Below are 57,671 nucleotides of genomic sequence, written 5' to 3' on the forward strand. Positions count from 1 at the left end.
GATTTTAGTAATTACATAAGGATTATTATCCTGCCAAATATTGCCTTCAGGACCGTTATTGTTTTTTAGGATTTTCTCCGTTGCAATCCAATTATTTTTGATCGTAAATCCCTGACTTCCTTCATCAGTATACAAATACAACCATAAAAACGGATCATGAGAATAAGGACTGTTGTAAACTTTATCGATATAATTCTCTTCGATTCTGCTGTTTGGTTGTGATGAAAGGGTATAAATGCCCGAAACATCATGGAGATGTTTGGCGTAATGATGAATTTTATTTCCAAGGATTTTATTGTTTTTCATCACATTTGACGTGTGTGTCCAACCCCAGCCCATTGCAATTCCGGAGTAGGATACATCTGAAATTTCGTTGTGTTCAATCGTAATATTGCGAACAAAACCAGCGCTGATTCCCAGCGTTCCCCAATCTTCAGTGGTAACGTTTGTAATCAAATTATCCGCAATTAATTCATCAGAGCAAATTTCTCTTTCGTCTTTTACATTCAATGGTAAATGGGCTTCAAAAGCTTCTTCAGAAAATACTCCAACGTTTATAGCGCTTCCGCCAATGTCTTTGAATAAATTTCCTTTTACGATATTATGATTTGTACCTTTATTTAAATCTAATCCTGTTGAGGCCAAATGCTCAAAACGACAGGATTCAAACTGAATATTATTAGCATAATTTACTTCTACCGCCGCTCTTGGTCTTCCTACCCACGCCTGATTTTCTAAACTGGCCTGATTGGGAGTTCCCGGAATTTTTAATTTATAAGCATCAAGCAAATACAAACCAGATTGCAACGGAACGTGACCTTGCTGCGAAGGACGAAGCCAATTGCTGTATTGAAACGATATTCCTTTAAATCTAAAATCGTGTACCGGAGCATCGATAGTTCCTTTTACTTCTAGTAAATTTTCTAAAACAGGAATCGTTACTTTAGCCGAATTCATATTTTCTCCGGCTCTTGGGATATAATAGACTTTGGCATTTTTCTTATCCAAATACCATTCTCCGGCTTCATTCAGCATCGAAATTCCGTTGTTTAAAAAGAAAGCTGAATTTCCGTTGTTTTTCGAAATCCATGGTGCTGGCCACGGATGTTCGCTTTGAATACGGCTTTCCGGCTGTTCAAACGAAAGTCTTGCGCTGTCTTTTTGAACTTCGATATTTTTGATTCGAAGATTGGCAACAGACCACCATTGTGTGATAAACATTTCCATTCCCGCTTCAAACTTAACAGACTTGTCTTTAAACGGAATCCAACACGTTTGCGATTCATGATCCCAGGACAAAATACGGTCCATAGTGTTTCCGGAAGTGCTCTTAGCCCTGACTGCTTTTTTATCATTTACCCATAACTGACGGTAATTAATAATTTCACCTGCAATTTTAGGCGCATCAGCGACCCAGACATTGGCTTTTTTTATGCCGTTTATTGTTGTGGCTTTTTTCCAGTTTTTAATTTCAAATCCACCACTTATTATTGGTTTTGCATTTAGATCTGCCACAATTGTTGTTGGACTTTCCGGAGTTCCTGAATCTTCAGGTCTTACAAACAATGGTTCGTTTAAATAATACGTACCGTTCATTACGATAATCTGAATCCCGCCTTTTATAGATGGATCATTTAATCGGCGTAGTTCTCTGGCTTTTCGCATTGCCATTTGTACCGTTGCCACAGGATTTGCTTTTGTGCCTGCATTGGTATCTTTTCCGTTTGGAGCAACCCAAATCTCAGCAGCGTTGACTGAAAAGACGGTACAGAAAATAAAAAAAACAATGAAAATTTTACGAAAGGAATTTGAATGCATTATTTTGAATTTTTAAACTTTTTTTGGTATTAAAATTATTGGGGAAATAATTTAAAGTAATAAAAACTTTACATCAGTAGATATTTTAACATTTACCTTAAATATATGGCACAATTTAAAAGAACATAAAAATATAAGTATCCTGTACACTCCTGCTATTATTGAAATTAAGACAGTGAAAAGATATTTTCTTAACTTTTACTATTTCTTTTGTGGCAATCTTTCGATTAAAGAGAATATTTAGAATAATTTTTTATAGATTTGTGTAATCGATTACATTTAAGTTTTATGATTAATAGTATTCCATTTTTTCTATATCAATAAAAAAACAAAGGTCATTAAACAGATTTAGCAAATAAACGCTTTCGACTCAGATTTAAATTTTAACCATAATACATTATCAATGAAAACTAACCCAATTAACTTTTTACGTATTGCTTTGGCAATTATGATTGCAAGTTGTTCGCAGAACATTGTCTCCCAGAATTCGCAATCTTACGACACTTACAAGAACATTGAGTTTAAAATGGCAAAGGTCAAAGAACCTGTAATTCCAAAAAACAGTGTAAACATAAAAGACTTTGGCGCTGTAAATGGCGGGTATGTTTTAAACACAAAGGCTTTCGCAGATGCTATAGACGCGGTTTCAAAAAAAGGCGGTGGAAAGGTAATTATCCCTCCGGGAATCTGGCTTACTGGCCCTATTATTTTAAAAAGCAATCTCGAATTGCACGCTGAAACCGGAGCACTGATCAAATTTTCTCCTGATAAGAGTTTGTATCCCATTATCGAAACGAGTTTTGAAGGGCTTAATACATGGCGTTGCATCTCTCCTATTTATGGCAAAAACCTTGAAAACATTGCTTTTACCGGCAATGGTGTCTGGGATGGTTCAGGTGAAGTTTGGAGACAGGTTAAAAAGAGTAAATTAACTGAGGGGCAATGGAAAAAATTTGTTGCTTCAGGCGGCGTTCTTAATAAAGACAAAACGAGCTGGTATCCTTCAGAAGTTTTTATGAATGCTTCTAAAGGTGCGGATCAAAATGTACGTCCTGACTTAAAAACGAAAGAGGATTTTGAAAAAATTCATGACTTTTTGCGTCCGGTACTGGTAAGTATTCAAAACAGTAAAAGAGTTTTATTTGACGGACCTGTGTTTCAGAATTCTCCAGCATGGAACATTCACCCTTTAATGGTTGAAGATTTGATTGTGCGCAATATAACGGTTCGTAATCCTTGGTATTCTCAAAATGGAGATGGCCTTGATGTAGAATCGTGCAAAAATGTGATCATCGAAAATTCTAGTTTTGATGTGGGTGACGATGCGATTTGTATTAAATCAGGAAAAGATAAAGATGGACGTGATCGTGGTGTTCCTTGCGAGAATATCATCATAAAAAACAATATCGTATATCACGGACACGGAGGTGTAACCGTAGGAAGCGAAATGTCCGGTGGTGTAAAAAACATGCATGTTTCAAACTGCACTTTTATGGGAACTGATGTTGGATTACGTTTTAAAAGTAACCGCGGACGTGGCGGTGTGGTTGAAAACATTTATATCTCAGATATTTTTATGACTGATATTCCTTCTCAGGCGATTTCTTTCAACCTTTATTACGGAGGAAAATCAATAGCAGAAACATTAGAAGAAGGTGGAGATAAAATCATCAATAAAGCAATGCCTGTGAATGTTGAAACGCCACAATTTAAAAACATTTCGATCAAAAATGTAACGATTAAAGGTGCTCAGCAAGCAGTATTTTTACAAGGTTTGCCTGAAATGAATTTAGAGAATATCGAAATCTCGAACTTAATCGCTACGGCAGAAAAAGGTTTTTCGATTATTGATGCTAACGGAATCAAAATCACTAATGCAAAGCTGGATATCGCAGACAGTACTATTTTCGAAATTTACAATGCTAAAAATTTGTCTTTGAAAAATGTGGAATTCAATTCGACATCAGCAAAAGCAATTTCCATTAATGGAGAAGCTTCTCAGAATATTGAATTTACTTCATCAACTAATTTTAATTTTGCAAAGAAAACTACTATTGGGGAGACTGTTCCTAAAGGGGCTGTGAAGTTTTAATTATAGAGTATAGAGTATAGAGTATAGAGTATAGAGTATAGAGTATAGAGTATAGAGTATAGAGTAATAAAAAAGCAGGCTTTCCCATGGAAAGCCTGCTTTTTTATTGAATTTCTTTTTGATTTCGAAATAAAAATCTTCGTACGTACCACGACAATCGATCTAGATCTTTGCGGAATTTCTTGTGTGATTTCTCATTCTTCGAAATGACAAACTTTATGGTCATTTACTGCCATTTTATTCGCAATCTTTTCATCCTGAGGAACGAAGGATCATGCTCGTGAATCGACAACGTATTTTATAATCCTTTGTGGAGTTTCCTGCGGAGATTTCTCTTTCGCAAAGGTGACAAGATTATGATATACAACATCAAACCTGACAGGTTTTAAAAACCTGTCGCGTTTCTTTGTGTAAAATCAGGATGAAATATTGTGCGGTTATTTATAACTTATAAAAAGAACTCGCATTCTCAAACCAAATCTTATTCTGATCTTCTGTAGAAAGTTGTGACATATAATCTTCTAAGGTTTGTACTACTTCAGAATAATCGGAGGCGACATTCAAAACTGGCCAATCTGATCCGAACATTAATTTATTGGCAGTGAAATTTTCGAAAATAACATCTAGATACGGTTTTAGATCAGATGGTTTCCAGGAGTTCCAATGAGCTTCTGTGACCATTCCTGAGATTTTACAGCTTACATTTTCGTATTTTACAATTTCCTCAATTCCTTTCTTCCATGATGCAATATCACCTGATTTTATATCCGGTTTTGCGATATGATCGATTACAAAAGGCTGATCGGGAAAATGTTTTACCAAATTTATTGCAGCGGATAATTGACGATGAAAAATTAAAATATCGTAGGTATAATTGAACATTTTTAAAGCTGAAATTCCGTTACGAAAATCTTCTCTAAACATAAAATCATCGGCTTCGCCCTGAACAACATGACGAAATCCTTTTATGTTTTTAAAAGAAGAAAAATAATTTAGTCGTTCTTCGATATTTGAAGCTCTTAAATCAACCCAACCCACGATTCCTTTTATAAAATCATTTTTTGAAGCTAAATCTAAAAGAAACTCAGTTTCCTCTTCAGACTGACTAGCCTGAACGGCTACGCAACCTGAAAATTGATTTTGTTGCAATAAAGGCAAAAGATCTTCAGGCAAAAAATCTCTTTGGATCTTTTGCATCGAATCGTCAATCCAGCTGTCTCTTACGGGATCAAATTTCCAAAAATGCTGATGTGAATCAATTCGGTTTCCCATCTTATACTAATTTACATCGCTAATTAGTGCACGATCTAAATGAACGTAACCACCATCAACAAAAACAAATTGTCCTGTAGTATGCGACGAACGATCTGAAATGATAAAAAGTGCTGTATCTGCAATTTCTTCTGTCTTGGTCATTCGGCTTTCAAACGGAATACTTTTGTTGATTTTATTCAAAACAGTTTCGCCATCCGGAAGTGTTTTCAACCAATCATCATAAGCCGGCGTAAAACTTTCTGCTATAATAATGGCATTCGAACGAATTCCAAATTCGATCAAATCGACTGCCCATTCTCTGGTTAATCCTAAAACTCCACCTTTGGCAGCAGCGTAACCAGAAGTTCCGCCCTGTCCTGTTAAAGCTACTTTTGAACCAATATTTAAGATATTTCCTCTCGATTCTTTTAGGTATGGAAGCGCATATTTTGTCAATAAAAAATAACTCACCACATTCAGTTTCAACGAATTCATGAAATCATCATAACTCGAATCTAAACCAGCTCCGTCATTCACGCCCACGTTATTGATAACAACATCAATTCTACCGTATTTTGCAACGATTTTTTTAACAGCATTTTCCATTTCAACAGGATCGGTAACATCTGTTTTGACGAATAATGAATCTATATTTCTTTTTTGAAGTTCTTCGGCATAACCAAAACCTCTGTCATTTCTATCAACAAGTACCGGAATTGCACCTTCATCTGCCAATCTCTTGATAATCGTTTCTCCTATACTTCCTTCTTTGCCCGCCGAACCGGACACGACAACAATTTTACCTTTTAAATTTAAATCCATTTTTTGCGGTTATTTGAGGTTTATCAGTAGTTATAAATTTTAAAACACATAGAAACACAGCTTTCATAGTCTAGAAAAGTCGTTTCCTTCAAATAAATCTCATAGATTTCGCCAGGTGAAAAAAGCTCGATTTTCTAAAAAATATCTTAACTAATAATTTTAAAATCTATATCTCTATGTGTTTAAATAATATCCGTAAAGAATTAATCTATTTCTATTAATGCTTTAATGACATTATTTTTCGTGTCAATTAATTGTCCAAAATTTTCAATCATATCACTAAAACTGGTTCTATGAGTAATGTACTTTTTAGGATCTATTTTGCCATTTTTAAGACATTCCATTACATATTCAAAATCCTGAATCGTTGCATTTCTGCTGCTCATCAAAGTCGATTCTCTTTTATGAAAATCAGGATGACTGAACGTTAATTCGCCTTTTTGAAGTCCAACCAAAACAAATCTTCCACCATGCGAAATGTAATTGAAAGCATCATTCATGACATTCCTGTTTCCTGTGGCATCAATAACCACATTGGCCATATCGCCATTGGTAATTTCGGCCAGTTTTGCAGTAACATTTTCGTTTAACGGATTTATCGTTGCATCGGCATTTAGTTCATTTTTACAAAAACCCAATCGGTATTCGTTGATATCCATTACGATCACTTTTGCTCCTGCAATTTTAGCAAACTGAATCAATCCAATTCCAATTGGTCCCGCGCCCATTACCAAAACAGTATCATTGGGTCCTACGGCCGCTCTTCGAACTCCGTGTGCCGCAATTGCCAAGGGTTCAACCAAAGCCAACTGATCGTAATCTAATCCCTGACCGTGCAATAAATACTGCTCCGGAATTGTCACATATTCGGCCATTCCGCCATCAATATGTACTCCAAATACTTTAATGTTGACACAACAATTGGTTAAGCCATTTCTGCAAGCCACACATTTCCCACAATTGAAATATGGGATAAAAGTAACTTTATCACCTGGTTCAAAACCTTTGGCATTTCCTTTAATGTATTCTGCAGCCAGTTCATGACCTAAAATTCTTGGATATTCAAAATAAGGCTGGGTTCCGCCAAAAGCATGAATATCAGTTCCGCAAATCCCTATTCTTTTTATTTTTAATAATACTTCGCCTTCTTTTGGTTCGGGTATTTCTTTCTCTTTTAATTTGAATTCCTGTGGTTTCTCACATACAATAAATTTCATCTTCAATTTTGTTTTTAGATTACTTTTTGTATGCCACAGCAGTTTGTTTACTACTTCCCAATCCTTCGATTCCAAGCTCGACAACATCACCCGGTTTAAGGTAAACAGGATCCGGTTTAATTCCTAATCCAACTCCCGGAGGCGTTCCTGTACTGATGATATCGCCGGGAAGCAAGGTCATAAACTGGCTTAAATAATGTAATAAATAAGGGATTTTGAAAACCAGATTTAACGTGTTACTATCCTGAAACTTTTTACCGTTTACGCTCAGCCACATCGACAAATTATCGACATCTTTTACTTCGTTTTTTGTTGCCAAAAAGGGTCCAAGAGGCGCAAATGTATCACAGCCTTTTCCTTTAGCCCATTGTCCGCCACGCTCAATCTGATATTCTCTTTCGCTATAATCATTCAACACAGCATATCCGGCAACATAGTCAAGAGCATCAGCTTCTTCGACATAACTTGCTTTTTTACCTACAACAAATGCTAACTCTACTTCCCAATCTGTTTTTACACTATTTTTAGGAATAATAACATCATCATCAGGACCGCATAAAGAAGTGGTTGATTTAAAAAAGATGATAGGTTCTGTTGGAATTGGTGCGCCGGTTTCTACGCAGTGATCTACATAATTTAAACCAATACATATTATTTTTGATGGTCTTGCCACCGGAGATCCTAAACGTACATTCGCATCCACTTCTGGTAAAGTTGGATTGCTGTCTAATGCTTTTTGTAATTTTTCTAAACCGTTTTCTTCAAAAAAACTTTCGTTAAAGTCTGAAACAATCGACGAAACATCATATCTTTTTTCACCAATTAAAACTCCAGGTTTTTCTTTTCCGATTTCTCCAAAACGTATTAATTTCATATTTTTTTTTTTTAGCCGCTAAGGCACAAAGTCGTTAAGTTTCTGAGTTTTTTTTAGAGTCTTAGAGACTTAGCATCTAGCTGCTTTGTTAATTATTTATTTTAAAGTTGTTAACTTGCTGTCTGGTTATTTATGAACTAATCTACTAAAAATAAAAACCTTAGCAACTTAGCATCTCAGAACCTTAGCACCTTACCTAGTTATTTAATTTAATAAATCCTCCGTCGATTGGGTAATCGCTTCCTGTTATAAATCCTGCTTCGTCACTGCATAAATACAAAGCCAAAGCGGCAATTTCGTCCGGTTTTCCCATACGTCCAATAGGCTGTGATTGCGATAATTTTTCGAACATTTCGGCTTCTTTTCCAGCGTAGTTTTTCGAGATAAAACCATCTACAAATGGCGTATGAACCCTTGCAGGCGAAATAGAATTGCAACGAATATTATCTTTGATATAATCTTTTGCAACAGATAAAGTCATGGCCATAACAGCGCCTTTAGCGGTAGAATAAGCAAATCGATCCGGAATACCCACCCACGCGGCAATTGATGCCATATTGATAATAACTCCGCCTTTTGAAAGCCTGAATTGTGGAATAGCTGCGAACAAACAATTGTAAACTCCTTTTACATTGACCTCCATCACACGATCAAAATCAGCTTCTGATGTTGTGTCAACTTTACCAACATGAGCAATTCCGGCATTATTGATCAGAATATGAATATTGCCAATGGCTTCAAATGTTGCCAGAACTTCTTTTTGACTCGCCACATTACAAGCATGCGAAAAAATATTACCACCTAAATTCCTGATGTCATCAACTGCTTCCTGAGCACTTTCGATCGTGAGATCTATGATATGTACTTCTGCTCCTTGTTTAGCAAAAAGGGTTGCTATGGCTCTGCCAATTCCGCTACCTCCTCCTGTTACTACAGCTTTTTTATTTTGTAATGAAAACATGTTTTATTCGTATTAAGTCCTTATTTATATCGATATAGTGTTCTAAAATTAATAAATGTAAAAAACACAATTACAAATGTAATTTTTAATCTCAATAATCTGATAAATATTTTCTTTAATTCCTCAAAAAATGATCATAGTCTAAGATATTATAACATTTTTTATCTGATTTGTAAAAAAATAAGGCAACAGATTCACATACTGCAAAAAACGACTGTTAATAAATGCATCATTCATTGCGCAATTCAATCTTATTTCTATTTTTGTAATTGTATTTTTTACATTTATTATTCTTCAATCAAAATCATCACCATTAAATTATAACAAAATGACGATACTAAAAGGGATAACCTGGAATCACACGAGAGGTTTATTACCAATGGTTGCTACAGCACAACGTTTTACAGAACTACATCCGAATATTGAAATTACGTGGGAGAAAAGAAGTCTACAAGAATTTGCTGATGCTTCGATTGAAGATTTGGCAAAAAGATTCGACTTATTGGTTATCGATCATCCCTGGACAGGTTTTGGAGCGCACACAAACGCTATCCTACCTCTCTCCGATCACCTTTCTGCTGACTATATAAAAGATCAGGAACTTAATACCGTCGGACGTTCTTACGGAAGTTATGTTTTTGGCCATAAATTATGGGCTTTACCTATTGATGCAGCGACTCCGGTTGCAGCTGCCCGTCTGGATATTCTTGAAAAACAAGGTCTAAAAGTACCACAGACTTATGATGATGTATTGGCTTTGGCAAAAAAAGGATTGGTCGCTTTCGCAGGAATTCCGGTTGATGTTTTAATGAGTTTTTATATGTATTGCTGTAGTTTGGGTGAAGCTCCGTTTCAGTCTGATGAAAAAGTAATCTCAGTAGAAATAGGAAAAAAGGCTTTGCAGATGTTTCGTGAATTAGCACAATTAATCGATCCGGCGAATTTTAACAGAAATCCAATTCAGGTTTACGAAGCTATGGTCAATTCTGATGAGATTGCGTACTGCCCTTTTGCTTACGGATATTCGAATTATTCGAGAACGGGTTACAGCAAAAATTTACTTCATTTTTATGATTTGGTTCGTTTGAATAATAACCCGATGATTAGTTCGCTGGGCGGAACCGGTTTAGCCGTTTCTTCTTTTAGCAAACATATTCCGGAAGCAATTGCCTATGCTGAATTTACCGGATCGTCGTACGTTCAACAAAATATATTTGCTGATAATGGCGGACAACCGGGACATTTACAAGCCTGGAAAAGTGACCGAATTAATGCTGTAACGCATGATTATTTCAAGAATACTTTACCTGCTTTAGAACGTGCTTTTTTACGCCCAAGATATTCCGGACATATGTATTTTCAAGATCATGCAGGCGATGTCGTTCGTGATTATCTGATGAATGGCGGAGATGAAGAATTGGTTTTAGAAGTCATGAATTCGCTTTATACAAAATCTTTAAACCTGCAAACAACATGAGACCACTTGAAGGATTAGTTGTATTGGAATTCTGCCAGTTTTTGGCAGGGCCTTCAGCGGGATTAAAATTGGCCGATTTAGGTGCAAGAGTCATCAAAATCGAACGTCCTGTAAAAGGCGAAGCGTGCAGACAATTAAGTATCAAAGATCTTTTTGTTGATGATAGCAGTTTGTTATTTCATACCATTAACCGAAATAAAGAATCTTTTGCAGCAGATCTTAAAAACCCTGAAGATTTAACTTTAATCAAAAAACTGATCGCCCAGGCTGATATTATGACACATAATTTCAGACCTGGCGTGATGGAGAAAATTGGATTGGACTTTACTGAAACATTAGCAATCAACCCAAAAATAATTTACGGAACTATAACGGGTTATGGGAATATTGGTCCGTGGGCAAAAAAACCGGGACAAGATTTATTATTGCAATCCTTATCCGGATTGAGTTGGTTAAGCGGTCGAAAAAGTCAGGAACCTGTTCCGTTTGGTTTGGCTGTAGCAGATTTGATGTGCGGTAATCATTTTGTACAGGGAATTTTGGCAGCATTACTTAAAAGAGCCAAAACCGGAAAAGGGGTTTTGGTCGAAGTAAGTTTGTTAGAATCGGTTTTGGATGTACAGTTTGAAGCCATTACTTCTTTCATGAATGATGGCGGACAATTACCGGAAAGAGGCGATATCAAAGGAAGTGCACATGCATTTCTCAGTGCTCCTTATGGTGTCTATCAAACTCAGGACGGTTTTCTTTCTTTGGCCATGGGCGATTTGCTTTTTATTGGAAATGCGTTAGGATTAGACTTAAATAAGTACGCAGACAAACCACATTGGTTTACACATAGGGATGAAATCAGAACTTTATTAAGTGAAAAATTAGCCACTCAAACAGCTGATTATTGGCTGAAAGTACTTCAAAAAGAAGGAATCTGGTGCGGAAAAGTATTCAATTATGAAGAACTCGACAGTCAGCCTTTTGTAAAGGAATTGAAATTGAAACAAACCGTAAAAAATTCAGATGGAGAAACTATGGTCACAACAAGAAGTCCAATTCAGCTTGACGGAAAAATTTTAGTAAGCTCAAAAGCAGCTCCAAAAGTTGGAGAAGACAATTTAAAAATACACGAACAATTTTTACACAACGCATGAAACCATTAGAAGATTATTTAATAGTAGATTTTAGCCAGTTTCTATCTGGTCCTTCTGCAAGTTTGCGGTTGGCTGATCTGGGTGCACGCGTGATAAAAATTGAAAAACCGGGAACAGGCGATATTTGCAGAACCTTATACACATCAGACTTGATCATGAACGGTGAATCTTCTGTTTTTCATACCATTAACAGGAACAAAGAGTCGTTTACCATTGATTTCAAAGAACCTGAGGAACTTGAAAAATTAAAAAAACTATTGGCTAAAGCCGATGTCGTGATGCATAATTTCAGACCCGGAGTTATGGAACGCATTGGTTTAAGTTATGACGATGTTAAAGCGATAAATCCGAATGTTGTTTATGCCTCAATTTCAGGTTTTGGCGATCATCCGGATTTAAAAGATTTACCAGGACAGGATTTGCTATTACAATCCTTAACGGCTTTAACGTGGCTAAGCGGCAATCAGGATGATGGTCCCGTACCAATGGGTTTATCGATTGTCGATATGTTGGCAGGTGCACATTTGGCTCAGGGAATTTTGGCGGCTTTGTATAGAAAAGCAACTCATACTATTGGCGCTTCGGTTCAGGTCAGCATGTTAGAATCGGCTTTTGATTTTCAGTTTGAAACGATTACTACTTATTTTAATGATGGCGGTGAATTACCTGTTCGAACTAAAACGAATAATGCTCACGCTTATTTAGGCGCACCTTATGGAATTTACAAAACCAATAATGGCTTTCTGGCATTGGCAATGGGATCTATTCCGGTTCTCGCTTCACTTTTAAAATGCGATGCGCTTTTGGCATTTCCTGAAAATAAATTCACTTTAAGAGATGAAATAAAAAATATTCTCGCAACACATTTACAAACTCAGGATACTAATTTTTGGTTGAATATTTTAGAACCAGCAGATATTTGGTGTGCCGGAGTTTTAAATTATCAGGAGCTTTTTGCAGAAGAAGGATTTAAGGTTTTAGACTTTACGCAAAAAGTAACAATGCTCGACGGTTATTCGTATGAAACGACAAGATGTCCTATTAAAATTGACGGAGAGTATTTAGTTTCAGGCAAAGGTTCTCCAAAATTAGGACAGGATAACGAACAAATTATTAAAGAATTTATAGCAATATAATGGAGAAAATAAGAATCGCTGTCCGCAAATTTGATCCTTTCGAAAGTACGCTGCAAAAACTATGGGATTTGTTTTGCATCAAAAATAATGTTCAGATTGAAGCTGAAATGATTCCACTGGAATTGCATGATCTTTATGAAGAAACCATTACAAATCAAGGTCTGAAAAACGGAAAATGGGATATTGCGCACCTGAATACTGATTGGATTTTTGATGCTGCCAATGAAAAAGCGGTTCTGGATTTAACTTCCTCTATCAATCACAACCCACCTCAGGATTATCCTGAAGGCTGGTCGCAATCTTTATTGAATTTACAGCAAGTTAATAACGGAATTTACGGTTTACCATTTCATGACGGTCCTGAATGTTTGATTTTTAGAAAAGATCTATTCGAAAATAATATTGAGAAAGAAAACTTCAAAAAGCAATTGGGTTATGAATTAAATCCACCCAAAACATGGCAACAATTTGTAGAAATAGCCACGTTTTTTAACCGTCCCGAACAAAATCTGTACGGCTGTATTTTTGCCAATTATCCAGACGGTCACAATATGGTTTTTGATTTCTGCCTGCAGTTGTGGACTCGTGGCGAATCTTTATTAAACGATCAAAATCAAATTAACATCAATAATCCGGTGGCAATTGAAGCTTTAGATTTTTATCGAAAAATTGTAAACAATAAAAATGCCGTTCATCCCAAGTCGAAAGAATTTGGCTCGGTTGAAGCAGGAATGGCTTTCGCCGAAGGGCAAGCCGCAATGGCCATCAACTGGTTTGGATTTGCTTCGATGTGTGAAGTGATCGATGAATCGAAAGTAAAAGGCAAAGTTGATATTACGGAATTACCTTCTGACCTTAACCATAAAACGGCTTCTTTGAATGTGTATTGGTTGTATACCATTGGTTCCGGAAGTAAACATCAAAAACTGGCTTACGACTTTTTGAGATTTGCTACTTCACCGGAAAGTGATAAACTATTGACTACAGAAGGCGGAATTGGCTGTAGAAAATCAACATGGAATGACCCTGAAATCAACAATATCATTCCGTTTTATCATAAGCTTGAGATGTTACATGAAAATGCTTTGACTTTACCTCAAACCCCTATTTGGCCTAAAGTAACCGGGTTAATAGATCAAATGGTTTTGAAAGCGATTGAAAGTGATATTTCCTCAGAAAAACTATTAGAAGAAACTCAGCATATGATTGAAAAATTAACGCATTGAATACGTTGCTACAACTTTGACAAAGTTTAACAAGGATGCTAAAATCTTAGCAACTCAGTCCCTTAGCAGCTTAGAACCTTTAAATTAAAAATTATGAATATTCCATATCAACCAAAATTACCTGAAACGAACCAACCGATTATCATCATCGGAGCAAGCGGAATCGTTAAAGATGCGCATTTACCTGCTTATGAAATGGCCGGTTTTACTGTTTTTGGTATTACCAACAGAACGATTTCTAAAGCGCATGATCTGGCGAAACAATTTAAGATTAGCCATGTTTTTGAAAATGTAGCTGATGCAGTTAAAAACGCGCCATCAAATGCTGTTTATGACATTACAGTCCTGCCTGATCAATACATCGAAATATTAGAACAATTACCTGATGGCGCTGCAGTTTTGATTCAGAAACCTATGGGAAATGATCTCGCTCAGGCACGTGAAATTGTTGCGGTTTGCGAACGAAAAAATCTGGTCGCGGCAATTAATTTTCAATTGCGTTTTGCGTCATTCGTAAGCACTGCAAGACATTTAATCAACGAAGGAATTATTGGCGACTTGTATGATTTTGAATTTAAAGTTACTGTAAACACACCTTGGGAGTTGTTTCCGCTGATTAAGGAACATCCCAGATTAGAAATTCTTTTTCATAGTGTTCACTATATCGATTGCATCAGATCGTTTTTGGGAAATCCGAAGAGTGTCATGGCAAAAACGGCCAAACATCCGCTAAAAAAACTATCCTCTTCTCGTTCTACCATCATTTTAGATTATGGAGAAGACAAACATGTTGTGATTAATACAAATCACGATCATCATTTTGGCCCTAAACATGAGGAAAGCTACATCAAATGGGAAGGAACAAAAGGTGCGATAAAAGCTAAAATGGGATTATTAATGAATTATCCCGATGGTTTGCCTGATGAATTTGAATATGCTTTAGCAAACGAAAAAGGGCAATACGAATGGAAAAAAATCGAACTCGAGGGTTCGTGGTTTCCCGAAGCTTTCATAGGAACAATGTCCAACCTAATGCGTTTTAAAGAAGGTTCTGATACTAAACTTTTAACCAGTGTTCAGGATGTTCTCGACACGATGAAGGTCGTTGAAGCCTGTTATATCAGTAACAAAAATGGAGGGGTTGCTCTTAGCGAATTATAAATTAATCGAAAGTCATAAAATCAAAAGTGATTGACTTTTGACTTTATCACTTTGAAACTTTCAAACAAAAAATATATGTATTTCAAATCAACATTTTTCGAAGATTATCACATTGGCGATAAACGCGTCACTTTTAGCAGAACGATTACCGAAACCGATTTTGTGGTTCACGCGGGTCATACAGGCGACTTTTTCCCGCATCATATGGATGAGGAATGGTGCAAAACACAACCTTTTGGTCAACGTATCGCGCACGGAACTATGGTTTTTAGCATTGGCATTGGCCTGACCGCATCTGAAATTAATCCGGAAGCTTTTTCTAAAGGATATGACAGAATGCGATTTGTAAAACCTGTGCACATTGGCGATACCATCCATTCTGAAATCACGATCTCAGAAAAAGGCGAAGCCAAAAAACCGGATATGGGAACTGTAACTGAACACGTAGAAATTCTCAATCAAAAAGGTGAAGTCGTTCTCGTTTGTGATCACCTATTATTGGTGAAAAAAAATATTTTATGAGGTAGAAAGGTTTCTATACTTTGAATATAAAACGAAAACCTTTGGACCTCTGTCTCTTGCCTCTTTGAACCTATTAACTAAAAAAAACTATGCAAATAACCAACCAAACTGGCGACCAACACGAAGTCGCTACAGAAAAAGGAACAGCAACAAAATACCTTTTGCCTTTTATATTAATTACAAGTTTATTTTTCCTTTGGGGAATGGCTCACAATCTGGATTCTATTTTAATTCCGCACTTAAAAAAGGCTTGTGAATTAAACAATCGTCAATCGACTTTGATTGATACGGCAGTATTTTTCGCCTATTTTATTATGGCAATTCCTGCCGGAATGTTAATCAAACGCTTTGGTTACAAAAACAGTATTATTACCGGCTTATTGGTTTTCGCGGCAGGCGCTTTTCTATTTGTTCCTGCAGCAAACACCAGAACTTACGAATTGTTTTTGTTTGCTTTATTTGTAATTGGCTGCGGGCTAACTATTCTGGAAACCAGCGCAAATCCGTATGCTGCGATTTTAGGACCTCCGGAATCCTCATCAAAACGATTGAACTTAGCAGCTTCTTTTAATGGTTTGGCTGCGATGGTCGCACCAATTGTGGGTTCTTTATTTATTCTTTCGGGAACCAATCATACACCGGAACAAATGGCTGCAATGCCAGATGCAACAAAGGCTGCTTATTTATTAGAAGAAGCTTCATCTGTAAAGTTACCTTATATTATTTTGGGAACTGTACTTGTTTTGGTGGCAATCTTATTCTATTTCATGCATTTGCCTTCGATGAAAGCACAACATGCAGAGGTTGAAGTAAAACCGGGATTCTTCTCTGTATTAAAATTTCGTCATTTAAGCTGGGCAGTTGTAGCTCAGTTTTTCTATGTTGGAGCACAAGTTTGTATCACAAGTTTCTTTATTAGAATTGCGCAGCAAGGCGCAGGATTAGACGAAAAAACAGCGGGATATTACCTTGGTATTTATGGTTTTCTGTTTATGGCAGGACGTTTTATTGGGACATTCTTTCTAAAATTCGTTAAAGATTATGTCTTGCTTTCGATCTATTGCGTTTGCAGTATTTTATTGTGTATGGTAGCCATTTACGGAACAGGAATATATGTAATTTATGCGCTTGGCGGAATCGGATTCTTTATGTCGATTATGTTTCCAACGATATTCTCTTTGGGTATTGTGGGCTTAAAATCAAATACAGAAACAGGTTCTTCATGGTTAGTAATGTCGATTGTTGGCGGAGCAATCCTGCCATACGGAATGGGAACTCTAATCGATATGAAACATGATGATATTCAATCCGGATATATTATTCCCTTGTTGTGTTTTGTTATCATTCTATCATTTGGAATCTACGGACATAAAGTAAAAGCTTTGAAATAATTTTATAAAAAAGGTTTGAATCAAAAACATCTGATTCAAACCTTTGTCAATTTTACTTCTATTTGCAGTTTGCTGGCTTAAAGCATAAATGTATCCCGTAACAATTTCCCCCTTTTTAAATTGAAATTGTATCTGAATACGTTTGTAATAATCTTCTTCAAAATCATACAAATGTTTGATTAGTGGAGTTTTTTTTTAAACACATAGAAACATAGATTTCCTTTTCTTAAAAAAGGCGTTTCATTTTATATTAATTCACATAGCGATGTGCAATAAACGCGTTTATTTATTCTTCAATCCACTCTAAATTTATCCTCTTTCTTCTATACTCTATACTCTTTATTCTTTATTCTTTATTCTTTATTCTATACTCTTTATTCTATACTCTTTATTCTATACTCTATACTCTATACTCTATACTCTATACTCTATACTCTATACTCTATACTCTACAAAACTAAAACTCCAACACCGGCACTTTCATATCATGATACAAAAGCACTTTCCAATGCTGTTCTTTGGCTTCCTGTTCCCATTTTTTTCTCGATTCCATAGCACGTTTACCATTGTAATCTGTTTTGTAAGCAACATGAAGTTTTAAATAAGTTTCTTGTGGCAAATCATCAGCGCCGTAAAAAGTAATCTCATTGTTTTCCCTAATCCAGAAAACCTGATGAAATGGTGAATGTCCGGCAGAAACTTTATAGAAAATTTCGTCCGTTATTTGCCCTTTATCGTATTGCAGCATTTCAACATTAGAAAATTGTTTTATTTGATTTAATATACTTAAATTATAAGAGGGATGTTGTTGTTCGAGAGCAAATTCAAGCTCTCTTTTTTGCAGATAAATGGTTGCATCTGGAAAATTTTGAATAAAAGTTTCTCCGTCAAAATAACCAATTCCTTCGATATGATCTTTATGGAAATGCGAAATCAGGACTTTTGTAATTTGTTCGGGCAGAATGTTATGACTTTCCAGTAAATGATGAATCAAAGGTTTTCCGTTTTTATTCACTCCTAACCCCAGATCTAAAAGGATATAATCATTTTCAGTAACAACCAAAAAAGGCTGAATTGCCATTTTAAGTCCTGAATCTGACGGGAACTCATTAATAAGTTTAAACTCCTTATCCTTGTTTACAACGTAATTCCCTTCTTGTAATGGTATTATTTTCATTTTACTACAATCATTATTTGTTACAAAGGTCTAAAGAATTTCTATATTTGTAAAACCTTATTTTTCGATAGCATCAATCGATAAAACCGATTTACAAAAATGGAACTCAGACAACTTAGATATTTTCTAAAAGCAAAAGAATTGCTCAACTTTACTGAAGCGGCTAATAGTTTAAATATTAGCCAAAGTACTTTATCGCAACAAATTAAACAACTTGAAGACGAATTACAAATTCCACTTTTTAACCGAATAGGAAAACGAATTACATTAACAGAAGCCGGAGAATTATTCTCTGTTTATGCCTTGCAAAGCACGAGTAAAGCAAATGAAGGTCTTCAGTTATTAAAAGACCTGAACAACCTGAATACCGGAAAAATTGCGATTGGCGTTACCTATGCATTACGGGATATCGTGACTCAAACCCTCGTTAAATTCAATGATCAATATCCTAAAATCGAATTCGAAATTGTTTTTGGAACTTCTAAGGAATTAATAGAAAAATTAAACCATTTTGAATTGGATATCATTCTTACTTTTGAAGAGATTCTTACCGAAAATCATTTTAAGTATCAAACTCTTTTTACGTCTCCAATGACGCTCGTAACTTCAACAAATTCAGATTTAAAAAGCAGGAAATCGATATCTTTAAAAGAAATTAGCAAACTCTCTCTTGCGCTTCCCGCCAAAGGGTATAGCACAACTCAATTTATTAATGATGCTTTTAATAAAAACAATCTGCATCCAAAAGTCGCTATCGAAATCAATGACATTCCTACTTTATTAGAACTCGTGAAAAGCGGTAAATGGTACACGATTCTTACCCAGACTACGATTAAAAATGAAAAAGAGATAGTATGTATTCCAATTGAGGGTAAGAATATGACACGAACTGCTATGCTAATTTCTATAAAAGAAGTATACGAAAAGAAAGCGGTAAAGGTGTTTTTGGATATTTTAAAATCGTTAGTTTAAGGTATGAAAAAATCTTCAACAAATTTATTAAAAGAATAAAAGCCTCTCCTAACCTATTTACAGCATCGGTTTTAGATCGTTTATTGTTCACACTTTGCAATAAACAAAGGTTTTTCTGTTGGTTTATTAAATTCTGTTTTTTCGACTTTTACAGGATTTAGCATCTCAACTTCTACCCCTTTTCTCATAAGATCATTAATTTGCCAGGGCATCAAGGCAGCCTTTATTTTTGTAATCATCTCCTCTGCAATATCATCCCGATCCGTTACAATTGGTTTCCCTCCCTTTGTGTCCTGAATGATATATTTTTCGTTTTGTTTTATAATTTCAATTTTAAATGGGGCTTTTACATTTGGATCAATAAAGATTCTATAGTTCGAAAACTTGTCTGATAATTGAAAAGTGTAGACATTTGACGCAACCGGATATTTTATATTATCTGAAAAATCAATTGCTTTTTCCGGAGAAACTAACTTTAATTCAGCCTTTTTGTCCGCAATATTTGTTTCGAAATCCCGATCTAAACAACCCCACTTTTCATCAAACAAAGGCTGGTAAACGGGTTGTTTTAATTTATTTTTTGAAACAGAAACATAAAGATTTATTTGACCTGAAGGACTAAATTGAACATTTTTATTGGTCGGATTACCCTTAATTGCATACACACTAAAAATTGATTTGTTCTCCGTATTAATTTCTAATTTGATCTTATCCTTTGACTCTTCCGTCCAATTTCCTTGTAGCGGAGTTCCGCCGGCATAAAATACAATAAAGGTATGGTCCGGTAAAACAAATAAACTGGAACTCTGAATATCTACTCCTCCATCTTTAAGAGAATAACTGCCTACAAATTGCGCATTGATATTGGTAATGGCAGCAATAAATAAAATAAATGCACTTGTAAATAATTTCATATTTCCTTTTTTTGATTTAATTTCTGGACATTTAGCTAATATAAACAATAATCGATTAGTAATAAGGATGTTTTATATTCCATACAATAATTTAAAAATGTTTCTATAATTAAAAAAAACAATATAAAATACAAAAAAAAAGCCTTCCAAAAACATGAGTTCCGGAAGGCTTTTTTACAAACAACGATTAACTAAAACTTACGGTTTAAGTTCTGTAAACTTTGAATCTAACTCAAAAGCTTTCTTTACTTTTTCGACCGTAATTTCTTTTGCTACTGAAAATTCTGCTGTCTTTTTGATATCTAATGACGAAGCTCCAACCAAAACTTTATACGTTCCGGCTTCTGCAATCCAGGCACTTTTATTTTCTAAAAATGAAGCAAGATCTTTTGCAGATAAAGTCAATTTTAGTGTTTCGCTTTCTCCCGGTTTTAATTCTTTGGTTTTACCAAAAGCTTTCAATTCTTCTTTTGGTTTATCAATAGACTTTGATGGTGCAGCAAGATAAATTTGTACTACTTCTTTTCCGGCTGTTTTTCCTGTATTTTTTACAGTAACTGAAACCGTTAATTTATCATTGAATGTTGGTGAACTCAATTTCACATCTGAAAAATCAAAATTAGTATACGAACTTCCAAAGCCAAATTCATAAGATGGTTTGACATTAAAAGTATTATAATAACGATACCCAACATAAACTCCTTCTTCATACGTCACTTCTTTTGGATTATTAGCAGGAAATCCCGGGAAGTTTTTAGCTGAAGGTGTATCAGAATATTTCACTGGGAAAGTCATAGTAAGTTTTCCGGATGGATTTATTTTCCCCGAAACTACATCTGCAACAGAGTGTCCGCCTTCCTGACCTGGCTGCCAGGCTAACAAAATAGCATCTACTTTATCTTTCCATGAAGCTGTTTCGATTACACCGCCTATATTTAGAATAACCACTACTTTTTTTCCTTTTGCATGAAAAGCTTTTGAAATTTTATCCAGCATTTCAATTTCTTCATTTGCGAGATTAAAATCATTGTCCACAACTCTGTCTCCTCCTTCTCCGGAGTTTCTCCCTAAAGTCACAAAAGCGATTTCAGAACTTGCTGCTTTTTTAGCAATAAAAGCATCGTCCATTTTCATTTCAGGAAGTCTTTCAGGCAAAGCCAAAATTCCTTTTATTTTTCTTCGCTCTTTTTCAGCAACAAGTTCTTTTTCTGCGTGAGGTGTGTATAAATCAACCACTTCTTTGTCTAATTTATAACCCGCAGCATTCAAACCTTCTAAAAGCGAAACTGTATGTTTATTATTCACACTTCCGCTTCCTGTTCCGCCTGTAATCCAGGCATAAGAAGTAACACCAAATAAAGAAACTTCTTTTTGTTTTTCAGCAAAAGGCAATGCTTTATTTGTGTTTTTAAGCAAAACCATTCCTTCTGCCGCAGCATTTCTTGTTACCTCGGCATTCTTAGTCAAGTTCGGTTTATCGCTGTATTTATATTTTGTGAAAGTTGGTGTGCGAAAAATATATTCTAAAATTCTTTTTGCATTTGTATTGGCCACTTCCTGAGATATTTTTCCCGAGTTCAAAGCTTCTAATAATGCTTTTTTCTGAACTGGAATTCCTGGCATCAAAAGATCGTTTCCGGCGATCATTTGTTGTACTACATCAGAACTTGAACCATTCTGTATCGATTCAAAACCTGCAAAACCTCCAAACCAGTCCGTCATCACAATTCCTTTAAAGCCCCATTCGTTTCTCAAAACCTGGGTTAGCAAATCTTTACGTTCAGAAGTATAAGTGCCATTCAATTTGTTGTAGGAGGACATTACCGTCCAGGGCTGAGATTCTTTTACCGTGATTTCAAAACCTTTTAAATATATCTCTCGAATAGCTCTTTCAGAAACGTGCGCATTGATTGTTAATCGGTTGGTTTCTTCATTATTAACTGCAAAGTGTTTGATCGAAGTTCCTACGCCTTGCGACTGAATTCCGTTTACTATTGCCGCCGCCGTTTTTCCAGAAATCAAAGGATCTTCAGAATAGTATTCGAAATTTCTTCCGTTCAAAGGATTTCTTTGAATGTTCAGTGCCGGTGCTAATAAAACGTCAACGCCATATTCTTTTACCTCATTACCCATTGCTTTTCCAACCTCTTCTAAAAGCGTTTTATTCCAGGTCGATGCCAAAGCTGTACCTACAGGAAATGCGGTTGCATAATACGTTTTTGAATCATTTTCTCTTGTCGGTTCAATTCTTAAACCTGCAGGTCCATCAGCAACAACAGTCGCAGGAATTCCAAATCGCTCAAAAGAAGCCGTTCCTCCGGCAGCTCCGGGAACCAAACCTTGCTTAGAATCTCCAACAGGACCTGTCAAAACTTCTATTCCGGGCATTCCTGTTCCTATAAGCAGTTCTACCTTTTCGGCATTGGTCATTTGTTTGATAATTGAATCAATTCGCTGATCAACAGAAAGGCGTGTGTCTTCCCAAATGTCTAATTTCCCATTTCTGTTAGAATCAACAAATGTAAATCCCTTAATGGTTAAAAGCGGTGGGTTGTTTTCATCGTTTGGAATGGTTTTCCATGATAAATTTGAAAGTACTAAAGCAGTCAAAAGTGATACTCTGGCAGTTTTGGTAAAGCTTGGTTTCATAGTTAGAAATATTAAATTGTTTTGGAAAAAATAGTAAAGCTTTTACTGGTGATATTTCATTGCTTCATATAGAAGCAATATTAAACACTTTTTTTTACATCAACAAATAAATCAGCTTAAAATTTCGTTCATCTCAATTATAAATATCTAAAAATGAGTCATTCCCAATAATTACGGTTTATCATTAAGAACGACAACAGAAAAGTACTTTATAGATTTATTCCTTTTTTTTGTTAAAAAGGAAGTTTAGATTTTTTAATTTGATTTATAGTTTACAAAAACTGTAAATTTGAAAATAAATCAATGCAATGGAATTTAAAAAAATACTTGAAAAACAATCTGAAGAATCGTGGAAAACATACATTCCGACACTTTCTATTGATTGTGTTATTTTTAGTTTTCATGAAACTACTCTTCAGGTTTTAACCGTTAAGATGAAAGATCAGGATCTATGGGGGCTTCCGGGTGGTTATGTTCAAAAAGAAGAAAATGTCGATGATGCTGCAATTCGTATCCTGAAAGACAGAACGGGAACGGAAAATATCTATCTGCAGCAATTTTATACTTTTGGAAATTTAAATCGCTCTGAAAGTGCGTTTGAAAAATATGATGATAATTTATGGTACAAGCAACGTTTTGTTTCGATAGGTTACTACGCTTTAGCAGAACATTCAAAAGTCAATCTGATCGTCGATGAGTATTCTTCGGCTTGTGAGTGGAAATCTATCGAAGATTTACCTCCGTTTATGATGGATCACAGAACAATTTTCGATAAAGCATTGCTTACCTTACGCGAACAATTAAACAATCATCCAATTGGGTACAATCTTTTGCCTGAGAAATTTACGATGCCGGAACTTCAAAAATTATATGAAGCTATTTTGAGCAAAAAACTAAATCGAGGTAATTTTTATCGTAAAATACTAAGATATGATATTTTAACTAAACTGGATGAATCCAGAAAAGGAGGCGCTCATAAAGCTCCGGATTTATATCGTTTTGATTTAGATAAATATGATGTTGCCTTAAAAGAAGGCCTAAAAGGAAACTGGTAAAATAAGATTATTACAAGATAACAGGTTTAAACAAATGCAGTTCAGCAATTGTAAAGACCTCAATATAAAGTACATTATTGTAAAACAAAAACGCCTCGTAATTTGAGGCGTTTTTGTTTATTCATATTTTAATTAATGGTGATTATCATGCGAATGATTCTGATCTTTATTAGAATTTCCTTTACCGTGATTTGAATTATTATTTTTTGAATTCCCGTTATAATTTTTCTGACTGTTATTTTGTTTATTACTCTTATCCGGTTTATTCCCTCTATTTTTTTGAGGAGGTCCCTGATAACCTTTTGGATAATTGTTTCTGTGTTTTTTATGATATGTATATGGAGCATCTCCCTTATAATCATTAACCACTACTTTATAACCTCCATATAGATCATAATTTCTGTATCTTGAAGGCAATCTGTTCTCTCTAATCCATTTACCGTTATTATCATAAATAAACTGACTTTGGTTTACATCATAATAAACATCAATATCCGGTAAATAGTAATATCTGCTATTGTCATAACCTTGCGGGCCCCAATTTGGCGGTGTACCAATATTTACATTGATCGAAACTTGCGCATGTGCAAAAACACTCATCAAAAGTATTAGTGCGATTCCTAATTTTTTCATTTTTGTAGTATTAAGTTATTTGATTTGAAACAAAGCGAAAGTAATGCCATTTATTAGCCTTTATCCTATTGATTATACGAAAGGGCAAAACCAATCGACGAATAGTAACTCACAACCGATAAAAAGTTAAAATAAAAAAGGCTGTATAAAAATTTCATACAGCCCTCTAAACCAATTAATTAATTTGTTTATTTCCATCCTCCCCCTAAAGCTCGGTATAAATCAACTACAGCTTGTAATTTCTGTAAATTATCATTTACACCGCTCAATTGAGCTGCTAAAAGGTTTTGTTCTGATGTTAATACATCTGTATAATTAGTAGAAGAACTATATTCTAAAAGCTGTTGTGTATAATCAACGGCTTTCTCTAAAGCTTCGATTTGTTTCTCTCTGGAATCTTCTTTGGCTACCGCCATTTCATACGCATACATGGCATTAGAAACTTCCTGACCTGCAACCAAAAGACTTTGTTGGAAATTATTAAAAGCCTGCACTTGTCTTGATTGTGCGTTTGTCAATCTGGCTTTATTAAGTCCCTGATTAAAGATAGGCTGAGTTAATCCTCCTATTATAGAATAAAAAATAGACTGATCGAAGAAATTCCTTAATTGCAAAGTCGACAAACCACCACTTGCTGTAAGTGTTAAACTTGGATAAAAATAAGTTTTAGCCAGATTAGTAGTCTCAAAAGCGGTTCTGAAATCAAATTCAGCCTGACGAACATCCGGACGGTTTTCTAACAATTGAGCTGGTAAACCTATCGCAAGTTTTTCAGGAATTACCTGATCTCCTATGGTTCCTCTTTCAATTGGTCCTGAAGCTTGTCCTAATAAAATATTAAGCGCATTTTCAGTTTCACGAATACTTCTTTTCAAATCGGGGATCAAAACTTCTGCTGCATGCTGGTTGGCCTCACTTTGTACAACAGACGCTCCTGTAACAATTGCTCCTTCTTTTAAAGCTTTTATAACTTCAACATTTTTAATACGGCTTTCTAACGTTGCTTTTGTAATTTCTAATTGCCTGTCATAAGAAAGTAATAAAAAATAATTATTTGCAATATCTGATATCAATTGTGTCTGAACCGCTTGTTTGGCTGCATCTGTAGAAAGATACGTTGCTAAAGCTGCTCTTTTAGAACTACTTAATTTTCCCCAAATATCAGCTTCCCACGAGGTACTTAAACCTAATTTATAGGTCGTTGTGAGTGTATTGATATTAATTCCTGCCGGAAAGTTTAATGCTGCTTTAGACTGCTTATTGCGTGTTGCATTTGCATCAAAATCCAGAGTTGGATAATACGCCAGTTTCGTTTGACGCAAGGTCGCACGTGCCTGAACAATATTTTCGATCGCATTCTTTAAATTCAGGTTTTGATCTAATCCTTTTTGAATTAAAGCATTCAGTTTTTGATCTTTAAAAACTGTCTGCCAAGGCATATTTGCAATCGTAGTCGAATCGGCAGAGACCTGATCACGATACAACTTATCTGTAGAAATAGCTGTGGGGCGTTCGTACTTTTTAGCAACGCAGCCACTTAAAAGTGTGACTGCGACTACCATTAGAATATATTTATTTGTACTATGAGTCATTTTTTCTTAATTAAATTATTACTCTTTATGAGCTTCGATTAGCTGTACTTCCTCGTCATCATCTCCATCGTCATACCCCTCTCTTGCCGGACCACTAATTTTTTCCTGTAAAGTCTGGAAAATGATAAACAATATCGGAATAACAAATACTCCTAAAACTGTTCCAATTAACATACCTCCGACAGCTCCTGTACCAATTGATTTGTTTCCTACAGCTCCTGCTCCCGACGCAAACATTAAAGGAACAAGTCCTAAAATAAAGGCGAAAGAAGTCATCAAGATTGGTCGCAAACGTGCTACGGCTCCTTCGACTGCTGCTTGTACGATTGGCATTCCTTTACGCCTTCTTTCCAAGGCAAATTCGACAATCAAAATACCGTTCTTCGCCAACAATCCAATCAACATGATTAAGGAAATCTGTAAATAAATGTTACTGTTTAATTTGAATATAATCGAGAACAAATAAGCTCCTGCTAAACCAAACGGAATGGATAATAATACTGCAAATGGTAAAATATAACTCTCATATTGTGCACTTAACAAGAAGTAAACAAAGACAAGACATAAGATAAAGATAAAAACAGTTTCACTTCCTGATGCTAATTCCTCACGTGTTAAACCGGAGAACTCATAACCATAACCTGTAGGCAGCTCTTGTGCAGCAACTTCCTGAATGGCTTTAATTGCATCTCCTGAACTAAAACCAGGATTTGGTGCTCCTGTAATCGAAATAGAAGAGAAAAGGTTAAACCTTGAAATTGATTCCGGTCCAAATACTCTGGTCATTTTTACAAACTCAGTAATTGGTGCCATATTTCCTGCTACATTTCGAACAAAAATCTTGTTTAGTCCTTCTGTATTGGTACGGAATTCCGGCGAAGCCTGAATCATAACACGATATTGTTTTCCAAATTTATTAAAATTCGAAGCATACAAACCTCCATAATAACCCTGCATCGTAGACAAAATCGTATTAATAGAAACTCCTGCATCTTTTGCTTTTGCCAAATTAATATCCATCATATATTGAGGGAAACCTGGATTAAAAGGTGTTGTTGCATATTGTATTTCAGGACGTTTTGATAATTTTTCTAAAAAATCCTGATTTACTTTAAAGAATTCTGCTGTCGTATGACCACCTTTGTCCTGCAACTGAAATTCGAATCCACCACTTTGTCCAAATCCTGAAATTGTTGGTGGTGAGATAAAGAATATATTGGCTTCACGAATACCACTAGTTTTGGCAAAAAGCTGACCAATTACATCATTTACACTTAAATCACGTTTTTCCCATGTTTCAAGTCTTACAATTACCATACTGTATGCGCTTCCCGCTCCGGCTGTAAAGTTTTGTCCTACAATACGTAGTGTGTTTTTTACCCCGGGAATGGTATGTGCAATACTGTCTACTTTTTTCGCTATTACATCAGAACGTTCCATAGAAGCTGATGGCGGTAAACTAATATTAGCAAAAACAACTCCTTGATCTTCCGCAGGAACGAAAGCTGACGGTGTGGTTTTCATCATATAAAATAACGCTGAACCTGCAATTATAATCGCCGCCAATACGATCCATTTTTTTACTGAAAGAAATTGAACCGAACGTTTGTATTTGCCCGTAACATTATCAAATGCAACGTTAAACGATGTATAAAATCTTTGAATAAAACTTTTATGTTTGTGATCATCAGCGTGTGGCTTTAAAAGCAAAGCACACAATGCCGGACTTAAAGTCAATGCATTAATCGCCGAAAGTATAATCGCCACGGCTAATGTAATACCAAATTGTTTATAGAAAACCCCGGTAGAACCTGTAATGAAAGTAACCGGAATAAATACGGCAGACATTACCAGTGTGATGGATATAATTGCTCCGGAAATTTCATCCATTGCATCAATGGTTGCTTTTTTAGAAGATTTATAACCGTGATCCAGTTTAGCATGCACCGCCTCGACGACGACAATGGCATCATCGACCACAATACCAATGGCAAGAACCATCGCGAAAAGCGTTAATAAGTTGATTGTAAATCCGAATAAATTCAGGAAGAAGAACGTTCCTACGATCGCTACCGGAACTGCGATAGCCGGAATTAATGTTGATCTAAAATCTTGAAGAAAAATAAATACTACGATAAAAACCAGGATAAAGGCTTCGACCAAAGTATGGATTACTTTTTCGATAGAAGCATCCAAGTTTTCATTAACGTCAACAAGAATAGTATATTTTACTCCTTTTGGGAAGTTCTTGGCAGCGTCTTCAATAAGTGCTTTAGAGTTGTTGATTACATCACGTGCATTTGATCCGGGAGTCTGGCTAATTGCCATTGCCGCAGATTCTACACCGTTTGTTTTAATTGTTGAGGAATAACTCAAAGATCCTAACTCAACTTTAGCAACATCTTTTAATCGCAACATTTGTCCGTTACCAACAGACTTGATAACAATGTCTCCAAATTCCTGTGAACTGGTTAAACGACCTTTATATTTTATTACATATTGAAATGCCTGATCTCCATTTTCACCAAATTTACCAGGTGCAGCTTCTATGTTTTGCTCTGCTAAAACAGCCGAAATATCACTTGGAATCAGTTTGTATTGTTGCATGATGTCTGGTTTTAACCAGATTCTCATAGAATAATCTTTTGCACCAAAAACGGTTACATCTCCTACCCCAACTACACGCTGAATTTGAGGAACAAGGTTAATCTTAGCATAATTTTGAAGAAAGGTCTGATCATAAGCCGGATCATCACTATATAAAGAGAAAATCAATAAGTTACTACTCTGACTCTTTGTTACTGTTACACCAGCCTGAGTTACCTCTACAGGCAATAAACTTGTTGCTCTGGAAACTCTGTTCTGAACGTTTACCGCCGCTAAATCTGGATTTGTTCCTACTTTAAAGAAAATTTTAATAGAAGCATTTCCATCATTCGTTGCTGTAGAAGTCATGTAAGTCATGTTTTCTACACCGTTAATTTGTTCTTCAAGCGGAATTACGATACTTTTTAGTACAACATCTGCATTTGCACCTGTATAACTTGCTGCTACGTTTACTGTAGGCGGAGCAATATCGGGATACTGAGAAATAGGCAGCTCAACGAGGCCTAAAATACCTAAAATGACAATAATAACAGATATTACTGTCGAAAGTACAGGTCTTTGTATGAATATTTTAAACATTTTTTTTTATTTTAAGTCAGCGTAAACCGTTTCTGGATTCTGATTGTCAATTTTAATTTCGCTTCCGTCTTTTAGAGAAGCTACTCCTTCTAATACGATTTGATCTCCTGCTTTTAAACCACTTTTTACTACATAATAAGTTTTGGCTGTATTGTCCATCACGGTAATATTGACATTTTTCGTTTTACCGTCTTTCCCTACTGTAACTGCAAACATTTTATCCTGCAATTCAAATGTAGCACTCTGCGGAATTAATATTCCGTCTTTTACTTCATTCGGAATTCTTATCGTTGTGCTGCTTCCACTTCTAATAATTCCTTTTGGATTTGCGAAACGAGCTCTAATATTAACCGAACCTGTTTCTGTATTAATTAATCCATTTACGGTTTCAATACGCCCTTTTTCAGGATAAGTTGAACCATCTGAAAGTACTAATAAAACTTCCGGTAATTTTTTGATTTTTTCTGCTAATGTCGTTCCGGGAGTGTTTTTGGTAAACTCCAAAAGTACTTTTTCATTCATGGCAAAATACGCGTAAACGTTGCCAATACTCGAAACTGTTGTTAACGGATCAGCTGTGTTAGAACTCACTAAACTTCCTAAACGAAACGGGATTGACCCCACAACACCATTAACTGGACTTATTACTGTAGTATATCCTAAATTAACTTTAGCATTTACTAAAGCTGCATTTGCCTGTGCAAGCGTAGCCACAGCAGATTCATATGTATACTGTGCTGATTCAAGATCATATTTACTGATAATTCCTTTCTCTACAAGCGGTTTTACTTTATTTACAGCTAATTTTGCTGCGCTTAAATCTGCCTGAGCACTTTTTATACTTGCCGCTGCAGTACGAACTTGTTGTTCATATTCAGGAGCACTGATTTTAAATAATGGCTGACCTGCTTTTACAACAGCACCTTCATCAACAAATATCTTATCAATATAGCCTTCTACTCTTGGGCGGATTTCTATATTTTCCTGTCCCTGAATACTTGCAGGATAGTCTGTATATAATGTTGCTGATTGTGGCTGTAAAGTCACAGTTTTGTACTCTTTAACTTGTGGTGCACCTCCAGCCTGAGCTGATTTGTCATTTTTATTACCACACGATGCGATAATAACAGATGCTGCGAGAATGCTTAAAAAGGATTGCTTATTCATTGTGAAAAATGTGTAATTATCAATTTATATAGAAACAAAAGAACTAAAATATTACAAACAAAAAATTACCAATAGACGAAGCCCTAGAGATAATCGATAGATATAACGTGAGAACCGATAGAAGTTAATCCATTGCAATTAGGCACGTACAAATAAACTCATCGGCTCTAAATTGGTTTTTAAAGGTTCTGATTCTATTTTTGCCGATTGCTTTTATATCTTTTATAAATATAGTGTAATATTGTCATAAAATCCAAAAATAAAATGTCTCCAACCTTTTTTAAACCATACATATTCACCGGATTACATATCCTTGCCTGGTTATTATTAGGGTTTACCCTACTGTTTTACATACCTTTAACATGGAATATTGTGCTGCCAACAATCTTCTGGTTATGGCAATCTATTGTGCTGTTTTTTATGATTGTTATTTTTTATTCTAATGCACAGCTTATAGTTCCAAGAACAATTATAAGAGATAACATAAGTCCGTTTTTGTTATGGGCACTTTTTATCATTTTTGCCATGCAGTTTATCGCTTATATCTACAATTACAATACTGATTTGCATAGTAAACTGGCGGAAATTTTAGGTTTTAAAAAATATAGAAATGATTATTTTGACAACTATGTTTTCACAATTAGTCTCTTAGTTTTAGGTATTAGCACCAGTTGGGCGATGTTGCATCATTGGCAAAAAGCAGCTCAACACAAGCAAAAACTGGAACAGGATAAAACAATGGCTGAACTTGCTATGCTAAAGGCGCAGATCAATCCTCACTTTTTCTTTAATTCGCTTAACAGTATTTATTCACTTACTTATACCAATATCGAAGATTCTCGTGGTGCACTACACACCTTGAGCCGTATGATGCGATATTTGCTTTATAGTACAGAAGGCGAAAGAACTACTTTATTAAAAGAAGCAGATTTTATGAAAGATTTTATAGCTTTGATGAAGCTTCGCGCCAATAGTAAATTAACCATAACGACAGACATTCCGGAAAAAATAATCGATTATCCAATTGTTCCTATGTTGTTATTGCCTTTAGTCGAAAATGCTTTTAAACATGGCGTACATGCTACTGATAAGAGTGAAATACATATTAAACTGAGACAAAATGAAACTAATCTTGAATTTGAAGTGGAAAACACTTTCTTTGAGAAAACTTCTACTACGGATCAAGGCGGAATTGGATTAACAAACACCAAACGAAGATTGCACTTAATCTATCCTCATAAACACATTTTGACCTGCGGTGTCGATCAAAATGGCAAATACAGAGTAAATCTGCAAATAACTTTAGAACAATGATTGTATTAAAATGTATAGCAGTAGATGATGAACCACTCGCATTGAGACTTGTGGAGACTTTTATAGAACAAACTCCTTTTTTAGAATTAGCCTGCAGTTGTGATAATGCCGTTGAAGCTATGAGTTTAATACGAGAGCAGCAACCGGACATTGTTTTTTTAGACATTAATATGCCCAATTTAACGGGTATGGAACTTGCCCGACTTTTACAGGAACAGCCGGGACCATTGCCCAAAATTATCTTTACGACAGCCTATAATCATTATGCTATTGAAGGTTATAAAGTAAATGCCGTAGATTATCTTCTAAAACCGTTTAGTTACGAAGAGTTTTTGCGTGCGGCTAATAAAGTCCTGCAAATGTCTGAAGAAGCATCTAATCACTTTCAGTCTATAACGGCAGATGATGAATTTATCTTTTTGAAGGTAGAATATCAATGGGTCAGGATTTCTTTGAAAGATATTTTATATATCGAAAGCCTGAAAGATTATGTAAAAGTGCATCTCGAAGATTCGCAAAAATCAGTAATGTCCTTAATCTCTCTAAAAGCGCTGGAAGAAAAATTACCTGCATCAAAGTTCATGAGAATCAACCGTTCTTTTATTGTTGCATTAGAAAAAATAAATTCGATAAGTAAAAATTCAATATTCGTTAATAAAACCGAAATAACTGTTGGTGAACAGTATAAAGAGACTTTTAAAACCATTGTAGAAAAATGGTTGAAATAATTATAATATTAAAGTAACATGGAAAAAAGATCAAACAAATATTATCTTACGTTAAGTTTAAAAGAATACGCAAACGGCGAAACTGAGCCGGCAAAAGAACTTGGAATACAATTTGACAATCATGACGAAGTTTTCAGTATTATAGAAAAAATAAAAGATAAAAATATTTTTGAAGATCCTAATGATGCAACTCAATTTGCACTTGGATTAAAACTATTTAGTGAAGTGAAATTAAAGCATCGTAAAAACCCACTTTTTGATGAACTGAATGAAGTTTTTCCTGTTTTTATGAAAAAGCTGAAAAGTTTGTAATGAATAAACGTGATCTTGTCATTTAGGCGAATGAGAATTTTTCTGTATTCATAAACATAATCTTGTCATTATCGAAGAGAGAAATCACATTATAAATTCCTGTAACGAAAATCGATAATCTTTGTTGAGTTACTTGTGCGATTTCTCTCTTCGATCGAAATGAACAAAACGATAAATTCCTGTAACGAAAATCGAAAATCTTTGTCGAGTTACTTGTGTGATTTCTCTCTTTGATCGAAATGACAAAACATTATATAATAAAAAATGCCTCATGTATTGAGGCATTTTTTATTATTGAAAAAGAAATACAACTTAAGCTTTTGCTTTTCTTTTTACGGTACAACCAATTTCTTTTGTTTCGGTAATAGCTGGTTTTTGATTGCTTTTTAATGATGCAATCACATCTTCAGCATATTTTATTTTTTCTGTTTTAGTTCCTTCAGGATCATTATCGATTGCTCCTACATACTCTACAATATTTCCTTTAGCTGTTTTAGAAACAATATAAAGATGCGGCGTATGTTTTGCTCCGTATTGGTCTGTTACTACTTGTCCCTGATCAAATAAATAAGGGAATGGATATTTTTTATCTTTTGCTAATTTTTGCATTTTATCAAAAGAATCTGCTTTCGAAGCTTCCGGATCATTCGGGTTAATCGCAATTACGGGATATCCTTGTGACTTGAATTTTTTATCAAGCTCAATTATTCTTTGTTCGTAAGCCACTGCATAAGGACAAGTGTTACAAGTAAAAACAACAATAAATCCTTTTGCTTTTGGGTAACTTTCAAAAGATACTTCTTTACCATCAACATTTTTTAATTTGAAATCCGGTGCTGTTTGTCCTGCTTTTAATGTCGCAGTTTGTGCCTGAGCAAATAAGATACTAAATACTAGTACCGTGACTGTAGTAATGAACTTTTGCATAATTTATAGTTTTTTATATTCAGTTAATAATTGTTCGTAGGTAAATTCAGTTTCAACAAATTTTCTTTTATCTCCTTTGATGAAGAGTGTTGCCGGAATACTTCCTGACCAGTTTTTGTCGATTCGGTCAATATATTCCTGAGGACTGCTTTCGTTTAACAGAAAAACTTCGCTTTTCATGTTTTTTCTCTTCACAAAGGGAATTACTGCCGAATTTAATTTTGATTTAAAATCAACACTGACTAATAACACAGCCAGTTTTTCTGATTTATATTCTGCGCCCACTTTTTCAAAATGAGGTAATTCCTTAATACATGGTGCACACCACGTTGCCCAAAAATTGACAACATAAGTACTGTCTTTTCCGTTTTTTATCCTTTCGTTGAGCTGATCAATGTTTAGCAACTTTACATTTTGACTGTATCCTGCTATCGAAAAAGCAAAGAATAATAAAGTACATATTTTAAAAGCGTGGATTTTCATATTCGTCATTGCTAAAATTAATTTTGCCTTACAAATATAATTTAATGACAAGTTACTTTTTGTTAATAAAAGTTTAATGCATTTAAATTTAGCCATTAAGGCGCTAAGACACGAAGCTTATTTTTTAGTATAGCTTCTTTTTGCTGCCAATTACAAATTCACATTGTCAGAAATTCAGAATATTCTGTTGTTAATCTTCTATTTTTTTGATTATCTAATCATCTAGATTTCATGTAAATCTTATGATTTTACGACATTACAGAGTTCTATCCTGCCACATTCATCTTTATAAATTTAAGTTTATCTTTTTGCCACTCAAATTCCCACCAGAAAGAGTATTCATCACTAAATTCGCTCGGATATATGGATTCGCCAATTTCGGTACCTCCTCTACTGCTGTATTGTATCGTTATATTATTTTTATCAATTTTTAATTCATACGCCATAACATAATCTCCGTTATCGATAGTTACTGAATACAAACCTCTATTTTTCGACCAGTTTATATCTTCAAGATTTATCTTTGTCAAGGCTTCGGTTATATTCTTGTATTGTTCGTTTTGGGTAGAGAACGAATATCTATTCTTAAGGATCGTTTTATCATTAGAAAGTACAAACGATTTAAATGCTTTAAGCTCATTTATTAACTTGTCCCGTTCTGCTTTAAGTGCAGCGATTTTTTGCTGAAACATTTGTATATTTTGCTTCTCAATAGTGATCAATACAATTTTGTCATTGTTATCTAAAGACCTATACCAGTTCATATTAGAATAATAACTATCTATATCTCCCGTTTTGAATCTATATCCTTTTCTGGCATACAAATCATTTGAGAGAAAACGCAATTCATCAATACTTAGGTTTTCGATTTGTTCTGGTTTGATGTTTTTAGATAAACAGGTGGCACAATTTTTAATTAACTGTGCCTGTGCCGTACTGGAAAATACTAATATTGCAAGTACTATTTGTAGTTGTCTCATTCTTCTCAATTAATAAATTAAAGACGCAACGCTAAAGAATCGAACCTTTTATGCTCCTGTTCTATCATTTTTTTTAAAGGTTTAATTTTACTATAATGTATTGAATCCTGCTCGCCATTAATAAGTTTATGTTCCTTATCATCATTTATGACAATTACAATATCCGAACCATCATATTGAATACGGCGTTCGCTACTACTAATTTGGTCAAAATCTTCCAGATTTATAATACCTACTATTTTATTCCATGTTTTGGGTAAAGTTGCTTCTGAGCGTGTCTTTGTTTCCTTATAATTGGCCCATACATATTTTGTTGAATCTTTTGAAATCGTAATACTTGAACTTGCAGCGCCTTTACCTCCATTTTCGATACTATATGAAATGGAGGAAATCGGATTCACACTTTTTTGCGTACAGGAACTAAGTATTGCCAAAAACAGAGTCATTAAGAATGATAACTTAATTTTGTTATACATAAGGTATTTTAAAAATTTTTACGAATCAGGTTTTTAGGTTGTTAACAAACTTCAGAGATTCCATATTATCCATTTTAGTAAGAGACAAAATGCCGTTTTTATTCTCATTGATACTATTAATTCTAAAACAAAATTCATTTCCATCTTTGCCCATTAAAGTAATAAATTCAATAGTATCATCTGAACTGTTTCCACAGTTGTGCGAAACTGTATAACGATACATTACCTTAAAAATATCCTTGTCATAGTTATAAACTTTTCCATCCTGACTGAAAATCCATTTTGTATTTCGGTTTGCATCAACATACCAGGTTCCAATAATTTTTTTTGAAGAAGGATCTTGATTTTGGTTTTGCCCGAAGATTGTAGCAATCTGCAAAAGCAATAACATCACTAAAAATAGTTTTTTCATGATTTTTTATTGTTTAATGTTCTGTTTGAGTTTCACACTTAATATTTTGTTGCTCAGAGAAAAACTCCAATTGCCTAAAAACAGGAATCAACGATTTCCCTTTTTCAGATAAATTATATTCGATGTGAAGCGGTTTCAGTTTGATAATATTTTTATCTAAAATTTCAAAATCCTCAAGTTCACGAAGTGCAACTGCTATAGATTGTTTATTAGCCCCTTTAATATCTCTTAAAAGTCCGTTGAAACGTAAAGGTCCGCTTACTGCCAATAAAAAAATCTGTGGTTTCCATTTTCCGGACAGCAATTTTAGAAGTCCTTCTGCAGGACATTCATTTTCTTTTTCTAATTTATTTTCTGTAGTCATATTTTTTAGACTAATTGACTTATGATTAAAGATGAGCGAACTTTGCAGTAAAATTATAAAAATTAAAACCTAAGCGTAAATTTAAAACAGTTATTTATGAAAAGGTTGTTACTATTATTAATTCTGATTTTCGGTTTAAGCTGTCAATCGCAAATAACTTCAAAAATGAACGAAAACAAAACTAATCTGTTATTATGCGATCCTGTCACCGGAACATGCGAAATGCCTGGCGATGAAAAATTAAGTAAAAGTGTCTCTATTAAAACAGACAATAAACCTGTAAAAATAGTCTATTACACAGATCCTATTTGTTCGTCATGCTGGGGGATTGAGCCACAACTAAGAAAACTAAAACTAGAATATGGTAAATATATTGATATTGATTATCGAATGGGTGGTTTATTGCCTGATTGGTCTTATAACAGTGGCGGGATAAGCAAACCGTCAGATGTTGCCCATCATTGGGATGAAGCAAGTTTGCATTATGAGATGCCAATTGACGGAAATGTGTGGATTGAAGATCCTCTTGATTCTTCTTATCCGTCTTGTATTGCGATGAAAGCAGCGCAAATGCAGAGCAAGGATAAGGCGGTCTTATTTATGAGAATTCTTCGTGAGAAACTGTATCTGGAAAAGAAAAATATTGCAAAATGGGAAAATATTGCAGAAGCCGCTCAACTTACCGGCCTTGATGTGAACAAATTAAAAATTGATTACGAAAATAATGCGAAGATTCTATTTCAGGAAGATTTGAATTATGCAAAAACACTTGGCGTAAGAGGCTTTCCTACTTTGCTTTTTTATGATGGGAGTAATAATCGGTTAACGGTTTATGGTTCTAAACCTTATGCTTTTTATGAAAACGCCTTATTGGCTTTATTTCCAGATGCAAAAAAGAATCAATTTGAAGATCAAAATCCGTTATCTCTTTTTGAAATTTATCCTACTTTAACTCCAAAAGAATATGCTGTAATTCTGGATAAAACTTATGCTGAGGCGATAACTATTTTAGAAAATTTATTCGAAAAAGGAGAACTGAATAAACAATCTATCAGAAATGGTTCTCTTTATAGTAGAAAATAATCTAAAATTAAAAGTCGTGGAGACCACACTCTTCGGCTTTTAATTATAATGGAATTTTTTGAATCTCTTCCAGAATCAATTCTGCTGTAGCATCAATTGCTTTTTCAACGATATTTTCCGGTTTCCCTTTAAAGTTAAAACGTCTCGCTATTTCTTTATTGGGCAAAATAATATGAACGAAGATCGTACCTACAGGTTTACTTGCTGTTTCACTTCCGCCGGGAGTTGTTAATCCGGTTAAGGCAACACATATTTCCGATGGAACATATCGATGAAAATTCTGTGCCATTAACTTGGTAACCATAGCTGATTCTGCAGTATGTTTTTTAATGGTTCCGTGCGGAATCAGCAGTAAATCTTCTTTCATAGAATGATGATAACAAACCATTCCTCCTATTAAAATTTTACCTGAATTTATAACGGTTGAAAACTCATAACTTAATCTTCCTGCAGAGGCACTTTCGACAAAAGTTATAGTCAGTTTTTTTTCTATCAAAGCCTGGCAACATTCAATTACCTTTTCAGAAGCCATATTATTATATATTAAATTACTTGATTTTATTCTCCTGTTTCGCTATGTGGCGCATCTACAGGTTTGGATTGTGAAGATCCTTTTTGTCGTAAAAATATTGATAACACAATGATTGCAAAAATTGACAGAAACTCGCTTTGCCAGTTTTGAAAAGATTCGAACCAAAAACGAGATTGTCCTAAATAATCCGCTAAAGAAACCTGCTGATCTCCTTTTAAAACATTCATTGTATTTTCATCTTTAAAACTTCCGTAAAAATGAAGAAAAAAAGAAACGATAAACAGCAGGAATAAACTTATGGTGAGCGAATTTTTATAAAGAGATAACGAAATTCCGCCTTTTTTTACTGGCCATGGCGCATCTTTTCGCTGTGGAGAAGGTTCGCGATCAACTTCTTCCTCCCCATCAAAACCTTTAGATTCTGATGAACCTTTCTGCCTTAAAAAAATAGTTAGCCAAACTAACAAACCCATTTGCAAAAACTCACTTTCCCAATTCTCAAAAGTAGCTTCAAAGAAATGTCCGGTGGTCAGATAATTACTCATTGTAATTGCATGACCACCGTTTTCTATAAGCTCTTTATTATATTCTTCGATACCAAAATAAAGCTGACCTAAAAATGCTCCTATAAAAAGTAACAAAAACACAATCGAAAGACTGTTTTGATATATAATTTTTTTCATTTTTTGCTTATTAGAAAATACATTTCAAAATTTATTGTTGTTTAATAATTGCTTCACGTTCCCAGAAACGGTGTCTTCCCATTGCTTTTATAAAAGAAGTTGCCAAAGCCTTATCGCCTGTTTTTTCGCTGGTTAAAATTCCCGCATCTTTATGCAAATCATCTTTTAGAGGAAGTACCTGAACTCCCTGACCCTCGGCAGCAATAAACTTGCAGTGATGGTAAGAATCTTTTATAAACTCAGCTACTTCTTTCTTGTTTTTAAGAGTCAGAATTCCTTTTCCGGCAGGAATAAACACAGCATCAAATAATACTGAAGCTGCAATAAGATAACTTTGATCTACTGGAATTTCTAAACCTTCTTCTGAAACAATTGTCCCCAGATGCGGTGCAATAATTACGGCCTTTGCTCCGGCTTCTTTCAACGCCGCTTTCATCGTTTTTATCGAATTGGCATTTACACCTTCGGCACATAAAAAAGCAACTTGTCTGGTGGCAATTGTATTAGATATCGTTGGGTTTTTCAACATACTTAAAGCATCTGAATTCTCAATGGATTGTTTTATTTCTTTAGGTTCTTGTTTTCCCTCATCATCTGCTCCTACTCCGTGATTAATTGGTTTTTCTGGCGTTGCCGGTACATTTAATCCTAATGCTTTGCCGACTTTTGCAGCCAGATTTTTATCAATTTGAGATAACAATCCTAACATACACGTTCTAATTGCAATAGTTTCTACTTTGCCTAATTCAAAAGACAAGGCATCTCCAATATGATTTTGTTCAATTGGCGTTTGGCTGTTATAAAAAAGTTTTGCCTGACTGAAATGATCAGAGAAACTTTCGCTTCTTTCGCGGATTTTATGAGCATCGATTCGCTCATTAAAACTGCTAAAACCACCCTCGTCTATTTTTGCCTGAAACGGACACCCGCCTCCTAATGAATTTGGATGATAACTTACACGTCCGGTTGGAATTTCCTGGCGCATATGACCGTCCCGCTGATTATTATGCATTGGTGCAACGGTACGGTTGATTGGGATTTCATGAAAATTAGGACTTCCTAATCGTGATAATTGTGTATCTGTGTAGGAAAACAATCGCCCTTGTAATAACGGATCATTTGAGAAATCGATTCCGGGAACAACATGTCCGGGATGAAAGGCAACCTGTTCTGTCTCTGCAAAGAAATTATCCGGATTTTTGTTGAGCACCATTTTACCAATGATTTGTACCGGAACTAATTCTTCAGGAATTAATTTGGTTGGGTCCAAAAGATCAAATTCAAATTTATGTTCGTCAGCTTCCGGGATAATCTGCACTCCTAATTCCCATTCAGGAAAATTTCCGCCATCGATTGCTTCCCATAAATCCTGCTTGTGAAAATCAGAATTTTTACCCGATATTTTTTGTGCTTCGTCCCAAGCTACACCATGAGTTCCTAATTTAGGTTTCCAATGAAATTTCACAAAATGAGATTCATTGTTTTTATTGATAAATCTAAAAGTATGAACTCCAAAACCTTCCATCATTCTTAAACTTCTCGGGATCGCTCTGTCGCTCATCACCCACATAATCATGTGCATAGACTCTGGCATTAGCGAAATAAAATCCCAAAAAGTATCGTGTGCAGATGCTGCTTGTGGCATTTCATGATGTGGTTCCGGTTTTACGGCATGTATTAAATCGGGAAATTTCATGGCATCCTGAATAAAAAACACCGGCATATTATTCCCTACTAAATCATAGTTTCCTTCCTGCGTATAAAATTTAACCGAAAATCCACGTACATCACGCGCTAAATCTGTCGAACCTCTTGAACCTGCAACAGTAGAAAAACGTACAAAAACTGGCGTTTTGATACTTTTATTATTTAGGAATTCTGCTTTAGTATATTTTTCCATAGATTCATACAATTCAAAATATCCATGAGCCGCAGAACCTCTCGCATGAACGATTCTTTCCGGAATTCGTTCGTGGTCAAAATGGGTTATTTTCTCTCTTAAAATAAAATCTTCTAATAGCGAAGGTCCTCTTTCGCCAGCTTTAAGGGAATTATTATTGTCATTAATTTTTACTCCCTGATTTGTCGTCATGAATTGATTGTCGGCATTTGATTTATTAAATTCTAAATCTCTTTGCTTTTCATCCGCATGATCCTGACTTGGTTTTTTTGAATTTTTCATGTTAAAAGTTGTTTGTTTTTTTTAAATAAATTTTAAAAACAGCTTCTTTTAAATCTCTCTTTAATGTCGTTAATAAGCGATTATAAGATGGACAAGCTCTAAATAAGTAAGACAAATTTAGTTTACTATACAACCAAGTATTTACATGATTATGGACAAAATTTACATTTTTTAAATATTTGGTAATCAACAACTAAACAATAATACCTTATTAAAAGTAAATTTCTATTTAGGTAAAAAACAGACTCTCTCTATCACAAAACAATTATAGTAATAAGTCTAAACATTACATTATAAAATACTGTTAACTATATAATTAGATTTTATTTTTATGTAATATGTTTTTTACGTTTGTGAAGTAGATTTGTAGTATAACAATAATTAAAAAATTAAATATCATGAATGCAAAAGACAAAAAAAACAGCAGCACTGAAACATCAGGTGCTAAGTCGATGGATAAAAAAATAGACAAAAAGGAAACCTCTCCAAAAAGAGAAGTGCAACACAATCCTAAAGACGATAAAAAACCGTCGACTACAAAAAAGTAATTAATTCTAAAGTATATAAATATGGAAAATGGAAGCAACCAAAATTACGGTAGAGAAAATCGTGATTTTAATCAGGACTTAGATACTCTTATCGACAAAGAGAATAACTATCAGGATAAGAAATATGAAAATCATGACGAATATATAGATGATGTTAATCATCAGACTAACGATTATAATCGAAATGAAAACAATCCCGGCGAAGAACCAATTCTTAATGGCGAAGATCAAATTACAAACGATCAGGATCCGGAAGATTTAGACGATTCGCTGGAGAAAGATGGTGATCTTGATGATGATGATTCAGATGAAGATGATGACGATTTAGATCTGGATGAAGTTTCACACGATCCATTTCCGAGCACTAATCCGGAAAATTTCTAGACATTATGACATATTTTAGTTAGAGAACCGTTAAGGATTTGAACTTAACGGTTATTTTTTGTAAATTAGAATTTGATATGGAATTCTATAATAAAAAAGTATAACTATATAATGGTAATGGATTGAATTGCAGTAATTTTAATTTTTATAATTTGAATAAATTAAAATCGACTTAGAAAATGCTTTTTTATCATGGAGATCACAATTCAAATCATCTGGTTATTTGTTCTGGCTATTCCGATAGCCTGCATTAGTTGGACTGTAACGCATGAAGAAATTTTTAAGGAACCTCGTGAATGGTGCATAAAACATTCGAAAAACGACAGGACTCTTTTGTCCAGAAAGGTTTTTTATCTTTTTACGTGCGAATATTGTTTTAGTCATTATGTCACAATTGCTTTTTTGATCTTTTGTAATTATAAACTTTTACTAAATGATTGGCGTGGCTACATTCTGGCAGGATTTTCGCTTGTTTTTATAGCGAACGTCTATATGAGTCTTTTTGCTTTGCTAAGACAGGCTATTAAAAAAGAAAAAGTCGAAATTGAAAAAATTGAAAACGAAACTGATGGCGAAAAGCTATCTACATAAAAAGTATAACTAAATAAATTGAAAACTCATGGAAAATTTAAATTTTATAGATCCATTATTACACGGAATAACGCCTGAAAAAACAAGCAACGCAATACCAAACCTTTCTGCGAAACAATTAGTTTGTGCCGGAGTAAGCTCATTATTAATAGGTGCAGTTCTAAAAAAAGTTGGACAAAATAATGCTGCTGCTGTTATTGGCGGTCTTGCATTGCCATTATTAGCTTCAGCATGTTACAAACAATTTACTAAAGTTGCAAAAGCAAAAAGAGAAATTAATGACAGTAGTGGTATTGAATATAATCACTAATCTTTGTTGAAACTCTATACTAATGAATAAAAGAAATATTTGTTGGCCACCAATTCACGAATTATGCTACATCATCAGCTATAAAGATTCGCGAATTCGTGGCCTATTTTTTTGATCTGAATAGAAGGATAATTTCCTAAACTGACGAAAAAAAAGGCTGCCTTTTTCCGGCAACCTTTAGAATCGTAAAAAAATATCCTGACTATTTTTTAATTGGATTTTTTATGGTATCCAAGTGAACAGGATTTGCTGTAGGATCTGATATTATTTTTGTTGTATTGGATTGTTGTTTTTTACCGGTTCCTACTTTTTGTGCCGTACTTTTTTTAGAAGCTCCAGGATTTTTTACAGTATCTAAACGTACAGGATTAGCGGTTGGATCAGATACTATTTTTGTCGTATTTGCTTCTTGTTTCTTTCCGGTTCCCACTTTATGCGAACTATTTTTCTTAGCAACTACTTTACTTTTTACTGTATCAATACGAATAGGATTCGCAGTGGGATCTGATACTATTTTTGTAGTGCTCTTTTTTTTGTGACGTTTGCTGCGCCATTGCCGTTCCTGAAAACAAGATCATTGCAAAGGCTAAAAGTAAATTTTTCATAATGTTGATTTTTTTAATTAAAATGGGGTAATATATAAACCAATCTCAATTTAAAGCCGACATCTGAATTAAGTTACTTCAATCAAAATCAATCTATAAGCGCATACCAAACTAACAGGATTATTTGACCTGTATATTTCCTTCGGCCCAATTGAGGGCTTTATTAAAATCTAGCTTTTTAAAACCTTTAAATTCTCCAGGAACTACATAACTAAATCCGTTTGTGAAAGTAATTATCTCATCAGAATCTGTAACTATTGCTGCCCTATTCCATTTTCCCAGATGTTTTAATCCTAACAAAGCATCTTCTAACCATGCGCCAGCGGTAAAATTCTTAATGTCTGTATCGAGCACCAGCAAAAAGTTGATTTCATTGGTTTGTTTTACTAAATGTTCTACAGCCGGAACAACGGCAGATAGAAAATCTTCTTTAGTTACTTCTGCTAATGCTCTAAAAGCTACAATATTGTCTGTTGTATCAATTTGATGTATCATTTTATTTTATTTTTGAATTGTGTTATGTATACTTTTTACTCTCTGTAATTTTCACTTCAGAATATGAGAATTACTCTCAAATTTAGTTATAGAATGCCTTTCGACTCTTATAATATCTCATTCAATTTTTACATTATAACTATCTAAGCATCAATACAAAATGAAACAAAAAAAAAAAAAAAACACAAAAGACAAAGCTGGCAATTATGATTGTTAAGAATAATTTTTTCGTTTTACATTTTAACCACAATATTGTCTTTCCGAGCGAAGGAAAAATCACAAAGCTGAAGATAATGATTTTTAAGTACTACTATTTCTTCATAAAAAAAACCTGTCTCTTTCGAAACAGGCTCTTTGTAAAAAAAAAATAAACTAACACAAAACTTTAATTGTAACCTTGATTTTGTTTGAAAAACTTTTGATCGATAACCGTTTGTGGAATTGGAAATACTCTTCTAAAGGGTTGAGAAGCAGATTTTGCAGTTCCTGGTAAATCAAATTTTCCAAAACGTATACTTTGTGGTCTTCTTTGTAATTCCCAGTACAATTCGAAACCTAATTCTTTATACAATTGCTGTGAGTCTAATGAAGTAAGTGCTTTTCCTGTAGCGCTTCCGAATAATGATTCTCTTTTTCTGCTTGTACGCAGTTTATTAAGATCGATCATAGCAAGACCACCGTTTCCTTTTCTAAAATAGGCCTCAGCTCTCATGGCATAAATTCCTCCTAAACGGAACAACGGAATGTCGACATTACTGTTACCATTTCCTCCTTCAGGATCAAATTCATATTTAAAAACACGAGCTCCCTGATTGATTTCGTTTTGAGCAAATACAGATTTAGTTGGATCTGCAAATGTCAATGATGGCGTAAAATTCATTCTTGTACCCGTACTTTTTTCCATAACTAATGGAGAAACTTTGATACGGTTACCTATCATTTCAAGAGATCCTGAAGGCAATAATATTGGTCCGTATTGAAGTCCGGCCTGAATTCCTCTATTAAAATGGAACCAAGGCAGTGCCGGGCTGCTTTTAGGTATAATGTCTGTTGCAGGAACACTTACATCTGTGCCATCATTCATAAACCAAGTACCATCAGCATATTGATAATGCTGCTCGAATCTTGGATCATCGTGATTACCGTCCCAGGTTGCGTAAAATTCAGGAGTTGTACAGGCAGCATTTGTCCCTCTGTTTGCAGCAGATGTTCTCTGGTTACGCTCCATACACACATAAGCAAAACTGTTAGAACCGTTACGGATATAATCTATTTTTTGAGAAATTGCGAAAATAAGTTCTTTACCATTATCGTTGTCTCTTGCAAAGTTTTTGAAAAAATCACTTTCTAAACTATATTTTCCTGAATCGATTAGTAGTGATGTATAATAAATAACACGATCCATATCTGTTCCTGTGCTTCCGGTAACAGCCGGTTCATTAAAATTGAAACTGGATGCAGCATTATAACGGTCTTTAAAAACAGCACGATTTAGATACATTGTGCTTAAAAAAGCATAAGCCGCTTGTTTGGTAAATCTTCCGTGGTGTGTTCTTTGTGTACCAATATCAGCCAAGTTTGGTATTAAAGCTTCAACATCCGTAATTAATTTGTCGATCTCAGTCTCTGCTTTCAAAATTTGCAAAGGCGCATCTACATTCAACGGATCTCTGGATGGAGCTTGTCCGTACAAATCTAATGTCGTGTATGTATAATAAGCTAAAAGCGCTTTTGATTCAGCCAAAAATAATGCCTTTTCAGGAAAAGTACTTTCTTGTGCAGACTTAATTGCAGTTAAAGAACGAGTAATTCCGTTTGTCAATAAATTCCAGTTATCCACTATGATCGCATTACTTGAAGTCCATGTAAATTCATGCATGTCCCTCCATTTTCCACCATCTCCCCAGTCGCTTCCGCGAGTTGGTAAAATAGCTTCATCTGTAGTATATTCCTGCATGGCAAAAATAGCGCCGTGATCTACAAAAGTTCCGTCTCCAAGTCTGTCATAAGCCGCAGCAAGGGCACCGGCAGGATCTGTAGCGTCAGTTCCCAGTTTTTCATCCAACACAACTTCATTAAGATCTGTACAGCTGTTTAAGAGAAAAATAAAAGAGAATATTGTTATGATTTTTATGCTGAAAAATGTCTTTGTCTTCATTATTTATAATTTTAAAGTTGCTCCGAAACTGAACGTTCTGGAAGTTGGGTAACTAGCGTAATCAATACCAATAGATTGGTTTCCTCCACTTGATTTTGGGCTGTTGATTAATGGGTCGTAACCTGTATAGTTTGTAATTGTAATTAAGTTTTGGCCTGTAATATAAAGAGTCAATCCATTTAACCAGTTCACTCCTTTTAGATCAAAATTATAACCAATACGCGCTGTATTCAATCTGATAAAATCTGATTTCTCTAAGAATAATGTCGATAAAATTGGAGAGTTTGCTGCATTTGCTCCAGACTCATAATAACCTGTAGCTACATTTCGGTCAGATGCCAAGTTATTTATGTTTAATGCATTAAGTCCTGTATTATTCAACAAATAACCTCCTGTTTGACCAATAATAGAGAATGAGAATGTAAAGTTCTTGTATCTCATATCGCTATTGAAACCATAATAAAAAGTTGGCAATGCTCCTTCGATAATAATTCTGTCGCTGTTGTCGATTTTACCATCTCCGTTTTGATCTTTAAAAATATTTCCGCCTTTACTGTCAAAACCAATATGCTCTAACAAATAAAACGAACCTGCCGCATAACCACTTTTGTAAATGTTAGCATTTACTCCGGATTGTCCGGGCCCTGAAATCGTTCCTGTTAAGATTTCTGAAACCGGCAAATCTTCGATTTTATTTTTTAATGTTGCACCGTTCATATCGATGTTCCAGCTAAAGTTTTTAGTATCTACTAACTTTGAGCCTAACATAAACTCAAAACCTTTGTTCACAATTTTTCCATCGATATTCGTCCATACAGTCGTTGTAGGTTTCAAAGGACTTGACGGAACGTTTAAGATCGCATCTGTAGTTGTTTTGTTGAAATAATCAAGAGTTCCGTACAACTTATCACCCCATAAATTAAAATCTAAACCTAAATTGTATTGTGTAACTACTTCCCATTTTAAATCAGGATTTGCTGTTCTGGTTACAGAAACTCCGTTTACAAGATTCAAATCATCATATAAATAATATCCATCCGGACCTGATAAGGAATAACTTGCTTTAGTAAGTTTGTTCTGAACTTCTTGATTTCCAGTCTGTCCCCAACTTGCTCTTAACTTTAAGTTGTTTATTGCAGCTACATTTTCTAAGAAACTTTCTCTGGAAATATTCCATCCTAACGCAGCTGATGGGAAGTAACCGTATTTGTTATTATCACCAAAACGAGTCGAACCATCTGCTCTCATCGAAGCTGTAAGAAGGTATTTATTGTTGAATGTATAGTTGATTCTTCCAAAATAAGATTGTAACTCATTTTCCTGAGCATATCCGGTAGTTCCAGACTGTATTCCAGCAAAACCAGGATTAATAGATGGCTTAATGCCAGCTCCCTGCGCAGCGATTCCGTCAATACTGAAACTTGTACCTGATCTTTCAAATTTTTGATAAGAGAAACCTCCCAAAACTTCAAATTTCTGTTTATCCAAAGCCAGATTATACGTTAAATAGTGCTCGATCAGAGAGTTCTTAGAATCTAAATTATTCTGAACGTATTTTCCTTTTGGATTTAAATCGGTTACGTTTGGATAAATTGTTGTGTTTCTTTCAGCCGTAGAACGATCGATACCAATGTTTAGTTTATATTCTAATCCGTCAACAATTCTTAACGAAGCCTCAAGATTTCCTAAAACTCTCAACGTACGTGTTTGATCCTCATAGATGCTTAATAAATAAGCAGGATTATAATGCGCATTCATGTTAAAGTTGGTAAACTTTCCGTTAGCATCATAAACTGATCGTGTTGGGTTTGCCATTAAAGTATGTACAATCAACTGACCGTTTGAACCACCGTCATCACTAGTAGGAACACCATCATCTTTGGTTTCACTAGCCGTAAGATTTACTTTTACTTTCAAACGTTTGTTATCAAGAAAAGATTCGGCAGCATTAATTCTACCCGACATACGTTTGAAATTACTATTTCGGATAATACCTTCCTGATCCATTTGAGCCACAGAAGCATAATAATTTCCTGACTCTGTTTGCTTAGAGAAAGACAGTGCGTTGTTTTTTGTAACTGCCGTTCTGTAAATTACGTCCTGCCAATCAGTGTTTCCGCCATGATCAAAAGCAGGTTCTTTAATAGCGCCTCTATATTGACTTGCACTTAAAACATCCAGTTTATTAGCTACAGTCGAAAGTCCTGTATAGGTATCAAATGTCAAAGTTCCCTCGCCTTTAGATCCTTTTTTAGTCGTTACCAAAACAACTCCGTTAGATCCTCTTGCACCGTAAATTGCTGCTGCAGACGCATCTTTAAGAACGGTAATCGATTCGATATCACTGCTGTTCAAAAAGTTCAAAGGATTTTTTGCAGATGAAGATCCAAAACCAACATTACTTCCTGAAGGGCTCACATCATCATTTGCCAACGGAACACCATCTACAACAAACAAAGGTGTGCTTCCGCTTCTGATCGATCCAACTCCACGAATCGTAACGTTTACTCCTGCTCCCGGTTCTCCACTTGTACTTACTACACGAACTCCGGCCACTTTTCCCTGTAATAAATTATCAGGCGAAATGGTAACTCCTTGCTTAAAATTTGCTGCTTCAAGTTGTGTAACAGCTCCAGTAACATCTTTTTTAGATTGCTTACCATAACCTACAACCAAAACCTCATTTAGTTCCGCCGTATTTGGCTCTAACTGAATGGTCATAAAACCTTTTTGAATTGAAACTGTCTTTGTTTTATAACCTACATACGAAACCTCGATTGTTTTTCCTTCGCCAACCGTAATTTCAAATATTCCGTCGAAATCAGAAACAACTGAATTAGAAGAACTAGTTTCCATAACGTTGGCACCAGGAATTGGCACTTTATTTTCGTCAACAATTTTTCCCTTTATCTTGATTCTTTCAACTGCATTATTAACAATTGTTTTAAGGGCTATTGTTTTTTGAATTAAAACTAATTTGCCATTTATATTATAATTAAAATTAGCTTTTTTAGAAAGATCACTTAAAATTAAAGCAATAGATTCATTTGTGTAATTTACTGTGTAAGTGGCATTATCAGCAATAATAGCCTGTCCGTAACTGAATTTATAATCCGTTTGGGCGCTCAGTTTTGAAAAAATAGAAACAAGTGTTGCTTTTTCTATTTTATTTTTTACATTTGATTCTTCAGGGAAATTAGTTTTACTGTAACCACTTTGCACGGCCAGTAACGCTAGTACTAAAAAGACGATTCTCCTTAGATTTAAATAGGTAAGTTTAAAATACATGATTTAAGTTATTGGTTTTTTTACGATACTTAATTATAAATGGCAGTTGTTCTCAGCAACTGCTTTTTTTGTTTTTAATTTACTTTTACTATTTCGCCATAAACTTTGAATTTTAGGTTTGTGATGTAATTAATTTGTTCTAAAACATTCTCTAATGATGCGTCCTTCTTGATGAACACCGTTAACGGCGTTGCTAATACATGTTCATTATTGTACTGAAATGAAACTCCGTATTTATATTGTAAAATCGTGATAACTTGCTTTAATGTAGTTTGATTCAGCGTCACATCTGTATTGTACCAATTGACCAAAAATGATTTATCAGCCATTTGCTTACTTAGTTTTTGTGCTGTAAACAAAGCTTCTTCATTTGGAACTACATCGACACTTTGCCCTTTTCCTGAAACATTGACTTTTCCGGTTACAACTATAACCTCGCATTTTGATTTTGAAAGCTGAATGTGAAATGAAGTTCCCACCACTCTCGTTTTGATTTCGCCGGAACTAATTATAAAAGGATGCTTTTTGTCTTTGGCAACTTCAAAAAATGCATTTCCTTTTAGTAGTGAAACTTTTCTTTCTCCGCCTTGAAATTTTTCAGGATACTGAAATAATGAATTTGCTGCCAGATAAATTTTCGAGCCGTCACTTAATTCGATAGATTTGGGGATATCTGACGTTTTAAATGATAATTGCTTTTCGGCCGTAACGTTTGGCTTATAGAAAATTCCTAAACCAACAAGAAAAAGAATGCTGGCAGCTGCCATATATTTCACATAAGGATTGAAGCTTTTCTTCTTCCCTATTCTAAGTTGAATATTTTCATATATGTTTTGAGAAACCTGATTCGAATTTCCCATCGAAGTTTCATCCCAATCTGAATTTTGATATTCGTTTAAAGCAAAACTATTCAGTAAATTTTCTTCTGCTTCAGATGTTTTGTTTCGACTGCTTTTATCGACAAGATATTCTAAACTATGCTTGATTCTTTTTATCATAATACTTCTTATTACAAGTAAGTACCAGAAATGTAAAATCGTACTATCGGGAAATATTATGAAACCGTTAACACAAAGTTATCTTAAAACTTTTGATGTAAAATAATGAATGGAGCAAGCCAGGCAAGGTCTTTCAGGCCTTCTCGCAATTGCTTTAAGGCCGAAGAAATTTGATTTTTAACAGTTTGTTTCGAAATTCCAAGTTCCTCAGCAATCTGATCAATTGACATATCCTGAAATTTGTACATAAGTAAAACTTCTTTTCGTTTCTCCGGAAGCTGATCTAATAAGGAATAAAGCACATCCATTAATTCAGGATCAATCGAACTGATATTATCAATAATATAATCTTCGAATTTATCTTCCAGAATCGTCTTATCGAACCTGTTATTTTGGTAATGTTTGAAGACCTGGTTTTTTACTGCTCTGAACAAGTAAGGTTCGATGGCATTAATATTCAAATCGTCTTTTCGTTCCCATAAATCAATAAAGACATCCTGAACAATGTTCTGCGCCAAGTCTTTATCCTGAGTCATCGTATACGAAAAGGCATTGAGCTTTTTCCAGTAATCAGTATACGTTTTTTCAAAAATTTCAGGGTTTTTCATAGCTTATTTTGGAACTGTTTGGTGATGTAAAATAATAAAATGTTATACCAAACTTTTTTGTCTGAAGGTTATCTTTAAATTAAATAAAGAATTATTTTGATGTAGAAATACTACTATTTTCGGGCAATGATCACAATCAGGTTGCGATTTCTTGCTTTTTTAATAACATAAAAATCAAACACAACTCCTAATTTAGTTTCCGCTAAAATACCGTTTGGATATAAGTATAAAACATAACACGAATTGCACTATTTGTCACTAATTCGTTCCTGAAATTAATTTCACAAACAAGGTTTACCTGTTCAAATTCGTGCAATTCGTGTTCAGATTTTATAATGCTTCCGTCCACATGGTGACTAAAAAGGTAATTTTCTTATGCTGCGTCCACAGTATTAATAAAAATTACACTCTCAAAATCATGAAACAAATTCTGTTTACCTTATTTATTGCCGGCACAATACATTGCAACAGTCAGATACAAAATGACCATCTAAAAATCAATCAACTGCAAGTAATCGGATCCCATAATAGTTACCGCCAGAATATCGAACCGGATCTCTACAATCTCATTCAGGCAAAAGATACTTCGCGTTCACTAAAGGGGTTGCAATACACCCATATTCCGCTTACAGAACAATTGAATAAAGGTTTAAGAAATCTTGAAATTGATGTTCAGGGAGATACAAAAGGCGGAAGATATGCACATCCAAAGGGATTGGACATTGCAAAATCTGACGAACCTTATGATCCAAATGGAGAGATGAAAAAACCTGGTTTTAAAGTTTTTCATATGATCGATATTGATTTTAGAACTTCATCTTACACTTTACAAAGTTGTCTTGCAGAATTAAAAAAATGGTCTGACGCAAACCCTGATCACATTCCGATTTTTATTACGCTGGAACCAAAAGATGATGATAGTTATTTAGGTACAAAAGCCGAGAAATTTACGCCTCAATTGTTCGATGCTTTAGACAAAGAACTTCGTAAAGGTTTAGGGAATAAACTAATCACGCCGGATATGGTTCGTGGAAAATACAAAACCTTAGAAGAAGCTGTTTTAAACAATAATTGGCCAACATTGAAAAAAGCAAAAGGTAAATTTTTATTTATCTTGGATAATAATGGAGAAAAAAGAGATTTGTATGCCCTGAATCATCCTTCCTTAAAAGGACGTGCTGTTTTTATCAATGCTGATCCCGGAAAACCCGAAGCAGCCACTTTATTCCGCAACAACTCTGAAGATCCTGAAATCACAAACTTGGTTAAAAAAGGATACATCATAAGAACCCGTGCAGATTCTGATACTAAAGAAGCTCGCGCCAATGATTACAAACATTTTGAAGCTGCTAAAAAATCCGGCGCTCAGGTAATTACAACAGATTATTATTTGCCAAGTACTCTTTTTAATTCTCCTTACCAGATAAAATACGATGATGGCAGTTATGTGAGAGTTAATCCTGTGAATGGAGTTGAATAAGTTTTCAGTCTCAGTCCCAGTTTTCAGGTTGGGATGAATAAAATTTAACCGCAAGGTACGCAAAGATTTTTTATCTCATTTTAATGCATAGAAAACGCAAAGTTCGCAAAGCTGATCGTTAATATAGCTTTGCGAACTTTGCGTTTTTAATAGATAAATCCGTTTAAATCCGCGTTTTCGCTTTAGCGAATCCGTATCATTCGCGTACTTCATAACCACAATCCCTTTCCGATCTCAAAGCAAAGCGAACCAAATCAAATCTTAGCGAACTTTGCGCAAAATCTTAACGCCCTTTGCGGTAAAATCTACGCCTACCTTAAACTCATTTCAAACTTGAAACCTGAAACAAAATAAACCTGAAACTATTTTTCACTCTTAATCTCCCCCGTTTTCAAATTTACACTAAAATGATCCGCCGAAACTTCGTGCATGAATTTATTGAAGATGATCAGAAACAACCGCATTTGGTTTTGCAATTCATTTTCTTTTGATGCATCCTCCCTATGATTCTCGAAATATAACTGAGATAAGACTTTATATTGTTTCGCTCTTGCGGTTCCAACATCGACCAAAGCCAATTCATCGGCGCTTCTGAAACGGTAAAAATCGACCAGAAGATCATAACCTGTCCAATTGAAATCTTGCTTTTTCAGATCGTTTTTAGCTAGAAATTGATCGGCTTTACTTTCTGCTTCCGTCCATTCTTTTTTAAAATTTTCTTTATTTTTTAAGATAACATCAAAATCTTTATCGGATTGAATATTTGCCAGAACCAACAAATCTTTTCCGGAAACATTCAGGATAAAATTCTTAAAACCTACAGGCCAATCATCTTTCAGAAAACGCAATCGAACCAACTCCTTCAAATGAAAATTAGTAAAATCGTGATAATTTTTAGTTTTCAAAATATCAATATTCCAAATATCTTTTGTGTTCTGACTTTCTAAGAATTGATACTCCGTTTTGTACAAATCAAAAAGTTCATCGTATCTCGGCACCTCATCAATTGTAATAGTCTGAATATCTACCAGATTATCTTTTTTGATCGTCAATAATTTATATGCGGGAATATAGGCTGCCAAAGAAGGCGTTTGAATATTTACTAAAGTATTTCCTTTTGCTGTGGTACGAACTCCTGTATCATTAATATGCATGTGCCCGCCAAAGTGAATCTTTAATCCCGCATCTGCAAAAACCTGTGCTACTTCTTCGACCGGAACGCGGTTCAATTGCCATTTGTTTGGCCCAAGTAATTCTTTTATTTCCGTAGAAGCGTCATCATTAAAATCAATCATCGGAAAATGACTGAAAGCGATCAATGTTTTACCTTGCATTTTGGCTTGCGCCGAAATTTCTTCTACCCATTTTATTAGGTGTTTTTTATTCGAAAGTACATTATTATATCCTGTACTCGCTTCAGCGTAACTTTTAGAATCTTTTGGATCTCCATCATTTTTCTTCGGAATATAAACATTGCCATCAATTGCCATTAACCAAAGTCCTTCGACTGGTTCAACCACATAACTCACATCCGGAACTTCAAATCCAGGTGCCACACTATAAACTCTATTGGATAATAAAGCAGCTTTCGACGCTTTTTCGAAACTATAATTCTCAGCAGTATACGTAGAAAATGGTGTTGCCCAGAATTTGCATTTTTTATTTGGATAAAAACCAAAATTTTTCAAATTGTCTGTAATTCCCAAATAACCCATTTTAGCAATATCGGCGGTCACAACAACGGGCTGTTCGATGGTTAAATTAGGCGTATATAAACCGTCTTTGCTATAAATGGGCTGACTTTTTCCGTCTTTGCCTAAAAAATCTTCTTTACCGGATTCTTGTGCAAAAGGTCCAACGGGATCGTGATTTCCTGTCGTGATGAAAAACTCGATATTGTATTTTTTTCTATATTGATCTAAGATTTTCTCTAATCCTTTTACATGTATTGGCTGACCATCATCTGTATAATCTCCGGGAAGTGCCACGTATTTTATCTTTCGTCTGGCGATATCTTCTAAAGCGGCTATAAATGCAAAATAATTCTCATTGAAGATTCGGGTCGAATGCAATTGAGAAGCCATCGTTCTCATCAAAACATATTTACCTGTGTTTGGATTCAAAATACCTTTATAATCATTATCTGAAAAGGTTCCGAATAAATCCTGTAAATGAACATCGGATAAAAAAGCAACTTGCGTTCCATCGAGATTTCTTTGTTTTTGTGCGGAAATAGTAATATTCAACAAAATAAAAAACAGAAGGGTTAAAGAAGTTTTATAAGGAGAAGTAATTTTTAAAGTCATAGCTCAGCTTTTGCAAATGGGATTTCTAAACATCAAAGAATCTGCAATTTTAGGAATTAAAAGCTGAAATACCTTTATCGTAGTGTTACGGAATGATAATATTTATGGCAATAAGGGAAATTTAATCGGTAAGTTTATTTAAACGCGAAGTCGATTTAACCGCAAGGTTCGCTAATTTTTTTTATTAAGTAGCTGTAATAAAGGAAAAGTTCGCAAAGCTTTGTATTCAACCAGCTTTGCGAACTTTTTGTTTATGAACATAATGTAGTATAAAAAACTTTACGAACCTTGCGGTTAAATTATACTCAAACTATTTTTTAATAAAACGTCTCACGGTTTTAATTCCGTCTTTCTCTACTAAAACCAAATAAATTCCGCTTTTTAAACCCGAAACATCCACACTATTATTATTCACCGTTTGTGATGAAACCGTAGCGCCTCCTTCAGAATTAATAATGTTTACGTTTGCTCCGGAGACTTCTATACTAAAGAAAAGTGCTTCTTGTGTTGGGTTTGGATAAACATTCAAATTTGCAATTCCTTCAGCTGATAATTCTGGAGAAGCTGACTTTGCTGCCAAAGCTGTTCCTGATTTTGTGATTCGGAACCAGTTGATATTAACTCCTGAACTTTGTATAAATATTCCAAAATTATACGTTCCCGCATTTACATTTACGGTTTGAGATACCGTTTGCCAGTTTTGCCAACCTCCCGTATTCGGAATATTTACAGTACCTAACTGAATCGTTCCTGCATTTAGATCTGATGAGATTCTGGCACCATTTACGGCACTTGCCACTCTATATTCGATTACATAAGAACCTGAAGTCGGAAAATTGACATTTGAATATGCCATCCAGTCACCTGTATCTGCGTAACCTACATTTAATCCTCCACCAGTATCTGTTGTTGGTTCACTTTGAATACCACTCATCGAAGAATAGTTTTCTGCTTGTATTAAAGTTCCCGTACCTGTTGGCGGCTGACTTCCTGTAATTACCTGGTTTACGGCTGTTAATAATGATTTAGCGCCAACAGCATCTTGTGATAATTCCCAAATCATAACTCCTCCTGCGTTCTGAATTGCAAAAGTTGTTTTTTGTTTGATCGTTGGAATCCCGTTATAATAAATCGTGTTTCCTACCTGATCCAGATTTTCTGCTCCCGGATATTGCGCTACGATATTAGCATAAGAAATTCCCTGATTGGCAGAAGCTCCAAAACCATATCCGTAAAACGGAAGTCCAATGATTGCTTTATTTGCCGGCAATCCTCTTCCGGTCCAGTAATTAAACTGATTTACGGCCATACTATATGGGGAATGTTGTCCCGGACTTCCGGGAGCCCAGGGACCTGTTGCATCATATGCCATAATATTAATCCAGTCGAAAGCAGCAAAAGTAGAAGACGGTACATTTGCACCACCATATCCTTCTGAAAGTGCTGCTGTAATTTGTTTTCCATTCGCGTGTAATTTGGCTGCAAGTGCTATCACAAATGCTCCGTAATCACTATTAATTGCAGGTCCTTCGAGATCCATGTCGACACCATCAAAATTATGGGCAACTACGTAATCGTATATTTTTTGGATAAAAGCCGTTCTGTTGGCGCTTTTAATCAGATTGAAATAATTGTCACGAATTGCTCCTCCTTCAGAAACTGATCCTCCACCAAGAGAAACAAAAACTTTTACGTTCTGTGAATGTGCCGCATTGATAATCGTATTAGATCCGGAATTAAAAGACAGATATCCGTTTGCATCAGGATTTTCGAAAGCAATATTTATATGGGTTAATTTGCTGTACTGAACACTACTCGAAAATGCATTGAGATCTACCCAATTGGGAATATAAGCAATCACTTTCTTCTGGGCCATTGACAAATTGAAAATTCCCAATACTAAAATGATCATCCACTTTAGTGGCATTGTTTTGTAATTGTCTTTCATAGGTTTTCGTTTAAAAGTTAATAAAAATTGTAATTAATTGGAAAAAGAAAAGACTCAAGATGATAAATTCCAATTTTTTTAAATTCCAAATTCTAATTTTTTAAAACTTCAGATTTGTAACTTCAACAAGTAAAGTCATAATTGGAATTTAGAGTTCGAAATTTGGAATTTACCATCCTGAGTCTTTTACTTCATTTAAAACTATTTCTTGATAAAACGTTTCACTGTTTTTTGACCGTTTTTTTCAAAAACTATCAAATAAACACCTCGTCTCAAATACGAAACATCTAAACTGTTATTATTTACTTTTTTCCCTGAAAATACAGTACCAGTCTGAGAATCTACAATGCTTACATTTCCTCCCGATACATCAGTTGTGATGTAAAGTGTATTTTCTACCGGACTTGGATATATAGTTAAAGCCGTAGCAGTTGTTTCTTCTTCGGCTAAAGGAGCTGAAGCCATTTTAGCTGTTAAACCAGCACCCGCTTTTGTGATTTTTATCCAGTTGATGTTCATTCCGGTATTCTGAATGTAAATTCCAAAGTTGTACGTTCCTGCATTTACGTTTACTGTTTGAGATACTGTTTGCCAGTTTTGCCATCCTCCGGTATTTGGAATATCAACACTACCTAAAACAATAGTTCCTCCGTTTAAATCAGATGATAATTTACCGCCTGTGACAGCACTTGCTACACGATATTCTATTAAGTAAGAACCTGTTGATGGGAAATTGATATTATTATACGCCAGCCAATCGCCTGTATCAGTATAGGCTACGTTAGAACCGCCTCCTGTATCTGTTGTAGCTTCCACCTGAATACCGCTCATGGAAGAATAATCTTCTGCCTGAATTAAAACCGAAGTCTGCGAACTTGTAGCCGGAACCAGTTTCCATTGTCCACAAGTTTGATTGTTGTTGTCCCATTGTTGTACAACAGCTCCGGAAGCTGTACTTGCTGCTGCAACCTCAACAATTCTACCGCTGTGTCTGGCGACAATTTTATAAAATCCATCGCCTGTAGCAACCAATAC

General features: G+C 34.8%; 51 protein-coding genes (2 of these 51 cut by a window edge). 19 read left to right on the forward strand and 32 right to left on the reverse strand.

The genetic code is table 11. The features are described 5' to 3' along the window. Positions 1–1,818 carry the 5' portion of a right-handed parallel beta-helix repeat-containing protein gene (locus QLQ94_RS18465; protein WP_482498085.1) on the reverse strand. The gene continues 690 nt to the left of window position 1, outside the view, so 1,818 of the gene's 2,508 nt are visible here — the first part of the coding sequence; its start codon is at positions 1,816–1,818; its stop codon lies beyond the left edge, outside the window. 403 nt (positions 1,819–2,221) lie between these two features. Here QLQ94_RS18465 and QLQ94_RS18470 point away from each other — a divergent pair, with 403 nt between their 5' ends. Continuing rightward, positions 2,222–3,910 carry a glycoside hydrolase family 28 protein gene (locus QLQ94_RS18470; RefSeq protein WP_271334146.1) on the forward strand — a complete coding sequence of 563 codons (1,689 nt, stop codon included), beginning with the start codon at positions 2,222–2,224 and terminating at the stop codon, positions 3,908–3,910. Between the two features lie 441 nt (positions 3,911–4,351). Here the strand turns inward: QLQ94_RS18470 and QLQ94_RS18475 are convergent, their stop codons facing one another. The 5 genes from QLQ94_RS18475 to QLQ94_RS18495 form a co-directional block, all read right to left on the reverse strand. Then, the gene (locus tag QLQ94_RS18475; RefSeq protein WP_482498087.1) at positions 4,352–5,182 is read right to left on the reverse strand and encodes an amidohydrolase family protein; all 831 of its coding nucleotides are present in this window, start codon (positions 5,180–5,182) and stop codon (positions 4,352–4,354) included. 6 nt (positions 5,183–5,188) lie between these two features. Continuing rightward, positions 5,189–5,986 carry an SDR family oxidoreductase gene (locus QLQ94_RS18480; RefSeq protein WP_271334144.1) on the reverse strand — a complete coding sequence of 266 codons (798 nt, stop codon included), beginning with the start codon at positions 5,984–5,986 and terminating at the stop codon, positions 5,189–5,191. Between the two features lie 203 nt (positions 5,987–6,189). Further along, positions 6,190–7,203, reverse strand: a complete 1,014-nt coding sequence (locus tag QLQ94_RS18485; protein WP_482498088.1) for a zinc-binding alcohol dehydrogenase family protein — start codon at positions 7,201–7,203, stop codon at positions 6,190–6,192. 19 nt (positions 7,204–7,222) lie between these two features. Continuing rightward, on the reverse strand, positions 7,223–8,077 hold the full coding sequence (locus tag QLQ94_RS18490; protein WP_427401627.1) for a fumarylacetoacetate hydrolase family protein: 855 nt from the start codon (positions 8,075–8,077) through the stop codon (positions 7,223–7,225). Positions 8,078–8,273: 196 nt separating this feature from the next. Further along, positions 8,274–9,038: an SDR family NAD(P)-dependent oxidoreductase gene (locus tag QLQ94_RS18495; RefSeq protein ID WP_271334141.1), complete on the reverse strand. Its 765-nt coding sequence runs from the start codon at positions 9,036–9,038 to the stop codon at positions 8,274–8,276. A 328-nt stretch (positions 9,039–9,366) separates the two neighbouring features. On the opposite strand from QLQ94_RS18495, the gene QLQ94_RS18500 reads away from it, so the two are divergent. From QLQ94_RS18500 to fucP, 7 genes are all read left to right on the forward strand, one after another. Beyond that, positions 9,367–10,515 carry an ABC transporter substrate-binding protein gene (locus QLQ94_RS18500; protein ID WP_482498090.1) on the forward strand — a complete coding sequence of 383 codons (1,149 nt, stop codon included), beginning with the start codon at positions 9,367–9,369 and terminating at the stop codon, positions 10,513–10,515. After that, the gene (locus tag QLQ94_RS18505) at positions 10,512–11,660 is read left to right on the forward strand and encodes a CaiB/BaiF CoA transferase family protein (RefSeq protein WP_271334139.1); all 1,149 of its coding nucleotides are present in this window, start codon (positions 10,512–10,514) and stop codon (positions 11,658–11,660) included. The genes QLQ94_RS18500 and QLQ94_RS18505 overlap by 4 nt, the downstream gene beginning before the upstream one ends. Then, complete coding sequence (locus tag QLQ94_RS18510; RefSeq protein WP_427401629.1) at positions 11,657–12,796, forward strand: CaiB/BaiF CoA transferase family protein; 1,140 nt, start codon at positions 11,657–11,659, stop codon at positions 12,794–12,796. Before QLQ94_RS18505 ends, QLQ94_RS18510 begins: the two co-directional genes overlap by 4 nt. Further along, entirely contained in the window at positions 12,796–14,022 is a 1,227-nt protein-coding gene (locus QLQ94_RS18515; protein WP_482498093.1) for an extracellular solute-binding protein, read from the forward strand. The genes QLQ94_RS18510 and QLQ94_RS18515 overlap by 1 nt, the downstream gene beginning before the upstream one ends. Before the next feature lie 93 nt (positions 14,023–14,115). Further along, complete coding sequence (locus tag QLQ94_RS18520) at positions 14,116–15,183, forward strand: Gfo/Idh/MocA family protein (RefSeq protein WP_271334136.1); 1,068 nt, start codon at positions 14,116–14,118, stop codon at positions 15,181–15,183. 75 nt (positions 15,184–15,258) lie between these two features. Next, positions 15,259–15,705, forward strand: coding sequence for a MaoC/PaaZ C-terminal domain-containing protein (locus QLQ94_RS18525; protein WP_427401631.1), 447 nt, complete (start codon positions 15,259–15,261; stop codon positions 15,703–15,705). 89 nt (positions 15,706–15,794) lie between these two features. Continuing rightward, entirely contained in the window at positions 15,795–17,096 is a 1,302-nt protein-coding gene (gene fucP, locus QLQ94_RS18530; RefSeq protein ID WP_482498095.1) for an L-fucose:H+ symporter permease, read from the forward strand. Positions 17,097–17,553: 457 nt separating this feature from the next. On the opposite strand, the gene QLQ94_RS18535 is transcribed toward fucP, so the two are convergent. Next, positions 17,554–18,273: an MBL fold metallo-hydrolase gene (locus tag QLQ94_RS18535; protein ID WP_427401633.1), complete on the reverse strand. Its 720-nt coding sequence runs from the start codon at positions 18,271–18,273 to the stop codon at positions 17,554–17,556. A 99-nt stretch (positions 18,274–18,372) separates the two neighbouring features. Here QLQ94_RS18535 and QLQ94_RS18540 point away from each other — a divergent pair, with 99 nt between their 5' ends. Next, on the forward strand, positions 18,373–19,245 hold the full coding sequence (locus tag QLQ94_RS18540; RefSeq protein ID WP_271334132.1) for a LysR substrate-binding domain-containing protein: 873 nt from the start codon (positions 18,373–18,375) through the stop codon (positions 19,243–19,245). A gap of 80 nt (positions 19,246–19,325) precedes the next feature. On the opposite strand, the gene QLQ94_RS18545 is transcribed toward QLQ94_RS18540, so the two are convergent. After that, the gene (locus QLQ94_RS18545) at positions 19,326–20,159 is read right to left on the reverse strand and encodes a hypothetical protein (RefSeq protein WP_427401634.1); all 834 of its coding nucleotides are present in this window, start codon (positions 20,157–20,159) and stop codon (positions 19,326–19,328) included. A gap of 198 nt (positions 20,160–20,357) precedes the next feature. Then, a complete protein-coding gene (locus tag QLQ94_RS18550) occupies positions 20,358–22,808 on the reverse strand; it encodes a glycoside hydrolase family 3 N-terminal domain-containing protein (protein WP_271334130.1) in 2,451 nt (816 codons plus the stop codon). A gap of 308 nt (positions 22,809–23,116) precedes the next feature. Between QLQ94_RS18550 and QLQ94_RS18555 the strand changes: the two genes are divergently transcribed. Beyond that, positions 23,117–23,863 carry an NUDIX hydrolase gene (locus tag QLQ94_RS18555; protein ID WP_271334129.1) on the forward strand — a complete coding sequence of 249 codons (747 nt, stop codon included), beginning with the start codon at positions 23,117–23,119 and terminating at the stop codon, positions 23,861–23,863. A 132-nt stretch (positions 23,864–23,995) separates the two neighbouring features. On the opposite strand, the gene QLQ94_RS18560 is transcribed toward QLQ94_RS18555, so the two are convergent. The 4 genes from QLQ94_RS18560 to QLQ94_RS18575 form a co-directional block, all read right to left on the reverse strand. After that, on the reverse strand, positions 23,996–24,496 hold the full coding sequence (locus tag QLQ94_RS18560) for a hypothetical protein (protein WP_271334128.1): 501 nt from the start codon (positions 24,494–24,496) through the stop codon (positions 23,996–23,998). A gap of 188 nt (positions 24,497–24,684) precedes the next feature. After that, positions 24,685–26,088, reverse strand: a complete 1,404-nt coding sequence (locus tag QLQ94_RS18565; RefSeq protein WP_271334127.1) for an efflux transporter outer membrane subunit — start codon at positions 26,086–26,088, stop codon at positions 24,685–24,687. 18 nt (positions 26,089–26,106) lie between these two features. Then, positions 26,107–29,274: an efflux RND transporter permease subunit gene (locus QLQ94_RS18570; RefSeq protein ID WP_482498099.1), complete on the reverse strand. Its 3,168-nt coding sequence runs from the start codon at positions 29,272–29,274 to the stop codon at positions 26,107–26,109. A gap of 6 nt (positions 29,275–29,280) precedes the next feature. Continuing rightward, positions 29,281–30,441: an efflux RND transporter periplasmic adaptor subunit gene (locus tag QLQ94_RS18575; protein ID WP_271334125.1), complete on the reverse strand. Its 1,161-nt coding sequence runs from the start codon at positions 30,439–30,441 to the stop codon at positions 29,281–29,283. Positions 30,442–30,705: 264 nt separating this feature from the next. Here QLQ94_RS18575 and QLQ94_RS18580 point away from each other — a divergent pair, with 264 nt between their 5' ends. The 3 genes from QLQ94_RS18580 to QLQ94_RS18590 are packed head-to-tail and all read left to right on the forward strand — an operon-like array spanning position 30,706 to position 32,795. Next, positions 30,706–31,755, forward strand: coding sequence for a sensor histidine kinase (locus tag QLQ94_RS18580; protein ID WP_271334124.1), 1,050 nt, complete (start codon positions 30,706–30,708; stop codon positions 31,753–31,755). After that, complete coding sequence (locus tag QLQ94_RS18585) at positions 31,752–32,483, forward strand: LytR/AlgR family response regulator transcription factor (RefSeq protein WP_271334123.1); 732 nt, start codon at positions 31,752–31,754, stop codon at positions 32,481–32,483. The genes QLQ94_RS18580 and QLQ94_RS18585 overlap by 4 nt, the downstream gene beginning before the upstream one ends. Before the next feature lie 18 nt (positions 32,484–32,501). Then, positions 32,502–32,795: a DUF3861 domain-containing protein gene (locus QLQ94_RS18590; RefSeq protein WP_271334122.1), complete on the forward strand. Its 294-nt coding sequence runs from the start codon at positions 32,502–32,504 to the stop codon at positions 32,793–32,795. 312 nt (positions 32,796–33,107) lie between these two features. Here the strand turns inward: QLQ94_RS18590 and QLQ94_RS18595 are convergent, their stop codons facing one another. The 6 genes from QLQ94_RS18595 to QLQ94_RS18620 form a co-directional block, all read right to left on the reverse strand. Further along, on the reverse strand, positions 33,108–33,722 hold the full coding sequence (locus tag QLQ94_RS18595) for a thioredoxin family protein (RefSeq protein WP_271334121.1): 615 nt from the start codon (positions 33,720–33,722) through the stop codon (positions 33,108–33,110). A 3-nt stretch (positions 33,723–33,725) separates the two neighbouring features. Further along, positions 33,726–34,214 carry a TlpA family protein disulfide reductase gene (locus QLQ94_RS18600; RefSeq protein WP_271334120.1) on the reverse strand — a complete coding sequence of 163 codons (489 nt, stop codon included), beginning with the start codon at positions 34,212–34,214 and terminating at the stop codon, positions 33,726–33,728. A gap of 257 nt (positions 34,215–34,471) precedes the next feature. Next, positions 34,472–35,185 (reverse strand): YARHG domain-containing protein, encoded by a 714-nt coding sequence (locus QLQ94_RS18605; RefSeq protein ID WP_482498103.1) that lies wholly within the window; start codon positions 35,183–35,185, stop codon positions 34,472–34,474. Positions 35,186–35,202: 17 nt separating this feature from the next. Next, positions 35,203–35,619 (reverse strand): hypothetical protein, encoded by a 417-nt coding sequence (locus QLQ94_RS18610; RefSeq protein ID WP_482498105.1) that lies wholly within the window; start codon positions 35,617–35,619, stop codon positions 35,203–35,205. A 67-nt stretch (positions 35,620–35,686) separates the two neighbouring features. Continuing rightward, positions 35,687–36,073 (reverse strand): hypothetical protein, encoded by a 387-nt coding sequence (locus QLQ94_RS18615; protein WP_271334117.1) that lies wholly within the window; start codon positions 36,071–36,073, stop codon positions 35,687–35,689. A gap of 13 nt (positions 36,074–36,086) precedes the next feature. Then, positions 36,087–36,437, reverse strand: a complete 351-nt coding sequence (locus tag QLQ94_RS18620; protein WP_271334116.1) for a winged helix-turn-helix transcriptional regulator — start codon at positions 36,435–36,437, stop codon at positions 36,087–36,089. Between the two features lie 165 nt (positions 36,438–36,602). Between QLQ94_RS18620 and QLQ94_RS18625 the strand changes: the two genes are divergently transcribed. After that, positions 36,603–37,520: a DsbA family protein gene (locus QLQ94_RS18625; RefSeq protein ID WP_482498107.1), complete on the forward strand. Its 918-nt coding sequence runs from the start codon at positions 36,603–36,605 to the stop codon at positions 37,518–37,520. A 43-nt stretch (positions 37,521–37,563) separates the two neighbouring features. On the opposite strand, the gene QLQ94_RS18630 is transcribed toward QLQ94_RS18625, so the two are convergent. From QLQ94_RS18630 to QLQ94_RS18640, 3 genes are read right to left on the reverse strand one after another with little or no spacing between them, the layout of a single operon-like run. Beyond that, positions 37,564–38,052, reverse strand: coding sequence for a CinA family protein (locus QLQ94_RS18630; protein WP_271335967.1), 489 nt, complete (start codon positions 38,050–38,052; stop codon positions 37,564–37,566). A gap of 26 nt (positions 38,053–38,078) precedes the next feature. Next, on the reverse strand, positions 38,079–38,735 hold the full coding sequence (locus QLQ94_RS18635; RefSeq protein WP_482498109.1) for a DUF6766 family protein: 657 nt from the start codon (positions 38,733–38,735) through the stop codon (positions 38,079–38,081). 31 nt (positions 38,736–38,766) lie between these two features. After that, entirely contained in the window at positions 38,767–40,917 is a 2,151-nt protein-coding gene (locus QLQ94_RS18640; protein WP_482498111.1) for a catalase, read from the reverse strand. Positions 40,918–41,315: 398 nt separating this feature from the next. Here QLQ94_RS18640 and QLQ94_RS18645 point away from each other — a divergent pair, with 398 nt between their 5' ends. From QLQ94_RS18645 to QLQ94_RS18660, 4 genes are all read left to right on the forward strand, one after another. Beyond that, positions 41,316–41,465, forward strand: coding sequence for a hypothetical protein (locus QLQ94_RS18645; RefSeq protein ID WP_482498113.1), 150 nt, complete (start codon positions 41,316–41,318; stop codon positions 41,463–41,465). A gap of 21 nt (positions 41,466–41,486) precedes the next feature. Continuing rightward, positions 41,487–41,849 (forward strand): hypothetical protein, encoded by a 363-nt coding sequence (locus QLQ94_RS18650; RefSeq protein ID WP_271335963.1) that lies wholly within the window; start codon positions 41,487–41,489, stop codon positions 41,847–41,849. Between the two features lie 192 nt (positions 41,850–42,041). Beyond that, the gene (locus QLQ94_RS18655) at positions 42,042–42,440 is read left to right on the forward strand and encodes a hypothetical protein (protein WP_271335962.1); all 399 of its coding nucleotides are present in this window, start codon (positions 42,042–42,044) and stop codon (positions 42,438–42,440) included. 28 nt (positions 42,441–42,468) lie between these two features. Further along, entirely contained in the window at positions 42,469–42,750 is a 282-nt protein-coding gene (locus QLQ94_RS18660) for a PrgI family protein (RefSeq protein WP_271335961.1), read from the forward strand. A gap of 202 nt (positions 42,751–42,952) precedes the next feature. Here QLQ94_RS18660 and QLQ94_RS18665 read toward each other — a convergent pair whose 3' ends face one another. From QLQ94_RS18665 to QLQ94_RS18695, 7 genes are all read right to left on the reverse strand, one after another. Beyond that, positions 42,953–43,180: a hypothetical protein gene (locus QLQ94_RS18665; protein ID WP_482498116.1), complete on the reverse strand. Its 228-nt coding sequence runs from the start codon at positions 43,178–43,180 to the stop codon at positions 42,953–42,955. Positions 43,181–43,226: 46 nt separating this feature from the next. Beyond that, entirely contained in the window at positions 43,227–43,355 is a 129-nt protein-coding gene (locus QLQ94_RS18670) for a hypothetical protein (RefSeq protein ID WP_482498118.1), read from the reverse strand. Positions 43,356–43,475: 120 nt separating this feature from the next. Continuing rightward, the gene (locus QLQ94_RS18675) at positions 43,476–43,850 is read right to left on the reverse strand and encodes a SpoIIAA family protein (RefSeq protein ID WP_271335959.1); all 375 of its coding nucleotides are present in this window, start codon (positions 43,848–43,850) and stop codon (positions 43,476–43,478) included. A 385-nt stretch (positions 43,851–44,235) separates the two neighbouring features. After that, a complete protein-coding gene (locus QLQ94_RS18680; protein WP_271335958.1) occupies positions 44,236–46,008 on the reverse strand; it encodes a RagB/SusD family nutrient uptake outer membrane protein in 1,773 nt (590 codons plus the stop codon). Positions 46,009–46,011: 3 nt separating this feature from the next. Continuing rightward, positions 46,012–49,296, reverse strand: a complete 3,285-nt coding sequence (locus QLQ94_RS18685; RefSeq protein ID WP_271335957.1) for a SusC/RagA family TonB-linked outer membrane protein — start codon at positions 49,294–49,296, stop codon at positions 46,012–46,014. A gap of 74 nt (positions 49,297–49,370) precedes the next feature. Next, positions 49,371–50,294: a FecR family protein gene (locus QLQ94_RS18690; protein ID WP_271335956.1), complete on the reverse strand. Its 924-nt coding sequence runs from the start codon at positions 50,292–50,294 to the stop codon at positions 49,371–49,373. Between the two features lie 83 nt (positions 50,295–50,377). After that, positions 50,378–50,902: an RNA polymerase sigma-70 factor gene (locus tag QLQ94_RS18695; protein ID WP_482498121.1), complete on the reverse strand. Its 525-nt coding sequence runs from the start codon at positions 50,900–50,902 to the stop codon at positions 50,378–50,380. Positions 50,903–51,320: 418 nt separating this feature from the next. On the opposite strand from QLQ94_RS18695, the gene QLQ94_RS18700 reads away from it, so the two are divergent. Next, on the forward strand, positions 51,321–52,382 hold the full coding sequence (locus QLQ94_RS18700; protein WP_271335954.1) for a phosphatidylinositol-specific phospholipase C1-like protein: 1,062 nt from the start codon (positions 51,321–51,323) through the stop codon (positions 52,380–52,382). Between the two features lie 362 nt (positions 52,383–52,744). Here the strand turns inward: QLQ94_RS18700 and QLQ94_RS18705 are convergent, their stop codons facing one another. The 3 genes from QLQ94_RS18705 to QLQ94_RS18715 form a co-directional block, all read right to left on the reverse strand. Next, on the reverse strand, positions 52,745–54,688 hold the full coding sequence (locus QLQ94_RS18705; RefSeq protein WP_482498123.1) for a metallophosphoesterase: 1,944 nt from the start codon (positions 54,686–54,688) through the stop codon (positions 52,745–52,747). Between the two features lie 310 nt (positions 54,689–54,998). After that, positions 54,999–56,636 carry a glycosyl hydrolase family 18 protein gene (locus tag QLQ94_RS18710; RefSeq protein ID WP_271335952.1) on the reverse strand — a complete coding sequence of 546 codons (1,638 nt, stop codon included), beginning with the start codon at positions 56,634–56,636 and terminating at the stop codon, positions 54,999–55,001. A gap of 201 nt (positions 56,637–56,837) precedes the next feature. Then, positions 56,838–57,671, reverse strand: partial view of a beta-1,3-glucanase family protein gene (locus QLQ94_RS18715; protein WP_482498125.1) — the final stretch only. The gene runs 1,839 nt beyond the window's last position; only the last 834 of its 2,673 coding nucleotides appear in the window; its start codon lies beyond the right edge, outside the window; the stop codon is at positions 56,838–56,840.

Source organism: Flavobacterium sp. B114r (assembly GCF_056824125.1).

What these genes read in the sequence shown, in the direction of transcription:
- QLQ94_RS18470 (WP_271334146.1), top strand. Translation starts at nt 2,222, where the DNA reads ATGAAAACTAACCCAATTAACTTTTTACGTATTGCTTTGGCAATTATG.
- QLQ94_RS18475 (WP_482498087.1), bottom strand. Translation starts at nt 5,182, where the DNA reads ATGGGAAACCGAATTGATTCACATCAGCATTTTTGGAAATTTGATCCC.
- QLQ94_RS18480 (WP_271334144.1), bottom strand. Translation starts at nt 5,986, where the DNA reads ATGGATTTAAATTTAAAAGGTAAAATTGTTGTCGTGTCCGGTTCGGCG.
- QLQ94_RS18485 (WP_482498088.1), bottom strand. Translation starts at nt 7,203, where the DNA reads ATGAAATTTATTGTATGTGAGAAACCACAGGAATTCAAATTAAAAGAG.
- QLQ94_RS18490 (WP_427401627.1), bottom strand. Translation starts at nt 8,077, where the DNA reads ATGAAATTAATACGTTTTGGAGAAATCGGAAAAGAAAAACCTGGAGTT.
- QLQ94_RS18495 (WP_271334141.1), bottom strand. Translation starts at nt 9,038, where the DNA reads ATGTTTTCATTACAAAATAAAAAAGCTGTAGTAACAGGAGGAGGTAGC.
- QLQ94_RS18500 (WP_482498090.1), top strand. Translation starts at nt 9,367, where the DNA reads ATGACGATACTAAAAGGGATAACCTGGAATCACACGAGAGGTTTATTA.
- QLQ94_RS18505 (WP_271334139.1), top strand. Translation starts at nt 10,512, where the DNA reads ATGAGACCACTTGAAGGATTAGTTGTATTGGAATTCTGCCAGTTTTTG.
- QLQ94_RS18510 (WP_427401629.1), top strand. Translation starts at nt 11,657, where the DNA reads ATGAAACCATTAGAAGATTATTTAATAGTAGATTTTAGCCAGTTTCTA.
- QLQ94_RS18515 (WP_482498093.1), top strand. Translation starts at nt 12,796, where the DNA reads ATGGAGAAAATAAGAATCGCTGTCCGCAAATTTGATCCTTTCGAAAGT.
- QLQ94_RS18520 (WP_271334136.1), top strand. Translation starts at nt 14,116, where the DNA reads ATGAATATTCCATATCAACCAAAATTACCTGAAACGAACCAACCGATT.
- QLQ94_RS18525 (WP_427401631.1), top strand. Translation starts at nt 15,259, where the DNA reads ATGTATTTCAAATCAACATTTTTCGAAGATTATCACATTGGCGATAAA.
- fucP (WP_482498095.1), top strand. Translation starts at nt 15,795, where the DNA reads ATGCAAATAACCAACCAAACTGGCGACCAACACGAAGTCGCTACAGAA.
- QLQ94_RS18535 (WP_427401633.1), bottom strand. Translation starts at nt 18,273, where the DNA reads ATGAAAATAATACCATTACAAGAAGGGAATTACGTTGTAAACAAGGAT.
- QLQ94_RS18540 (WP_271334132.1), top strand. Translation starts at nt 18,373, where the DNA reads ATGGAACTCAGACAACTTAGATATTTTCTAAAAGCAAAAGAATTGCTC.
- QLQ94_RS18545 (WP_427401634.1), bottom strand. Translation starts at nt 20,159, where the DNA reads ATGAAATTATTTACAAGTGCATTTATTTTATTTATTGCTGCCATTACC.
- QLQ94_RS18550 (WP_271334130.1), bottom strand. Translation starts at nt 22,808, where the DNA reads ATGAAACCAAGCTTTACCAAAACTGCCAGAGTATCACTTTTGACTGCT.
- QLQ94_RS18555 (WP_271334129.1), top strand. Translation starts at nt 23,117, where the DNA reads ATGGAATTTAAAAAAATACTTGAAAAACAATCTGAAGAATCGTGGAAA.
- QLQ94_RS18560 (WP_271334128.1), bottom strand. Translation starts at nt 24,496, where the DNA reads ATGAAAAAATTAGGAATCGCACTAATACTTTTGATGAGTGTTTTTGCA.
- QLQ94_RS18565 (WP_271334127.1), bottom strand. Translation starts at nt 26,088, where the DNA reads ATGACTCATAGTACAAATAAATATATTCTAATGGTAGTCGCAGTCACA.
- QLQ94_RS18570 (WP_482498099.1), bottom strand. Translation starts at nt 29,274, where the DNA reads ATGTTTAAAATATTCATACAAAGACCTGTACTTTCGACAGTAATATCT.
- QLQ94_RS18575 (WP_271334125.1), bottom strand. Translation starts at nt 30,441, where the DNA reads ATGAATAAGCAATCCTTTTTAAGCATTCTCGCAGCATCTGTTATTATC.
- QLQ94_RS18580 (WP_271334124.1), top strand. Translation starts at nt 30,706, where the DNA reads ATGTCTCCAACCTTTTTTAAACCATACATATTCACCGGATTACATATC.
- QLQ94_RS18585 (WP_271334123.1), top strand. Translation starts at nt 31,752, where the DNA reads ATGATTGTATTAAAATGTATAGCAGTAGATGATGAACCACTCGCATTG.
- QLQ94_RS18590 (WP_271334122.1), top strand. Translation starts at nt 32,502, where the DNA reads ATGGAAAAAAGATCAAACAAATATTATCTTACGTTAAGTTTAAAAGAA.
- QLQ94_RS18595 (WP_271334121.1), bottom strand. Translation starts at nt 33,722, where the DNA reads ATGCAAAAGTTCATTACTACAGTCACGGTACTAGTATTTAGTATCTTA.
- QLQ94_RS18600 (WP_271334120.1), bottom strand. Translation starts at nt 34,214, where the DNA reads ATGACGAATATGAAAATCCACGCTTTTAAAATATGTACTTTATTATTC.
- QLQ94_RS18605 (WP_482498103.1), bottom strand. Translation starts at nt 35,185, where the DNA reads ATGAGACAACTACAAATAGTACTTGCAATATTAGTATTTTCCAGTACG.
- QLQ94_RS18615 (WP_271334117.1), bottom strand. Translation starts at nt 36,073, where the DNA reads ATGAAAAAACTATTTTTAGTGATGTTATTGCTTTTGCAGATTGCTACA.
- QLQ94_RS18620 (WP_271334116.1), bottom strand. Translation starts at nt 36,437, where the DNA reads ATGACTACAGAAAATAAATTAGAAAAAGAAAATGAATGTCCTGCAGAA.
- QLQ94_RS18625 (WP_482498107.1), top strand. Translation starts at nt 36,603, where the DNA reads ATGAACGAAAACAAAACTAATCTGTTATTATGCGATCCTGTCACCGGA.
- QLQ94_RS18630 (WP_271335967.1), bottom strand. Translation starts at nt 38,052, where the DNA reads ATGGCTTCTGAAAAGGTAATTGAATGTTGCCAGGCTTTGATAGAAAAA.
- QLQ94_RS18635 (WP_482498109.1), bottom strand. Translation starts at nt 38,735, where the DNA reads ATGAAAAAAATTATATATCAAAACAGTCTTTCGATTGTGTTTTTGTTA.
- QLQ94_RS18640 (WP_482498111.1), bottom strand. Translation starts at nt 40,917, where the DNA reads ATGAAAAATTCAAAAAAACCAAGTCAGGATCATGCGGATGAAAAGCAA.
- QLQ94_RS18645 (WP_482498113.1), top strand. Translation starts at nt 41,316, where the DNA reads ATGAATGCAAAAGACAAAAAAAACAGCAGCACTGAAACATCAGGTGCT.
- QLQ94_RS18650 (WP_271335963.1), top strand. Translation starts at nt 41,487, where the DNA reads ATGGAAAATGGAAGCAACCAAAATTACGGTAGAGAAAATCGTGATTTT.
- QLQ94_RS18655 (WP_271335962.1), top strand. Translation starts at nt 42,042, where the DNA reads ATGGAGATCACAATTCAAATCATCTGGTTATTTGTTCTGGCTATTCCG.
- QLQ94_RS18660 (WP_271335961.1), top strand. Translation starts at nt 42,469, where the DNA reads ATGGAAAATTTAAATTTTATAGATCCATTATTACACGGAATAACGCCT.
- QLQ94_RS18670 (WP_482498118.1), bottom strand. Translation starts at nt 43,355, where the DNA reads ATGAAAAATTTACTTTTAGCCTTTGCAATGATCTTGTTTTCAGGAACG.
- QLQ94_RS18675 (WP_271335959.1), bottom strand. Translation starts at nt 43,850, where the DNA reads ATGATACATCAAATTGATACAACAGACAATATTGTAGCTTTTAGAGCA.
- QLQ94_RS18680 (WP_271335958.1), bottom strand. Translation starts at nt 46,008, where the DNA reads ATGAAGACAAAGACATTTTTCAGCATAAAAATCATAACAATATTCTCT.
- QLQ94_RS18685 (WP_271335957.1), bottom strand. Translation starts at nt 49,296, where the DNA reads ATGTATTTTAAACTTACCTATTTAAATCTAAGGAGAATCGTCTTTTTA.
- QLQ94_RS18690 (WP_271335956.1), bottom strand. Translation starts at nt 50,294, where the DNA reads ATGATAAAAAGAATCAAGCATAGTTTAGAATATCTTGTCGATAAAAGC.
- QLQ94_RS18695 (WP_482498121.1), bottom strand. Translation starts at nt 50,902, where the DNA reads ATGAAAAACCCTGAAATTTTTGAAAAAACGTATACTGATTACTGGAAA.
- QLQ94_RS18700 (WP_271335954.1), top strand. Translation starts at nt 51,321, where the DNA reads ATGAAACAAATTCTGTTTACCTTATTTATTGCCGGCACAATACATTGC.
- QLQ94_RS18705 (WP_482498123.1), bottom strand. Translation starts at nt 54,688, where the DNA reads ATGACTTTAAAAATTACTTCTCCTTATAAAACTTCTTTAACCCTTCTG.
- QLQ94_RS18710 (WP_271335952.1), bottom strand. Translation starts at nt 56,636, where the DNA reads ATGAAAGACAATTACAAAACAATGCCACTAAAGTGGATGATCATTTTA.